Genomic DNA, 55,412 nt, shown 5'->3' on the forward strand with positions numbered 1-55,412 from the left:
GCGGGATTGTTAGTTTCACGCACCACGGGAGGGTCCTGCTAGCCACAGCTAGTCAGGATCGGACGGTACGGATTTGGGATCCTGATAGTGGTGCGCAGGTCGGGCAAACCCTCAGTAGTCACGCGGACCTGGCGTGCGGCGTTGTTGGCTTTACCTGCGACGGTCGGACATTGCTCGCCATTGCGAGTATTGATTCAGCGGTGCAGATTTGGGATATCGAGAGTGGTGCGAAGGTCAGACAACCTCTGAATGGTCGCAACGGCCCCGTGAGCGGACTCACTAGATTTAGCTACCAGGATAGGGTCTTGCTTGCCATCAGTGGGGGTAGGATGGTGCAGATTTGGGATCCCGACAGTGGTGAACAGATTGAGCGATTCCACGCTGATCGGACCAGCGAAGTGAGCGGGGTTGTCAGCTTTTCTTACGGGGGTCGGTCTTTGCTCGCTATCAGTGCGGGTCGGATAGTTCAGATTTGGGATCCTGGTACCGGTCAGAGGGTCGGACGGCCACTCACTGGCCATGCTAGCTCGATAAGTGGGGTTGTCAGCTTTTCTTACGGGGGTCGGTCTTTGCTCGCTATCAGTGCGGGTCGGACAGTCCGGATTTGGGATCCTGGTACCGGTCAGAGGGTCGGACGGCCACTCACTGCCCATGCCAGCCGGGTAAGTGGGGTTGTCAGCCTTCCATGCGACGGCAAGGTCCTTCTCGCCACGAGTGCCGGTCCGATGTTGCGGATTTGGGACCCTGCCACCGGCCAGCAGGTTGGGCAACCCCTCGGTGGCCACACCGACTCAGTAAGGGGGATTACCAGCTTCACCCACCGCGGCGGTCGCACCCTGCTGGCCACGACCGGCCGGGATGAGACCGTGCGGATTTGGGATCCGGAGGTGGGCTCCGCCATCGCGGTGCTGCGTCTTCACCACCGGGTGCGTACCCTCGTTGCCCTGGACAATGACCTGATCGTGGGGCTCGATGACGGCTGGGCGCGGATCGTCCTACCGGATGAAATCGGCTGAGTGCCACCTGTCGGCAACGCTCGGACCGAGCAGCTCCGGGGACCTGAGCCTTCGCGCTGGTAGGCCAGCGCTACCCCTGGTTCAGCTTCACGATCGATTCGGATCGATCCGCTCCAGTTTCGTGCCGCCCGCCGTCCCGCTTCTCGATGCCGGCGCCGAGGTCGGCATAGGTTGGCGGCATGGATTCCAGGAGCGAGAAGCTTGCCCACGCCCGCTCGTTCGGTGAGGTGGCCGGGGTCTATGAGGCGTCCCGTCCGAGCTATCCGGCGGCTGCCGTCTCCTGGCTGGTGAAGCCTGAAGAGGTGCGTGTCGTCGATGTCGGTGCAGGTACCGGCAAGCTCAGCCGTGCCCTGCATGCGGCCGGACACGAGGTCACCGCCGTCGATCCGTCCGAAGAGATGCTGGCCGTGCTGCGGCAGCAGGTGCCGGGGGTGCAGACCCTCGTTGGCACCGGCGAGCAGCTGCCGGTTCACGATGGTTCGGCCGATGCTGTCACGTTTGCGCAGGCGTGGCACTGGGTCGATCCGGTGGCCGCGTCCATTGAGGTGGCGCGGGTGCTCCGGCCCGGTGGAGTGCTCGGCCTGGTCTGGAACCTCCGCGACGAACGGGTCGACTGGGTGCGCGAACTCGGTGTGGCGATGCGCGCTGACAAGGGTCAATACACCATCGGGATGGACGACGACCCGAAGGTTGCCGCGCCGTTCGGCAGACCTGAGCGGGCTGAGTTCGGTTGGACCCAGCCGCTCGACGTCGACGCCGTGCTCCAACTGGTCCGCTCCCGCAGCTACTTCGCCGTCTTGGACGCCGCCGGGCAGGCCGAGGTCCTCGACACCGTACGGCGCCTGCTCGACACCCATCCTCAACTTGCCGGACGCCGAACCATCGACCTGCCGTACGTCACCGTGGCCTACCGCTACCGGCGTCCCTGACCCGCCGACGAAGTTCTCAGGAGAGCCGGACCGGCGAGCCGTAGTCGGCGACCTGCCGGTCGACCGTCAACAGCAGGACGCCCTCCACCCTGGCCTGGGCGACCAGCAGCCGATCGAACGGATCGCGATGCAGCAACGGCAGATCGGCGACGGCTGCCGCGTGGGCGGCGCTGACCGGAAGCTCCGCATAGCCGTTCTCGATCAGCGCGCGCCGAAGCACATGCGCGTCCGCAGTGAAGTCGGCACGTCCCAGAGCTGCCTTGATCAGAAATCACAGCTGGCCGTCGAGCAGGGTCGCGATCTCGCCCGCCGCCAGCCGATCGAAGTCGTCCGGGACGACGGACTGCCCAGCGAGAAAGCCCAGCCGGCGCGGGGCTGGGGGAGCGTCGACCCTGGTCGCGGTGCCCTCCTCCTCATTGGTCAGGGCTACTCGGTCGATGCCCAGGCCGGCATTCCGGAGCCGAAAGCCGACGACGGCGATGGTCGTCGATTCGCCCTGATCGGGCGGCTGCGGTAAAGTCTGGCGTTGGCGTCAGGACGCCCGCGGAACCCCAAGAGCCGCCCATCGATCATCCAGTATCGAGACCATCTGGTCCGGGCAGCGCCGCGCAACGGGAAACCGAAAGGAGAGCAGCCCCCTTCATGGATGCTGATCTGAAGAAGAAGACCATCGAAGAATTCGCCATCAATTCGGGTGACACCGGTTCGCCGGATGTGCAGATCGCGCTGCTCACCCGCCGGATCGCCCACCTGACCGAGCACCTCAAGGTGCACAAGGGCGACCATCACAGCCACCGTGGCCTGATGCTGCTGATCGGCCGGCGTCGCCGGCTGCTGAAGTACGTCGCCAAGCAGGACATCGAGCACTACCGCGCGCTGATCGCGCGACTCGGCCTGCGTCGCTGACTTCACGAGGGGAGTGGCTTCGGCTGCTCCCCTCGGCGCATCCCCGGCGGGCTTCGGCAGGGTTTCGACAAGCTCGATCAACACAGAGCTCGACAAGCTCAGCCGCCGGGACACAACTGAATATCCACACCACCGTCCACCGCGCGAACGCATGTGAATCGTCGGTCCTCGGTAGTGGCTCTCGGGTCCAGAAAGCCCCGCGGGCCTCGATCGAAGACCGGGTTCAATCGCCGAGTCGGCCGTGTCGCCGCAGCGGTGGGTGCAACCCGAAAGGAGGTCCCGTGGAGGGACCCGATCTGCAGTACACCGAGGCCATCATCGACAATGGCGCGCACGGCAAGCATGTCGTCCGCTTCGAGTCCGGCCTGCTCGCGCGCCAGGCCAACGGCTGCGCCAGCGTCTACCTGGACGGCGACACCATGCTGCTCGCCGCCACCACCGCGTCCAAGAATCCGCGCGACGGCATCGACTTCTTCCCGCTCACCGTGGACGTCGAAGAGCGCATGTACGCCGCGGGCCGCATTCCCGGCTCGTTCTTCCGTCGTGAGGGACGCCCCGGCGAGGCCGCCATCCTGGCCTGCCGGCTGACCGACCGTCCGCTGCGTCCTTGCTTCGTGAAGGGCCTGCGCAACGAGGTCCAGGTCGTCATCACGGTGATGGCGCTGAACCCCGACGTGCTCTACGACGTGCTGGCGATCAACGCCGGCTCGGCGTCCACCACGCTGGCCGGTCTGCCGTTCACCGGTCCGGTCGGCGGCGTCCGGGTCGCCCTGATCGGCGACACCTGGGTCGGCTTCCCGACCAACAGCCAGCTCGAGGACGCCACCTTCGACATGGTGGTGGCCGGCCGGGTGCTGGCCGACGGCGATGTCGCGATCATGATGGTCGAGGCCGAGTCGACCGAGCAGACCTGGGATCTGGTCCGCTCCGGCCGGACCGCCCCGACCGAAGAGATCGTGGCCGCCGGCCTGGAGGCGTCCAAGCCGTTCATCAAGGCGCTGTGCGACGCGCAGGTCGAGCTGGCCGCCAAATTCCCCAAGAGCGTCGGCGACTTCCCGGTCTTCCTCGACTACCAGAGCGACGTCTTTCAGGCCGTCTCGGCCGCGGCGTCCGAACGACTCCGCGACGTGATGAGCATCTCCGGCAAGCACGAGCGGGAGACCTCCACCGAGGCCCTGCTGGCCGATCTGCACACCGAGCTCGACGGCACCTTCGAGGGCCGCGAGAAGGAGATCACCGGTGCCTACCGGGCGCTCACCAAGAAGGTCGTCCGCACCAAGACGCTGACCGACGGCATCCGGATCGACGGCCGTGGGCCGCGTGACATCCGGACGCTGAGCGCCGAGGTCGGCGTCATTCCGCGGGTGCACGGTTCGGCGCTGTTCATGCGCGGCGAGACCCAGATCCTGGGTGTGAGCACGCTGAACATGCTCGACATGGAGCAGAAGATCGACTCGCTGGCGCCCGAGAACACCAAGCGCTACATGCACAACTACAACTTCCCGCCGTACTCGACCGGTGAGACCGGCCGGGTCGGTTCGCCGAAGCGGCGCGAGATCGGCCACGGCGCGCTCGCCGAGCGTGCGCTGGTGCCGGTGCTGCCCAAGCGCGAGGAGTTCCCGTACGCGATCCGTCAGGTGTCCGAGGCGCTCGGCTCGAACGGTTCGACCTCGATGGGTTCGGTGTGCGCGTCCACGCTGTCGCTGCTGAACGCCGGCGTGCCGCTGAAGGCGCCGGTCGCGGGCATCGCGATGGGCCTGATGAGCGACGAGATCGACGGCCAGATGCGCTACCTGGCGCTGACCGACATTCTCGGTGCCGAGGACGCGCTGGGCGATATGGACTTCAAGGTCGCCGGCACCCGTGACTTCGTCACCGCCCTGCAGCTGGACACCAAGCTCGACGGCATCCCGTCCGACGTGCTCGCCGGTGCCCTGCAGCAGGCCCGCGAGGCGCGGCACACCCTGCTCGACGTGATGGGCGAGGCGATCGACACCCCGGACGAGATGTCGCCGTTCGCGCCGCGGATCATCACCATCAAGATCCCGGTCGACAAGATCGGCGAGGTGATCGGCCCCAAGGGCAAGATGATCAACCAGATCCAGGACGACACCGGCGCCAACATCTCGATCGAGGACGACGGCACCATCTACATCGGTGCCGACAGCGGCGAGGCGGCGGACGCGGCCCGCTCGATGATCAACGCGATCGCCAACCCGACCATGCCCGAGCGCGGCGAGCGCTACCTGGGCACCGTGGTGAAGGTGATGAACTTCGGCGCCTTCGTGTCGCTGCTGCCCGGCAAGGACGGTCTGCTGCACGTCACCAAGCTGCGCGCGCTGAACAACGGTCAGCGGGTGGAGAACGTCGAGGACGTGGTGAGCGTCGGTCAGAAGATCCAGGTCGAGATCTCCGACATCGACGATCGCGGCAAGCTGTCGCTGATCCCGGTGATCGAAGAGAAGGCCGACGCCTGATCTGCTGACCCGTCCATCGGACGCCGATCGACAGCGTCGAGCGCCGCACCCACTCGGGTGCGGCGCTCTGCTGTTTGCTACGGAAAGATCTGTTGGGCGGCGTCCATCACTCGTTCGAGGTCGGGCATCACGCCGATCTGATCGCTGGGTGCGTTGGCCGTGCTGACATCGGGGAGGGCTGAGGTGCCATGTCGCGCATCGCTGAACAGGGCCCGGAGCACCAGAGGAGTGAACGGTCGGCCGCGATCGGTGAGTCGCATGCTCTGGGCCAGCGTTGCCGCTCCGGCGATGATTGCGCTGGCGGCGCTGGTGCCGCCGAAGTTGCCGTAGCCGGTGTTGCTGGAACTGTAAGAGGTCCAGGCGCGGTCGGCCCACGCATAGCAGTCCACTCGACTGCCGTAGTTGCTCCCAATAGTCACACTCTTGCCAGGGTCGTCGATCCAGCGGCGGTGTCCGGTCTGGTTCGTCTTCAGTGTGCTGACCGCGCCGCCCACCAGGATGGCTCCGGAGTCGTACCCACCTCGGCGGACGTCTGCCAGGCCTTTCGGGACGTCGGCGACGAGAGTGTCGAGGTCTTTATTGGCGTTTCCCGCGGCTTCGATCACCACGATGCCGGCTGAGGCCAGGAGCCTGAGGGTCTGCTGGACAGCATATTCCCGCTCGATAGGTCGGTGGTAAAGACTGCCGCCCCACCCGCCTTCCTGTTTTGCCACCTCAAGCAGCACGACATCTCCACAACGCATCACCCGGCGTGCGGCGATGAGGGCATCGACGACGTGCGGCTCGGTGGGTTCTTCAGTGGTGCCGGCGTAGACCTTGTCGCCCCGATGGAAATGAGAGGCGATCAACACCCGCGCCTGCGGGCAGATGCCAGAAACGCCGTTCTTGCGGACGAGCTCTCCCGCCACGATGCCGAGGACTGCGGTGCCGTGGGCGGCCTCGTATTTGTTGACGCCGATCATGGGTTTGAGGCCCTTGAGATTTCGCAATGCCTCATGCCTGAGATTCCAGCCCGCCTCGATGTCGAGGAGTTTGACCCGTCCGACCTGGCTGTCGTTCGTCCATTCTCCGGTTCCTCCGCCCTGTTGCCAGGCCCATTCGGCGTTGATCCCGTGGAGGGACGCGTTGAGGTACGACTGTGCCGACCGAGTGATGGTTATGGTTTGGCTGGGTGACAAGGTCGGGCGTCGCGGTGCTACTACCCGTGGCATGATTTGAGGGTTGTCGCCCGGTGGGCTGTCGTCGTTTGAATCCACCCCGACGACCGTGACAGGCAACTCGACGTAGGCGGCGGTGACACCCTCGGCGTCGAGGATCTCGTTGGTCAGGTTCTCCATCTCGTCCGGCGTCCGGTTCAGACGGCTGAGATCGATTCGCCAGTAACGGGTGAGGCTGGTGGACAGGCCCCAGCCGCTGTCCTCGGCCTCGGCTTCCAATGCGCGAAGTTCCGCCACGGTGCACGTCGTGACCATGCGAGGCGTCGGCAGCTGTCCGTCGACAGTCTCGGCCGCAAGGGCGGTCAGGATCGCTTTCAAGGTGGCGAGGCGATCGAACCGACTCGCAACCGTCAAGAGGTCGTTGTAGTCGTCGGTCCGCAGGTCCTCGTCGAGTTGAACGACGATATGGGTCGGTCGAGCGGCCATGGAAGTCCCCTTCGGCGTTGAGTGTGGGTGTGGGACATCCTCGTCCCGTACCCATTGAGTGGCGGAAAGACGCTCATTTGATACGCGCCGCGGCCGCTGTCGGAGTGCCCCGTTCGTCGTGGCACGACAACACGGTCGGGGTGGGTCCACGCCGCTGCGGTAGGCCCAGGCCGTCGCGGCGGCCTGGGCCGGTGGGTCACAGCCGGCATGTGAAGTCGGCGAGTCGTGTATCAAAGCTGTCGGCATGATCGCTCTCTTGAGAGGGCCGTACACTGCGGCACAACCCATAGCAAGGAGTCATCCATGAGCTACCAAGAAAAGCCTGAGCGCTGGGCGCCGCCGAAGGAAGGGACAGCCCCCTCTCGAGGGCGGTGGCTCATCGTTGACGCGCCGAGAGAACTCCAGACATGGATGGATCAAACCTACGCAGTGGCCAGCGACGCTATCGGATTCGGGAAGGCAGGGAATGAGGAGGTCGAGCCGCCGGCCGCAGCAGTCATTAGTGTGTCGGCCGTCTGGAAATGGATCGAGGACATTTACGTCTGGCCGAGGTCTGAGGACGACGAGGACGCGCATGGCGCGGACGGGGAAGGGCAGGGCGGCGACGACGATGCCCATGAAGCCGAGGAGAGCGGCGACCAGGAAGATGACGGCGAGCAGGGCGATGAATGGGAACATTGGTCGATCGCCCAGGACGGCTTGCCGGAGGTTCTCACTTCGTCGGGGAACGGCCCCGATCCTGTCTCCGATCTGCTCAGAACGCTGTGCAAACTGACCGGGTTCTGCAAATACAAGTAGTAGTGAGGGCCGGGTCGTGAATGCAGTGGCGCGGGCTCCGCAGGCGGCATGGGGGATTGCTGTCATCGGCATCATCGTCGCCGTCGGCAGCCTCGCGCTGGAGCCATTCGTCGTTTCGGGAGCACCCGACCGGTGGGGTGACGGCATCGTCTCGGTGCGCTACGTGTTCATCGCGGTACTGACGCTGGTTGTGGGTGCGCGCGTGGTGAGTCATATGCCGAGGCTCAGATATGGCTGGCTCTTGTTGGCCACGGGGTTTGCCGCGGCCCTCTCCGCAGCGCTGAGCCTGGCGGCTGCCGTGCCAAGCCCATGGCTGATCCACTGGGCGCGTCAATGGGTGTGGTTTCTCAGCTACGCGCTCTTCACATTCACGGCACTTCTCTTTCCCGACGGGCTCCCGCCGTCAGCACGATGGCGGCTGCCGCTCCGGACGCTCTATGTCGGGTTGGGCGTGGGACTCATCGGTCTAGCGGTGTGGTCGTCGGGCGATGAAGAACCGGTGGGCAACGGGGACGTATGGGGAATCGCCGCCCTGTGCGGCCTTGTCGCGTTGTTCATCAGTGCGTTGTTGGGCCCGGTCGCCATCGCCACGCGTGCTCGGCGAGCGGCGCCCGCCCTGAAGACACCGTTACGGTGGGCTGCGATTTCGGCGATCCTGGTGCTGCTGGGAATGGTTCTGGAGGTCTTGCCGGCATTCGGATTTCCGAGGGTGGGCTGGCCGACCGTGACGGCCGCGCTGGTATTCCCTGCGGCGACCGCCATCATGATCGCTCGCTACGGGCTCTACGACATCGACCGGATCGTGCACCGGTCGATGCTCTACGGCGGGCTGGTGCTCGCCGCCGGCGGCATCTATGCGGTCGTGTTGCCGGCCACTGGCTGGCTGATCAACACGATGTGGAAGCCGGACGGCCCCGATCCGCTGGCTCAATCCGGGGTAGCTTCCCAGGCGGCGGCGATTGCGGCTGCCGCTGCCGCGGTGCTCGCGGTGTTGCTGTTGCGCAGTTGGCTTTACGAGTTCCTCGAACGGCGCCTCTATGGATACGCCGCGCGTCCCTACGAGTTGCTGAGTTCGCTGGCCAGCGGGGTCGGTACGGCATTGACGCCGGGAGAGATGCTCGGCGCGGTGGTCGACGGCGTCGCCGACGGACTCCGCGTCCCGTATGCCGCCGTGTTCCTGGCGCCGAAGGAGAGTCCCGAGCAGGCCGCGGGGGAGCGGCGTCCCTGGCAGGTCACCTCGCTCGATCTGGTGCACCGGGGCGACACGATCGGGCAGCTGGTGGTGCAGCAGCGGGCCCCGGACGAGCCGTGGACCCGGCGCGAGCGGAAGCTGCTGGCCGCGTTGGCCGCCCAGGTCGCTGCACCGGCGGCCGCCGTCCGGCTGATTCGCGATCTCCAGCACGCGCGGGAGCGGCTCGTCACCGCCCGCGAGGAGGAGAAGCGCCGGCTCCGCAAGGATCTGCACGACGGTGTGGGGCCGGTGCTCAGCGGCGTCCGGATGCAGTTGCGGGCGCTGACTGGTTCGTCGGCGGCCACGTCGGCGCTTTCCGGCATTGAGGAAGACCTCGCGCTGGCGTCCGACGAGCTGCGCCGGGCGATCGACGGGCTGCGTCCGCCCGGGCTCGATCGTGGCCTGGTGCCGGCGTTGCGCGGTGTCGTCGAGCGGCATGCGCAGACCGGCGGCGCCACGATCGGGCTCGACATTCCGGAGACGTTGGAACTCCCGGCGGCCGTCGAAGTCGCCCTGTACCGGATTCTCGACGAAGCGCTGACGAACTGTGTGCGACATGCGGCGGCCAGCCGGGTGCAGGTCACCGTCCAGCCACGAACGGACGCCGTCGAACTCACTGTCACCGACGACGGCCGCGGCTTCGCCGGTCCTAGGGACGGCGGTGTGGGCACCGAGTCGATGCGGCAACGCTGCGAAGAGATCGGCGGTCGGTTCACCATCGCGGCGGCAGTTCCGACCGGAACCGTGGTGGCGGCGACCCTGCCGTTGTCATGATCGGGTTGTCCCGATTCGGGCAGGATCGCCGCCGTGGGGTTTATGCGGCCTCCAGCACCACCCGAAGCCGACCCAGGGCGCGCTGCCTGGTCGGCCCGATGCTGCCCACGGAGACCCCCATCAGCGAGGACAGCTCGTCGTAGGACAGGTCGCGGAGCAGCCCGCGGACCACCGCCCGCTGGCGTGCCGGCAGCTCGGCGATCGCCGAACGCAGTTCACGCATCCGCTGCCGGTCCAGGCAGTGGCGCTCCACCTCGCTGCCGGCGGACGCCTTGCGCTCCGGCACCTGCTCGATGACGAGCTCGCGGCCGTCCTCGCGAAGCACGGTGAGCGCCATCCGCCGTGCGGTGGTGGACAGCCATCCCGGCAGGCAGGCCGGGTTGCGGATCGACCGGGCGTGCTGCAGCAGGGCCAACCAGACCCGCTGCTCCAGATCCTGGCGTTGCCAAGGCTTCAATCCGGCCTGGGCCGCGCGGGCCAACAGGCAGGGCCGAAAGGCGCGGACGACGTCTTCCCAGAGTGCAGAGTCGCCGTTGGCGAGCCGCTCCAGCAGGTCGTCGGGCCACTCCTCGCGACGATGATTCGCGACGGGGCTGATCGTCTGTGTAGTCATACTTCAGCGTGTGTCCGACGACATACCCGCAGCGGGGAGATCTGCCCGCGACGATTGGGACGAATGCCCGAGTGTCCGGGCACCCTAATCGATTCGGATCTAAGCGGGGTTACCGCCCGTGCAGCCCGGCGTCGCGGGCCAGCAGCGCCAGCCGCACCCGGTCGGCGATGCCCAGCTTGGCCAAGATGGCGGCCATCTGGTTGCGCACCGTCTTCTCGGTGACGGCGAGGGCATCGGCGATCTGGGAGCCGGACAGCCCGGCGGCAAGCAGCCCGACATGCTGGAGTTCGCGCGGGCTGAGCAGATCGAAGGGCGACGGCACACTCTGCCGGACGCCGCTGAGGGCGGCGGTGGCCACCCGCGGCCCGAGCACCAGGCCGCCGTCGAGCACTGTGCGCAGCGCCGGCAGCAGCGCGTCCGGAGCCGATTCTTTGAGCAGGTAACCGGTGGCGCCGGCGGCCAGGCAAGCCTGCACGGTGGCGTCGTCGTGGGTCATGGTGAGCACCAGCACCAGGCAGCCGGGGACGGCGTGCCGCAGCCGGCGAATCAGGCTCACCCCGTCGCCGTCCGGCAGCCCCAGATCGACGACGGCGGCGTCCGGCTTCTCCAGGACGGCGAGCCGGAACGCCTCGGCGACCGTTCCGGCCTCGATCAGCCGGCCGACCCATGGCTCGCTGTGCAGCATCGCCGCCAGTCCTCGACGGACCACCGGGTGATCGTCGACCAGCAGCACCCGCGCGGAGTCCGCGTCCCCTCCCATGGCCGAATAGTAGGAAACCTCCGTATCGCTGTCACGGATTCGCGAACGTTCCTGTCGAACCCGCGACGCCACACGGGACGATCGTGCGCGCTTCCCTGGCGTCGAGCCCGTGGCGTCCGGATAGCAGCGGGACAACGAACAGCATGCGGCCGGGGAGAGAACCGGGGTCCGGGTCCACTAGGGTCACCTTCCGTGGCCAGCGACATCACCGTCTTTTCCGGGTCAGCCCATCGGGAGTTCGCGCAGGAGGTGTGTGATCTGCTCGGCGTCCCGCTGGCGGAGTCGCAGACCACCCGGTTCTCCAATGACTGCCTGCAGGTTCACCTCGGAGCGAATTGCCGAAAACGCGAGGTATTCATCGTGCAGCCGCTGGTCCCTCCGGTGCAGGAGAACCTGGTCGAGCTGCTGCTGATGCTGGACGCCGCACGCGGCGCGTCCGCCGGCCACCTGACCGTGGTGATGCCGCACTACGCCTATGCGCGCAGCGACAAGAAGGACGCCCCGCGGATCTCGATAGGTGCCCGGCTGGTCGCCGACCTGCTGCACAAGGCGGGCGCGAAGCGGGTGGTGACGATGGCGTTGCACTCCCCGCAGGTGCACGGCATGTTCGAAATGCCGGTCGACCATTTGAGCGCCAACCATGTGCTGGCGGCCCATTTCCGGCAGCGCGACCTGAGCAACGCCGTGGTGGTGTCGCCCGACTTCGGCAACGTCAAAGAGGCGAACCATTTCGCCCGGCTGCTGGACATTCCGGTCGCGGCCGGCTCGAAGCGCCGGATGGCCGACGACAAGGTGGTCATTGACACGATCGTCGGCGACGTCGCCGGCAAGGACGTGATCGTCCTCGACGACGAGATCGCCACCGGCGGTTCGCTGATCGAGCTGTTCGACAAGCTCCGCGAGGTGGGGGTCAACTCGATCTCCGCCGCCTGCGTGCACGGCCTGTTCACCGGTCCGGCGATGGAACGGATGAAGGCGCAGGACGATCTGGTCGAGATCGTCTGCACCAACACCGTCCCGGTGCCGGAGGAGAAGCGGCTGCCGAATATGACCGTGCTGAGCGTCGCCCCGCTGTTTGCCGAAGCCATCCGGCGAATCAACGAGGGCGAGTCGATCTCGTCGCTGTTCGACGCATAGCCGCTGCCCTGGAGGGCCGACAACGTGGTGTGAATTCTGGATGGCGCCGAGCGAGGCGACCTGGTTGCTGGGGGCGACGTCCGCGGCCAGCGTCCACAGGCAGCCGATCGGCAACAGGAGCTGTTGCGCATGCTGCGCAGCGCGGGCGTGCTCAGCGCGCGCGAGCTGACCGCGTCCCTGGGCGTCTCGCATATGACGGTGCGGCGCGACATCGCGGCGCTGCGGACTGCCGGACAGGTGATCGCGGTCGCCGGGAACGTCCGGGCCGCGGTAGCCGCACGAGTTCGGCTCGAGGTGGCCGAACGGTGCAGTAATCACCTGCTCGATCAGTAGGGTGGGCTCGTTGACGCGGGACCAATGGGGGGTTCCGTTCACCAGGAGGATTGATGAAGGTAGCCGTTTTCGGGGCTCGCGGGCGGATGGGCTCCGAGGTGGTCCGGGCCGTGCACGAGGCCGAGGATCTGGAGCTGGTCGCCGCGGTGGACGCCGGCGACGACCGGACGCCCGTCGAGGCGGCCGAGGTGGTGGTCGACTTCACCCATCCGGACGCCGTGATGGACAACATCGCCTGGTGTGCTGAGCGCGGCATTCACATCGTGGTCGGAACCACTGGTTTCACCGCCGAGCGGCTCGATCAGGCCCGTGCGCTGGCCGAGCAGGGCGGCTGCGGGGTGCTGGTGGCGTCCAACTTCTCGGTCGGCGCGGTGCTGATGATGCACGTCAGCGCGCTGGCTGCCCGGTTCTTCGAATCGGTCGAGGTGATCGAGCTGCATCATCCGAACAAGGTCGACGCCCCGTCCGGCACGTCGGCGACGACCGCGGGGAAGATCGCGGCGGCGCGCGCTGAGGCCGGCCTCGGTCCGGTTCCGGACGCCACGGCGCAGTCGCTGCCGGGCGCCCGCGGTGCCGACGTGGACGGCATTCATGTGCACAGCGTCCGGCTGCGTGGCCTGATCGCGCACCAGGAGGTGCTTTTCGGCGGACCCGGCGAGACCCTGACCATCAGACACGACTCGCTGGAGCGGGTCTCGTTCATGCCGGGCGTGATCGCGGCGGTGCGGGCGGTGCCGGGTCTGCCCGGCATGACCATCGGCATCGAATCCATCCTCGGCCTGAGCTGACACCGCGGTGAGAAAGTTCGGCCGGGCCCTGATCGTCCTGGGTGTCCTCGCCGTGCTCCTGATCGGGGCGGAGTTCGGCATTCGAGGCCTGGTGCAATCTCAGGCACAGCAAGCAGTCGTCAGCGCCGGCATCAAGGTCGACGATCCCACCCTCGATCTGGCCGGTGGCTCGGTGCTGGCCGCACTGGTCCGGGGCCGATTCGTGGACGTCTTCGGTGGGGCCGCCACCGCACAGGTGCAGTTCGAGCAGCATCAGGTGGACCTCCACGACGTCCGGTACCGGGGCTCGGAGATCAAGCTGGTCACCCTCAGCGAGGTGGTCGTCGGGAGGCTCGACGTGACCGGCAAGCTCGACTGGAATGGGCTCAGCGAGGTCGCCGGGCTGTCGATCCGCTACGGCGGCGAGGGCCGGGTGCTGGTCACCTACCGGGTCGACGTGGCCGGCCTGAGTCTGCTCGACGTGGGCATCTCTGGCGTCCCGCGATTGGACGTCGCCGCCCACCAGATGGAACTCACCGACGCCCGGATCGACGTGGCCGGCGTCGAACTGAATGCGCGGCTGTCGCAGCAGATCATGGAGCGGACGGTGAAACCGATCCCGTTGACCGTCGCCGACCGCGTCCAGGTCACCGCGGTGTCAGTCGTGCCGGATGGGCTGGTGGTCGATCTGACCGCCACCGAGGTACCGGTCCGGCGCTGACCGCGCGCGGCGTCCGAATGTAACGGACGGATCATTGCCATCGTTGCTTGCCGGGGCAGATAATCGCGGCACCCGTACAGATGGAGTCCGCACATGAAATACGACTACGACCTGCTGGTGGTCGGCAGCGGCCCCGGTGGCCACCGCGCCGCCATCGCGGCGGCGAAACTCGGCCGCTCGGTGGCGATCGTCGACCGCAAGCAGATGATGGGCGGGGTGTGCATCAACACCGGCACCATTCCGTCCAAGACGCTGCGCGAAGCCGTTCTCTATCTCACCGGCATGCATCAGCGCGATCTGTACGGGGCGTCGTATCGGGTCAAGGACGAGATCACCATCGCCGACCTGACCGCCCGCACCCAGCATGTGATCGGACGCGAAACGCAGGTCGTCCGCAACCAGCTGCTGCGCAACCACGTCACGCTGTACAGCGGGGACGCGTCGTTCATCGACCCGCACACCGTGAAGGTGGAGGGTGCCGACCATCACACCATCCATGCGCATCGGATCGTGCTGGCGCCTGGCACCGAGCCGGCCCGTCCGGCCAATGTCGAGTTCGACGACGAGAACGTGGTCGACTCCGACGGAATCCTCGATCTGCAGCGGGTGCCGGGAACCATGGTGGTGGTCGGTGCCGGCGTGATCGGCATCGAATACGCGTCGATGTTCGCCGCGCTCGGCACCCGGGTGACGGTGGTCGACGCCCGGCCGTCGATGCTGGACTTCTGCGACGCCGAGATCGTCGAATCGCTGCGTTTCCATCTGCGCGATCTGTCGGTGACATTCCGGTTCGGCGAAACCGTCGAGCGGGTGGAGCGCAGTGCGCACGGCACCATCACCACGCTGGGCAGCGGCAAGCGGATTCCCGCCGACACGGTCATGTATTCGGCCGGACGCCAGGGCGCCACCGCCGCACTGGCGTTGGAGAATGCCGGGCTGGAGGCCGACCCGCGCGGACGGATCGCCGTCGACGAGCATTTCCGGACCACCCAGCCGCATATCTACGCCGTCGGCGATGTGATCGGCTTTCCCGCGCTGGCCGCGACCTCGATGGAGCAGGGACGCCTGGCCGCAATGCACGCGATGGGGGAGAAGCCCGGCGCCATCACGCCATTGCAGCCGATCGGCATCTACACCATTCCCGAGATCTCCTACGTCGGGAAGAGCGAGGACGAACTGACAGCGGAGTCGATCCCCTACGAGACCGGACTGTCCCGCTATCGAGAGCTCGCCCGCGGCCAGATCGTCGGCGACTCCTACGGCATGCTCAAACTGCTGGTGCACAGCGTCGACCGGACGCTGCTCGGCGTCCACGTCTTCGGCACCGGCGCCACCGACCTGGTGCACATCGGCCAAGCCGTGATGGGCTGCGGCGGCACCGTCGACTACCTCGTCGACACCGTCTTCAACTATCCGACCTTGTCAGAAGCCTACAAAGTGGCAGCCCTGGACGCCACCAACAAACTCCGCGCCCTGAGCCGCTTCGAGGACGTCGCCAGCTGAGGAGTTCGTAGGTCGAGCTTGTTGCACTGCCACTGGTCGCGCTTGTTCGTCGTCCCGGCGGACGCCGGGATCTCTGCGAGGCCACCGCCATTGGTTGAGCTTGTTTGTCATCCCGGCGGACGCCGGGATCTCTCCAAGCCGCTTCATCGAGTGGACCGGCGGGACGGTTCTCCTGGTCCGCCGTTGGTCGAGCTTGTCGAGACCGGTCGAGCCGGCGCCTCGTCTTATAGCTTCGACGCGGCCTTCGTCACTTCATCAATGGTGTGGACGTCATAAGGGGACGCCGTGCCGTTCGTGAGTCCCGCGAGGGTGTTCCCTGTGCGCGCCCACGCACCTTGTGTCGGGTTGATCAGATTGAAACGGTCGCCCTGGTTGCGCAGCAAGAGGACGAATTCCTTCGCTGACGTGTTGTGGAAAAGGACCGTATCGAGTTCCTGGTAGAGCGTGCCATTCTTCTTGCCGCCGTACTGCGTCACGTCGATTGTGGTGCCGACCTTGACCGCGCCCTTCATGGTCTGCGTGACCTTGATCGTGGCGATGGTGACCGGGAGGGTCAACTCGGGGTCGTTCCGATCGGCGGTTGTTCCTGCCTGCGGATTTGCCAACGGGCTGTCGATATCGGTCGGAACGTCGGGTCGCAGGAGGTCCTCTCGCGATCCCAGAAGGGTCCCCGCGACGACGGCGTCGGCTGTGGAGAGGGCGGCTTCCAGGGATGGATAGTTCGGGTAGTCGGCATGAAACGCGATCTTCTCCGACGAGGCTGACGGAGAGGCCTGAGGGGTATTGCTCGTGCAGCCACAGGACGAGCAGACGATGGCGATGGCCACCACGGAGGCGCGCATTGCGGAGACGATTTTCATCAGCAGCATTCCTTAACGTTCGCCTTTGTCGTGCGCGATGGGTTGGGCGCTCGGCCCCAGCGATTCGCGTCCGTGCGGCGTCAGCCAGCCGGAGAGGTCGGGACCTTTGGGGACGATGCCGTGCGGGTTCAGGTCGCGATGGACGATGTAGTAGTGCTGCTTGATTTGGGTGAAGTCGACGGTCTCGCCGAAACCGGGGGTCTGGAACAGGTCGCGGGCGTAGCCCCACAGTGCCGGCATCTCGCTGAGCTTGTTCCGATTGCACTTGAAGTGCCCGTGGTAGACGGCGTCGAAACGGACCAGGGTGGTGAACAGCCGGACGTCGGCCTCGGTGATCGCCTCGCCCATCAGGAAACGCCGGGTGGTCAGCCGTTCCTCCAGCCAGTCCAAGGCCGTCCAGAGCCGGTCGTAGGCGGCGTCGTAGGCGTCCTGATTGCCGGCGAAGCCGCACCGGTACACCCCGTTGTTGACCTCGGTGTAGACCCGGCGCATCACCTGCTCCATTTCGTCGCGAAGCTCGGACGGCCACAGGTCGGGGGCGTCCGGACGCTGGAACTCGGTCCATTCCGATGCCAGGTCTCGGGTGATCTGGTCGAAATCGTTGGTCACCACCTCACCGGTGGCGATCTCAACGATGGCGGGCACCGTGATGCCGCGCGGATAGCCCGGAAAGCGCTTCTCGTAGGCGTCCTTCAGCTTGTGGATGCCGAGCACCGGATCGACACCACCGCGGTCCAGGTCGAACGTCCACGAGTCGGCGTCGTGGGTGGGTCCGGGCAGCCCGACCGACAGCACATCCTCCAGGCCGAGCAGGCGGCGGACGATCAACGTCCGGTTGGCCCACGGGCAGGCACGCGCCGCGATCAGCCGGTACCGTCCGGCCTCGACCGGCCACTCGTCCGGAGCCGTCGGATGCGCCACGATCCGGTCGTTGATGTAGCGGGTGTCGCGGACGAAATCCCTGCCCTCGGTCGAATACACGCCGCCTGTGCCCTGATCGTCCTGGTCGCTCATCCGGTGCTCCCTTCCGGGGACCACCCTAGAACGAGCCTCCTAGAGCTGGCCGGGAGCGATTCCGGGACGCAGCACGCCGTGCCCGTTGGCGTCCCGTTTGACCCGGCCGCGTTCGTCCAACACCCAGTTGTCCGGCCGGACCCAGGTGTCCGTTGCCCCGAGATTGCCACGCACCCCGACGACGATGAGGCCGGTAAGAATGGCGCGGGTCGTCGCATTATCGGCCGAGGTATCGCCGATCAACTTGGCAAACGTCGCAGTGCGACGGTAAGGAAACCGGGGATTGCGCAGCAACTCGTCGAAATGCTCGGCGATCGCCCGGCGGACCTTTCGGTCCCGCAGATCCGCCGACAGGGTGCCGTAGATCTCCTGGAGGTCCCTCAATGCCGAGGTCAGGTCGGACACGCTCAACGGAATCGGACTCATCGCCGACTCTGGGTGGTGTGACGGGCGCTGCCGCTGACGACCTTGGCGGCACTGTTCGCATGCGCATGAAGCCGCGCGCGTTCCGCCCGGTAGGTGGTGGACGGGGTGCTCATTCCGGCGGTGTGTGGGCGGGATCGACGGGTTCGGTGGTGGCGGCATCGTGGGCCTGCTTTGCCGCTGCGCTCTTGCGGCCGACCCGGCGAGTGCTCGTAGCCGGACCGGCGGTGCTGTCGGCGTCCGGCTGGTCTGCCTTGCCGTCGTGCTGGGTGCGAGGTGTGGGGCCGCCGTTGGTGGCTGGGGAGTTCTTCACCGCGCGCTCACGGAGCAGGGTGCGCATGGTGCGGCCGTCGACGTCGGCACCGGTGGCGCGATGGTCGGCCAGGACGTCGCTGACCAACTGGTCGCGGTCGGCGACGCTGAATGGCGCGTCGCCGTCGCGTCCGATCATCTTGGTCCCCACGTAGGACGCGGAGCTGATGGCCATCAGCGCGACGAAGGTGGCGTCGAGTTCGGGCAGCTGGGAGATGTCGGCGGGTGTGGTGATCAGCGGGACCCCGCGGCCGAGGAAGTCGTAGACGGCGGCCAGCACATATCCGGCACCGAGGAAGAGCGTGATCATGAAGGACTGGAATTTCCCGGCGTCGATGATCTGGTCGGCTCCGGCCCCTTCCTCTTGGAGCACGATCTGTCCGAGGAACGCGGCACCCGGACGAGGTGCCTCGATAGGGACGGACGCCGCGATGGCGCGGGGGTGAGCATGGCTTCGCTGAGCCTTCACGGTGGCAGAACTCACCGTGGTCGCCGCGGTCGTGCCGAGCAGCGCGAGCACGGGCCCAGGGATCGTGAAGTCGAGTGGCTGCGCGTTCGGCACGGTGAACCGGGCCAGGGCAACCGCTGCCGACATCGAGAGGATGATCCACAGCCACCACAGCATCTGGAATCGGTTCAGGCTGAACCTGCCCCGCTCATCGATGAGGATGCCCAGCGGCGTGCCCTTCACCTGCTGGCCGGCGATGACGCCGACCAGCAGGAGCAGTGCTGCCGAGACAACCCACGCAGTCCATAGCGTTGTCATCGGACTATTTCCCGGTGAACAGCTTCACTACCTGGCCGGCGTCAGTCGCCAAATCGCTCACCGACTTACCGGCCGCGACCCACTTGTCCAGAATGGTCTGGAAGCTGTCCGGAGCCCAGGTGTGGAAGACCTTCAGCGCCGCCACCTGCGCGGCAGCGTCGGGGCTGATGCTGTACTGGAGGGCGTCGGTGCGGTCGCTGCGTCCGATCCACTTGCCGTCCACGCCGAACCGCCACAGCGGGGTGTGGCCGTTCGCCACCGGGATGTCGTCGGCGTCGACCAAGATGGCGCAGACGCCCGCGTGAAACCCCCCGAGCGAGGTGACCGTCCAGGTGCGGTTCGTGCCGGACAGGTCGCCGGTGCTGCGGGTCAGCCGCAGCCGGGTGTGGACGTAGTGGCCCGCCCCGAGGAAGTCGTCCCCGGTGTCCACGGTCAGGTCGCGGCCGGTGGGCTTCACCACGGACGAGATGGGGTCGCCGAGCGGAATGGTGCCCATCACGGACGAAGAGATCGTCTCCACCGCACTCCAGTCGTATCCGGACGCGAACAGGGTCGGAGGGTCGGGAATCCAATGACGCTGGCCGCCTTTGACGACATACACCTCCGGCGCCGGCGGTGCCGTCACCAAGGCGCCGTCGGGCCACGGTCCGGCGACGATCACGCTGGCGATCGGATCGCCGAGTGGGACGGCGCTCACCTCCGCATCGGGCAGGGTGGTGACCTGGCTCCACTGCCAGTGCGCCGTCAACGTCGCCGGATCCGGGATCCAGTGCCGCTGTCCGCCTTGCACGACATAGACCTCCGGCCTGGTCAGCATTTTGACCAGCTGCCCATCGGAAATGCTCATTTCGACTCCTCACTAGGTCGATGGCGGCGCGACCGATCTCGCATCGGAATTGCAGAGTGTGCAATCCCCGCGCGGGTCGCTATTGCCTGATTTGGGCCGCGGACAGCCACCTTGTCGGAGAAGGTTGGCTGAGCGGTAACCCACCGCCAGGAGGCGGCGTAAAGAGTTTTATTCGCTGGCCGAGCCTCGACAATACGTCAAACCGCGTACGTCGCGCCTCGGCTGCCGTGCCCCAGACCTCGTTGCGGCGCGCCAGTGTGGGCCGTGGTCGATGGATGTATTAAGGCTGCCGGCAGGCGATCGGTCCTGGAGGCAGTTCCCGGCACACCGGGGCCCGCGTCCGGCCGGCCCGCAGGGTTGTCGCGCTGGCGGTCTTCGGCGACAGCCTGTTTCATGCCCTTGTGCAGCGGTTTGTCGCGGGCTAAAACAGTGATGGCCCACGTGCGTGGACCGACTGGAGGAATGGGCCATGTCGGAGTTGTCTGCCGTGCTCGAGGTGTCCCGGCGGCTGGGTAGTTGCGAGTCCCACGACGCATTCAGGCTCTCGGCGCGCGAGGGTCTGCGGTGGCTCATCGACTGCGATGCGGTCATCTGGACGGGCATCGACATGCAGACGGCGTCCGCTGTGGTGGAGGGCGAGCCGTACGACCAACTGACCCTTGCCGATGGATTGATTCAGTACGCGGTCGATCACCCCGCCATTACCAGCTATCTTGCCGCGCCGGGTGACCTGACGCCGCGTCGAGTGTCTGACGTGGTGGATGGCAGAAGATGGAAGAATTCCGCAATCTACTGCGATGTGTTCCGGCCCCTGAGAGCATTCTTCCAACTCAATCTGGTCATTTCGTTGCGACCGCCGGCAGTCGGTGAGGGATTGGTGCTGATCCGTGAGACGTCCGACTTCACCGCCGACGATGTGGCTACGGCTACACATCTGCTGCCGGTCCTGGTGGCGCTCAACGACCGGTTCATCCGGCAGAGCCTCGAGAGCCGGGCGCTCCGCCCGTCCGATAGGCCCGCGCCGGACCTGTCGAGCACCCTGACTCCGCGGGAGCACGAGACGCTGCGGATGCTGAGCCGAGGGCTGACCGCGCAGGCGATCGCGCACCAGGAAGGGATCAGCGTGAGGACGGTGCGCAAGCATCTCGAGCACGTCTACAGCAAGCTCGATGTGCACGACCGACTGCTTGCCGTCGACAAGGCACGTGCGCAGGGCCTGCTGAGCTTCGACCCGTTGGCCTGATCGCCTGACAGCCAACGCGGGCGCGTGCTGGGGGGATCGCTGCTCAGGCCGAGATGTCGGTGTGCAACCGAACCAGCTTGACGCGGGTGGCGTCGTCGATGCCGATCTCTTGGTGTCCGCCGTCCGCGGCCCAGCCCGATTCGACCAGGAAGCGGCGCAGCGCGTCGTCGGTGGAGCGCACCCACCAGGTGGCCCGCTCGAAACCGTCGGCGCGCAGGGTGTCCATGCAGGCGTTCAGCAGCCGCGAACCATGGCCGGAGCGCTGCGCCAGCGGGTCGATGGCGAACTCGGCGACGATGCCGTCCTCGCCCGGCTCGGCGTCCGGATCGTCGCTCGGACCGAGCGCTGCGAAGCCGACCACCCGGTCGTCCGCCACCGCCACCAGCACCCGGAACTGGGCCAACGGGGGCCGGACGATCGCCGCGTGCCACGACTGCGTCATCTCGTCCAGATCCACCCCGGCGAACACCGAGTCGGCGACGTCGGCAGGCAGCTGTTGGGACCAGGCGCGCCGCTGGATCGCCGCGATCTGGGCGGCCTCCACGGGCAGGGCCAGGCGGACGGAGTCGGCAATCACAGGCTCATGCTATGAGGTTCCGATGGCGTGGCCGCTCGCGTCCGGTCCGGCGTCCATGTCGCGCGACGGTAGGGTGAGTGATGTGCGTGAGTCCCTGAAAACACCCCCCAGGCTGGCCCAAGACACTCTCCGCGTGATCCCGCTCGGCGGGCTCGGCGACGTCGGTCGCAACAGCACCAGCTTCGAGTTCAACGGTCAGCTGCTGATGGTCGACTGCGGCGTCCTGTTCCCCTCCGACGACCATCCGGGCGTCGACCTGATCCTGCCCGGCCTGCATCTGCTCGACGAGCGATTCGACGACATCCAGGCGCTCGTCCTGACCCATGGCCACGAGGACCACATCGGCGCCGTCCCGTACCTGTTGCGCAGCCGTCCCGACTTTCCGGTGATCGGCTCCCGGCTCACCCTCGCCCTGGTCCGCGAGAAGCTGCGCGAGCACCGGCTGCGCGACGTCGACCTGCGGGTGGTCTCCGAGGGTACTCGGATCAAGGTCGGCGAGTTCGACCTCGAATTCCTGGCCGTCAACCACTCCATTCCGGACGCCCTCGCGGTCGCCATCCGGACGCCGGCCGGCCTGGTGCTGCACACCGGCGACTTCAAGATGGACCAGCTGCCGCTCGATCACCGGCTGACCGACCTGCGCGGCTTCGCCCGGCTCGGCGAAGAGGGCGTCGACCTGTTCATGGCCGACTCCACCAACGCCGAGACCCCAGGTTTCACCACCCACGAGCGGGACATCGAGCCGGCCATGGAGCGGGTCTTCTCCTCGGCCAAGCAGAAGCTGATCGTGGCCTGTTTCGCCTCGCACGTGCACCGCGTCCAGCAGGTCTTGGACGCCGCCGTCCGCCATGGCCGCAAGGTCGTCTACATCGGCCGGTCGATGGTGCGCAATATGACGGTGGCGCAGGAGCTCGGCTACCTGAAGGTGCCCGCCGACACCCTGATCGAACTCAAGCAGCTCGAGAATTACCCCGATGACAAGGTGGTGATGGTGTCCACCGGGTCGCAGGGCGAGCCGCTGTCGGCGCTGTCGCGGATCTCCAACCACGAGCATCCGGTGGTCAAGGCCGGCCCCGGCGACGTGGTGCTGCTGGCGTCCTCACTGATCCCCGGCAACGAGAACTCGGTGTACCGGGTGATCAACGGGCTGGCCCGCAACGGGGTGACCGTGGTGCACAAGGGCAACGCGCTGGTGCACGTCTCGGGGCACGCCTCGGCCGGCGAGTTGCTGTACTGCTACAACCTGATTCAGCCGCGCAACGTGATGCCGGTGCACGGCGAGGTCCGGCACCTGATCGCCAATGCCGACCTGGCGGTGGCCACCGGTGTTCCGCGCGAGCGCGCGATCGTGATCGAGGACGGGGGAGTGGTCGACCTGGCCAAGGGCAAGGCGCGGGTGGTCGGCAAGCTCGACTGCGGCTACATCTTCGTGGACGGCTCGACCGTCGGCGACATCGGGGACGCCGAACTGACCGACCGCAAGATCCTCGGCGCGGACGGCTTCATCAGCGTCGTGGTGGTGGTGAACCTGCATTCGATGAGCCTGGTCAGCGGCCCGGACATCCATGCCCGCGGCTTCGTCGAGGACGACTCGGTGTTCGACGGCATCAAGGGACAGATTGCCAAGGCCGTCGTGGACGCCATGGCCGACGGCTCCGAAGACGTTCGCGGCCTGCAGCAGGTGGTCCGCCGCACCGTCGGACGCTGGGTCAACAACACCTACCGGCGGCGTCCGATGATCCTGCCCGTGGTGGTCGCGGCCTGACCCGATTAGGTGGCCCGGCGACCTCTCAGGTATCGTTGACGAGGCCCTCGTCGCGGGGCCGTTCCCAAGCAATCAAGGAGTTACCAGTGGCTGCCGTGTGTGACATCTGCGCCAAGGGCCCAGGCTTTGGCCACAACGTGCCCTGGTCGAAGAAGAAGACCAACCGTCGGTGGAACCCGAACATCCAGCGCGTGCGCGCGGTGGTGGCGGGCGCCCCGAAGCGGCTGAACGTCTGCACTTCGTGCCTGAAGTCCGGCAAGGTCACCCGCTGACCTGACCGGAACGCTCGAGGACCCGCCACGGCGGGTCCTTTTGCTTTTGCCCACCGGCGAAATCGGACGCCTCGCTACCCGAACGGATCGAAGATCGGGGCCGAGGTGTCGGCGAAGTCCCGGACGTTGCGGGTGGCGATCGTCAGGTCGTGGGCCAGTGCGGTGGCGGCGAGCAGGCTGTCGATCACCGGCAGAGTGCGGGTCGTCGGCAGGGCGGCCCACTGGCCGATCACCCGGTGGTCGACCGGCAGGATTCGTCCGTCGTAGTCCGAGCGCAGTTGTTCGATCCAGGTGTCGACGCGACCCGCGGCCACCGGGTCCCGAGGCCGCAGCAGATGCGCCCCGCGCAGGAGTTCGCCGAGGCTGAGCACGCTCAGCCAGGTGGTCGGCTCACTGGTCAGCCAGGCGACCACGCGCGGATCGGGACGGCGCTTCGTCAGCTCGGACACGACATTGGTGTCGAGCAGGTATTCGGTCATGCCGTCGGCTCGAAGAGGTCGGCTGACCGCTCGGGATCGACCTGGCGGGGCGGGAGTTCGAGGTCGTCGTCCAGACCTACCGCGGCGCTCGCCGTCAACAGGAACGATGCCAGCGACGGCTTGGCGTCGTGAGTTCGCCGGTACTCGTCGATGTTCACGATCACGGCGACCGCCGTCCCATGCTTGGTGATGAACTGCGGCTCCCCGGCCTCCGCGGCGCGCAACACCTCGCTGAACCGCTGTTTCGCCGTCTGCACCTGCCAGGTGGTCATGCCCTCACGATAGCCTGTCCAGCTAGTCAGTCTAGATCGTTCGTTTGGCCGAATCGCAGCGTCTAGCCTTTCTTCAGCAGGCTGGTGAGGCTTGCGAGCAGGATGCCCGTCCACAGCCAACCGAACGCGCTGAGTGCGATGAGGGCGACCGTCAACGGAACCGGGCCTGCGAGATCCCAGGACGACGGTTTGAACATGGCCGCCGACGGGATCACTACCATCGCGCCGTATAGCCACCCGTTGTACTCCGCGGGTGGGTGGCCTGCTGCGTTGGCGACCGGCTGGCCGAAGGCCTCGGTAAGAAAGCCGCCGACAAGTGCCGCGCCCGCGAGCCACAGCGCGGAAAATAGCGGGTAGTAGCCATAGCCGGCAAAGACCGCGTACATGAATCGAATCCACTTGGAGCGTCGCGGGGTACGGTTAGTTACTTTGTGAGCGGCTCGAAAGCGAACAAGGTTGGCATCGGAGATACGTCCTTGACGTTCGAACACGGAAGCAACCTCATGCCAGGACTGCACAGAAAAGTGTTCGCTAGGAATGGATTCTAACCATCGAATGGTTGCCGTGGGCGTGTCCAGGGCGCCCTGGAATTCGCCGATCTTCCATCCCATGGCGCTGAGGATCCTGGGAAGATTGTGATTCCCGCATAGGATGCCAATCCGGGCGAAATCGAGTCTCAGCAAGGCAGAATCGGAGGAGGCCTCCGGTCCCGACGAATGCCGTGTGTTTCGCTCCGGGCCGCCATTGGAAGCGCCGATATACACAGTATCCTGATTTCGCTCGCATATCACAACCGATTCCGTTGGCTCTGCCACTAATGCTGAAGCGCCGGTCGGCGCGTCGCGAGGTGTGTCAGTGCCTTCCTGACTACTGCCACCGCCTCCCAAGGCTAACATCCGACCTATTGTGGCGCCAGCCAGGCGTACCTCTCCTGTCACACGGAGGCGTTCGAAGAAGATGTTGGCGGCGGTGTGGGTGCCGCCGAAGTTGAGCGCGATACCTCCTGGCCTATGAATGACAGCCCCTGTCAGGTTGATCTCGCCGCCAATATGTGCTGCGATGGCCGATATCGTTCCGATGGCTTCGAAGCCTTTGTCCATGAGTGCGCTGCCTGAGATCTTTGCGCCGTCTAGGTGCAGCGCGACATCATCGCTCTCAAGCCTCGCTCGCCTCATCACGAGGTTGCCCTCGATTCGAATGCACCCGGCACTGACCAATCCGCGGGCGTTGAAGCTCTTGGCCGAGTTCTCGGGATCAGTGCCCAGCATAAGATCCCCTGAAATTCGAGCGTTGTGCAACCGGAGGGCTGGATCCTTACCATCACGGCCGAGTCGAGCGCCACTGAGGTCTACATGGCCATCAACGTCGCAGTGCATCGCAGTCACCTCTTTGGCGGTGAACTGGTCCCCCAGCGTAAGAGCGCCGGAGATACGGGCGCGGTCGAGTCGGAGGGTTGGTAGGTGACCCCCACGAAGCGACAGGCTGATTAGTCTACTGTCGTTCAGAAGTACATCCTGCTCGAACACGCAATCTTGCAACTGGAGCTGGCAAGACACGACCGCATGCCTGAGGTCGAGTTGCCCCGTGATGATGGCACCCCTGATGGCCAGGCCGCGTGGGTCCGGCCTAAGTTGGGGATGAAGGAGGGCCTTCCGGATCGCGGTGCCCGGTATCGACCGTCTCGGAGCCGGCTGGCTGGCGATGGGGTCGGAGTTGTCGCCGGCTAAGAGATCGATCGCCTCGCCCTTGCGGATGGCGCGTCGTAGGCGACTCGCCCAGCCTTGCTTGTTCCCCATGCGTGCTGAGCCTCTCTGTAGGGCCACATCTGACCGTCTCAAAGTATGAACACCCAATATATTGGGCTATCATACTCGGGTCACGATCGCCTCGACCAACGTGGCGTGAGAAGGGGGAGCAGTGGTCCAGCGAGGAGCGGCCATGAAGGGTCAGTCGTGGCCCTCGTTGACCAGTCGAGACTCGGTTTCGGATGATCGGGCGATCACTGCCACTCGAATCGGGGCTATTGCCAATGACGATCGGTTCGCGCGTCGGCGCCATGAACTAGGTGAACTCGCCCGAGCTCTCGAGGAGGGCGGCCGTCGTGAAGCTGTCTGGCGCGGGGTCGATCTTCTGAGAGTGTTTTCGCCGGAGTCGACCATCCGAGTGGCTACGGAGCATCGGAGTTCGCGGGCGCTCGGCGTTGTGGCCGCGATAGTGGTATTTTGTCCTGTTGCGTGGACTTGGTGGTCTTTTGGGGAAGCGGTTAGGGAGTACGAAGCTATTCTCGCACGCCCTCAGTCGACCTCAGCCAGCTTTCTTCAGTTGTGGGCGACGGGCTTCGGTGGCGGCCTCTCGTGGTGGCACCAGTTGTCGAATGTTGCCATAGGGTCATTGGTATTCATTATTGGTGGAATCCTGGTGGTTGCATTGAACCACTGGGCTGTGCGATCCGCGGAGCGATCTGCCGAGATTGATTACCAGCGGTGCGCGGCCGAGTTGGCCAGCGCATTAGGATTGGCACAAGTAACCATCAATAGCAGGAATACTGAGGATGTGATTCAGGGCCGAGAGGTCCTGGTGGAGGCACTCGATATGCTGTTGTTAGCCCATGAAGAGACTCGCACGTCGACGGAGGCCCTGAGAAGTACCGCCGAGATGCTGCAATCAACAACGACTGCCATGCTCGCAGCGTTTCAGGCGGGCGTAGAGACGTCAGTCACGTCATTGCGGGCATCTATGGATGGAACGGTGAAGTCGTTGGAGGCGTCGGTCGACGGAGTGACTACTGCTCTCAGGCAGTCGATCAAGAAGACTCAAGGAGCGCTTGACGCGTCGATAACGCATACCTCCGATACGCTGACGGTCTGCGCCGATCAGGTTGCGCAGATCTCGGCCGAAATGCAGAAGGCGGCGATCGATTCGACCGCGGCTCAGCGACAACTTACGACAGCTACCGTTCGTCTCACTAGCGATCTCGGTAAAGAGGTCAAAGATGCAGCGAGCGTCATCGGCCAAGAGGTGGCTGCGCTGAGCCAGCAGACCAGCAGCCTAGCCGATGATTCAGGCGAGATCGGACGAAACCTGGCTCGGCATACGGAGGCGATGCAGCATCAAATTGGCGAGCTTACGGGAATCAGGAGCCACCTCCAGCGTCTCATCGACCCGCCAGATTCGTCAGTGAAGATGGCCCCACCGCCACGTAAGTAGTGCACCATGCGAGAATCCCGAAACCGTCGGGCATCCGGGGTTGCCCCGACGATGTTGGCAGGGTGGCTGTTCGCCGACCTGTTTCTCGTCCTGTTCATCGTCGGACTGGGGTCTGTGATGGCCGTCACCGCACCAACGGGGACTCCCACCATCTCGTCGATAACAACGCCGACACCCGCTCCATCATCCATAAATTCCGCGCTTCCGCAACCGTCGAAGGAAATCGTCGTTGTCGGCCTTTCGCAGAAGCCTTTCAATATCGTATTGACGGTACCTTCGCCTGGCTTGCTGAGTTCGGATGGCCCTAGTCGAAAAGTAGAGAATGATTTATATCGACAGGTGCGGGACGGATTGAAAGCCAAGGGGCTTACGCGTGAGGAAGCCGGGCTGGTGTTGGTGTGGGGGTATGGGGGACAAGATCATGGATTGGCTATGTCAGGAATTGTAGGAAAGCTGCTCCCGAAGGCAGGCAGTGCCTTCTTTAAGGAGAGCGAGAGTGCTCGGGTTAGGGCGTTCTGGGGTGGGAACAGGATGTCGAGCGACAAAGTGAGACTTGAGATCTATACTCTCAAGAAGGTTGCGAAGTAGCAGAAAGGAAGGAATTTAGTATGGCTAATATTCTACCGTTCTATCTCGTCTGTGATGAGTCTTACTCGATGGAGGGTGAGCCGATCGATAGCATGAACAAGGCGCTTCCCGAATTGCATATGGAGATCGGCATCAACCCGGTGGTGTGCGACAAGGTTCGGTTTAGCATCATCACGTTTAGTGAGCAGCCGCAAGTGCTCCAGCCACTGGTGGATCTCTCTCAGGTAACGCAGTTGCCTGAACTGCATCCTCGGGGGGGAACAAGCTATGCTCCGGCATTCAGGTTGCTCCGTACGGAAATCGACCATGACGTCGATGAGCTCAAGACTCAAGGTCATCGAGTATATCGGCCGTCCGTGTTCTTTCTGTCCGACGGCCAGCCCACTGATGAAGACGCTGACTGGCAGCAAGCGCTTGCCGACCTCGTCGACCCGAATTGGGGGCGTCATCCGAACGTGCTGGCGTTCGGGTTTGGCGCAGCGAACGAAAAGGTGATCGCGCGAGTCGGGGTGACCAGAGCGTTCATGGCCGATGGCAGCATATCTCCGGCGAAGGCCCTGGCCGAGTTTGCGAAGTCGCTGACGCGGTCAATCGTTCAGTCTGCCTCTGGTGCTGGCGATGGGGTGGCGCCTGTTATCCCCAATCAGGTCAAGGGATTTGCCCCCTTGCCTGCTGATCCGATCATCTAGGTCGACTGTGTGCACTGGAGGTGGGCGCGAGGCGCAGACCGACTCACCGGCTACCGGGCCCGTCGATGCTGGCGAGTCCCCCTTGGCGAGTCATGAGGAGGGTGTAGCGCCGGCGGGAGTGAGAAGCCAGGATCTCGGGGTGGGGTTCAGTACACAATCCGGTGGATCAACGGCTCTTGATCAGCCAGCGGGTGGGGCGGACTGTGCTGCAGGCGGTAGGGCACCTGCGCTAGATTCAGGGTTGGACGTCGATGGTGGGGGCGCTTCCCGCGAGGAGCCTAGATCAGCTCTGAAAGGGCCGGACATCGGCCAGATGCCCCAGTCGGCCACAGTGGATGCCGGTCGCTCCGACATCGGCATGCGGGGATCGAGTAGATCCGACGTGCAGGCGGAGGCGCACCCGTGGAGGTTGTTCGGAGAGCAAGGGAGGCTCACTCCAGTTCCACAGCGGGTAACACAACAATCCGAAGGGGTATACGTGCCCGATACCGCCATCGAGTGGGTTGATATACCGGGCATCTCGATACGTGGCGTGTCGGCCCGCGGGCATATGCATCGATGGGACGGGTCCGTTCGGCAGGATCAGATGGCGGTGGGTGATCTTGGTAGTGTCCTAGTGTGTGCCGTCGCCGACGGTGTGGGAGGCGAGGATGAATCACACTTGGGATCGGCCTACCTAGCGCGGTTCGTTACAGCGTGGAAGAACTTGGTCGGTCTTCTCCGTGGCACACATGAAGAGCTTTCCTGCGCCCACCTGGCCAGTGGGCTCGAGCGTGAGGCCGCCGGGCGGGGGCTCGCCGCTCATCGCCTGAGTTCGACATTGAGTTTTGCCGTTGTCGATAAGCAGGGCACCAGTGCGGAAGATGGGGCGTTGAGATGGTCGCTAGCGCTGGCTCAGATCGGAGATTCCCACATCTATCGGCTGCGAGGAGGAAGATGGTCCAACTTAACCGCTGTAGAGCGCGACGGGGTAGGTTCCGAACTCGCGAGTACGCAGGTGGCTCCGCTGCCCAAACATAATAGCGCGCGGGTTTGGCGGCTCTCTGCGCATCCGGGCGACGTTATTGCACTCACGACGGATGGAGTGGGACTCCCGCTAGACGATGTACCAGAGTATGCTTCTGCGCTGTCGGCCCTATGGGAGACGGGGAGGGCGCCGTCTCCGGCGGAGTTGCTCGACGTTGTCGATGGAAATATCAAGTCCTATGACGATGATCGTACGATCGTAGCCATAAGGTTCGGTCTGATATGAGTGTGTTGCTGTCGCAGGTAGATATTGGGGATTCCCTCGGCGAAGGGGGTCAAGCGCAGGTATTTAGGGTTAACGGACATCCGGAGCTGGCCCTGAAGATCTATCATGCGGCGGTGTTGCCGGGGCTGCGGACTCAGGTATTGAGGAACCTTGTAGCTGAGCTTGGCAATCTCTCCTTAGAGGGTCGGCCGATCACCTACTGGGCGACGTGGCCTGTAGATACGGTGGTCAACCATAGCGGACATGTGGTTGGCTTCCTGATGCCGGTTATAGGTGCCGATTTCTTCATGTCAGAGGGAAATCTAGCGGGTCGACCAGCAGACTTTAGGTATCTGGCTGCCGAGCCGGCTCCCAAGTGGGGCGATGTATCGCTGCCAGACGTGGGAACGCGCCTTCGCTTGTTGGCCCAGCTGGCAGGTATATTGCAGCAATTGCATCATCGGCGGATGGTGGTAGGCGACCTTTCTTCTTTCAATGCTGTCTGGTCGACTCGACCGGAACCTCGGGTCATGTTGGTCGATTGCGACGGTATTCGACCACCAATCGGGCCGCCGGTCGCTGATGGCTTCGAGACGCCGGATTGGATGGATCCGGAAGCTGTTCCAAATGCGAGTGCCGATGTTGATCGGGACTGTTACAAGTTCGCCCTGATGGTGCTTCGTGTCCTAACGCGGAAGGTGAGTGTCAGGCCGCGCGCCAGTGGTGATCACTCTCTCGTCGGGCTGAACGATAGGATGGCCGAATCGATCGATGAACTGCTCAGACGAGCTGCAGGCGCGCCAGGCACTCGTCCGTCGGCGACAGAATGGCGCTTTGCGCTTCAGGGTCGTCCAGTTAGACGTGTTAAAACGCGACCAGCAACGACACCCTTCATCTGGCCGCACGGTGGAGGTGAACCGGTGCTCACTGAGCCTGGCGTCCGGCGCTGGCAACAAGTGGCCCCGCCTCCACGTCCGTCGATTGACCACGTAGATAGTCCGTTGGAGGCACCGGCGGCCTTCCAGGATACCAGGCGTGTTTGGAAGCCGATCGAGCCGCCGACGCGTTATCCATGAGGAGCGCAAAGTCCTGGCTGGTGGTGGGCCTCGCTAGCGTTGTCGGGGCTGTGACTCTAGGGTTCATCTTGGCGAGTTCGCCCGAGGTGCTTCTTCCGTTTCCATGGGCGGTGGCTGTTGCCTTGGGGCTTCCATGGGCAGTCGTTGTGGCGTTAGGTCTGTGCGCAATGGTGGCTCTGCCCGTGTGGTGGGTGGATAGAGGGCACTCGCGCCCGGACGTTTGGTCTTCAGTTGGAACGGCGTCCGACTCGGGCATGGATGGAATTGTTTGGCATGGCGATCAGCCACCGGATCAAACAATTTGGGGAAGAAGCTCAAGGGTCGCCAGGCGACTGGATCAGACCAAGCCCAGTGGTGAACTCCGGCGGACGGGTTCGCGTACCTCTGTGCCGTCAAGGCGAGTTGCTATGCATAGCGAGGATGGCGCTGCCTCGGTCGGTGGCCAAAGGCTTGAAACAGAACTGCAGCGTCTGCGCCGGCATCTGTACGACGGAGACCTGCGTCTTGGGAGGCCGATCAAAGCTAACGACACAGAGGTGGCTGCCGAGAAGCATCGAGATGCCGGCGGTGTTGTCTATGATGTACGAGACTTTCCTAAGTTCGTCTACAAGGAACTGAATAGGCCGTTGGTGGGCTCGGCTGGTTCGTTCGAAGAGATCGCAACGCTCGGTCGTCAGCTTTCGTCACGCCTAGAGAGTAGGGGTGTGGAAGTGTTCTGGCCCCTCGATATCTGCGGTGATCGAGACGTTGCCCGAGGGTATATTATGGAAAGGATTCCGGACGAGTATCACCTGCATGTGAGGACGCCATATATGAAGTCTCGTCGACTTGCCGAAATGGCGCGCGCCTTGCCAACGGGGAAGGCCTTTCAATTGGTGGAACCGATTACGGCCGCGGATCGGCTGGAATTGGTGAAACTTGTCGGTGTGTTTCTCAATGAGCTTCATGCTCAGGACTTTGTCTACGGTGATGTATCGTGGGCGAACTTCCTTTTTGTGCGCAAGCCGACAAAGATTGGAGTCATCGATCTAGATAGCACCCGTCGACTGGCTGGCCCTTTTATCAAAGACAAGGATGCCGTCGACACGCTAGGATGGCGTGATTCGTTAGCGCCGGCTGACCCGGAGCCGCTTGGGTTTGACCTCGATCGCTACCGCTATGCGTTGCTAGTATATCGCATGTTGGTGACGCTGGATCGTGAGTCAGTGTTTCCGGAAGACGTGGTTAGCATTGCTGTGCCACGAACTGACGGTTTGGCTGAATCCGCACGAGCGACACTGGAGTTTGTCCTCCGGAGAGCGGCGGCCGCGCCGTATGGGTGTCGGCCGCCGATATGTGAATGGCTAGGAGCCTACGAGAAGTGACGGAGCGACCGCTGGTGCATGTGCTCTTCGCGCTGCCATAGTGGACTCGCATCGGTTATCGTACCGGGCGCTGTGAGGTGCATGACCCAACGTGCTGTCCGCGTCGAGATCGATCGGAGATGCCGATGATGCGCTTCAATCCACCACCGGGTTGGCGATCGCCCCGCCCGGTTGGCGGCCGAGCGCCGATTGGCGTCCGGACCCGTTCTGGCCGCCGGCCCCGTCCCGCTGGTCGTTCTGGGTCGACGATCCGGACGCGTTGGAGCCGCAGACCCTCCTGCGCAAGGTCGCGAACCTGCTGGTCGAGGACGCCCGGCCCAATCTGCGTCCGGTCATGGACGCCGCGATGGCGGTTGTTCGGGCACCTGCGGTCACCACCGCGGTCGTGCTCGACGCCTTTCGACGCTGCAACGGCGGGCTGTGGGTCGGCGGGACGCTGCTGGTCACCGACCGGCAGCGCCGACTTCCGGGCGAACGGGCTCAATCGAGCGGTGCAGTCGGGCACCCTGGATCTCTCCGCGCCGCTGGGGGGACATCGTCGCGGTCGAAGTCCAGGCGGGCGTGCTCACCAGGATCGTGGCAATGTCGGTCGGCCACGAGCTGGTGAAAGCCCGCATGTTCGGCGCCGATCAGGTGGCCGGGACGATCCGGCAGGCGATCGCACGGGCCGACACCGAACAGTTCTGAGGGTTGCCGTCGGCATCGAGAGTGGCCGGCGCAGGGACCTGTCCGATCGTGTCAGTGGGTCCCATTAGTCTTCCGATCATGGTGATGTGGCGGACGCAGGCGTACCGGGAGTTGTATGCGCCGGTGGCCGACGTGCTGGGCGCGCGCACCGCCAAGGAGTTCGAGAAGCTCCGCGTGCACACCGTCGGCGATCTGCTGCGGCACCTGCCGCGCCGCTACCTGTCCGGCACCGAACTCACCGATCTGGCCACCTTGGAAGAGGGCGAGCATGTGGCGGTGATGGCCAGGGTCAGCCGCACCCAGGTGATCCGCGGGTCGGGCGGTCACGCGTCCGGTCCGCAACGTCGCGGCGGGCGTCCGAGCCGGCTCGAAGTGACCCTGACCGACGGGCACGGCTACCTCGCGGTCACCTTCTTCGGCCGCGACCGCCTGGTCGAGTACTGGGACCGCGAGCTGGGCAAGGGCGTCCGCGGAATCTTTGTCGGCAAGGTGGGGCGGTTCCGCGACCAGCTGCAGCTCACCCACCCCGAGTTCGTCATGCTGGACGCCTCCGGCGCCATCGTGGGCGCCTCCGAAGAGAAGCAGCGGATGGCCACGATGAGCCGCTCCGGCCTGGTCGGCATGTATCCGGCGACCGCCAAGCTGCCCACCTGGAAGGTGGCGGAATGCTGCCGGCTCGCCCTGGCCACGCTCAGCGGTGCCGACGATCCGTGGCCGGAATGGGTGCTGGACGCCGCCGACGTGATGCGCCAGGCGGACGCCTTCGCCGCCGTCCACCAGCCCCGCAGCCTCGCCGAGGCCGAGGCGGGCGCGCAGCGGCTGCTCTTCGACGAGGCCTTCGCCACCCAGCTCACCATGGCCTACCGGCGCGCCGACGTGGCCACCCACACCGCGATCCGGCGCCAGGCCGTCCCCGGCGGGCTGCTCGACGCGCTGGACGCCCGGCTGCCGTTCGCCCTCACCGACGGCCAGCGCGAGGTCTGCGACACCTTGTTCGCCGAACTCGACCGGGCCCGGCCCATGCAACGCCTGCTGCAGGGCGAGGTGGGTTCGGGCAAGACCGTGGTGGCGCTGCGGGCCATGCTCGCCGTGGTGGACGCCGGCGGCCAGTGCGCGCTGCTGGCACCCACCGAGGTGCTGGCGCAGCAGCACTATGCGACGATCCGGACGCTGATGGGCGACCTGGCCGGTGGCCGGCTGCTGGGCTCCCCGGACGCCGCGACCGATGTCGTCCTGCTCACCGGATCGATGCCGGCGGCGGCCAAGCGGACGGCGCTGCTGCGGGCGGCGTCGGGTGAGGCGGGCATCGTGGTCGGCACCCACGCACTGCTCAACGACAAGGTGCAATTCGCCGATCTGGGGTTCATCGTGATCGACGAACAGCATCGCTTCGGCGTCGAGCAGCGCGGGGCGCTGACCGACAAGGCGTCCGCACGGCCGCATGTGCTGGTGCTTACCGCGACACCGATTCCGCGGTCGGTGGCGATGACGATCTTCGGCGATCTGGACATCTCGACGCTGGCCGAACTGCCCGCCGGACGCCAGGTCATCGGCACCGTGGTGGTGGACGCCGCACTGCGTCCGGCCTGGGTGGAACGGGCCTGGCAACGGGTCGCCGAAGAGGTCGCCCAGCACCGGCAGGTGTTCATCGTGGTGCCCCGGATCAACAGCAGCGACGAGGGCGTCGGGGTCACCGAACTGGCCGAACGGCTCAGCACCGGGCCGCTGGCCGGCGTCCGGGTCGGGGTGATGCACGGACAACTCAACTCGGACGCCAAAGAGTCCACCATGGCCGCCTTCGTCGCCGGCGAACTGGACGTGCTGGTGGCTACCACGGTGATCGAGGTCGGCGTCGACGTCCCGAACGCGACGATGATGGTGATCTGGGACGCCGAACGCTTCGGCATCTCGCAGCTGCACCAGCTGCGCGGCCGGATCGGACGCGGCGAGCATCCGGGGGTGTGTCTGCTGATCTCCTCGGCGCTGGCGGAAGAGACCATCCGGGAACGGCTGCAGGCGGTGGCCGCCACCAACGACGGCTTCGAACTCGCCGAACTCGATCTGCTGCAACGCCGCGAGGGCGACGTGCTGGGTGCCGAACAGTCCGGCTCCCGCTCCAGCCTGCGGCTGCTCAGCGTCCTGGAACACGCCGACCTGATCGTTCAGGCGAAACAGATCGCGTCGGACGCCGTCCAGCGTGACCCCGACCGATCCACCCCCGGCTTCGTCGACGCGGTGACCGCGACGGAGCAGCTGATGGCCGGCGACTTCCTCGAACTCAGCTGACCCTCGCCCGCTCTGGCACGATGACCCGGTGACTCTGATCGCTGCAGCGGACGGCTCCGCCCTCGGCAATCCCGGACCGGCCGGCTGGGCCTGGTACATCGATCCCGACCGCTGGGCGAGCGGCGGCTGGCCGCACGGCACCAACAACATGGGCGAGCTGACCGCGGTGCTCGACCTGCTCCGGCAGACCGCGGGTGTCGACGACGAGCTGCTGGTCTACTGCGACTCGATGTACGTGATCAACTCGCTGACCAAGTGGATGCCGGGTTGGAAGCGGAAGGGCTGGCGCAAGGGCGACGGCAAGCCGGTGCTCAACGTCGAGATCATGAAAGAACTCGACGCCGCCCTGGCCGGCCGCCGGGTGCGGTTCGAATGGGTGAAGGGCCATGCCGGGCATCCGCTGAACGAAGAGGCGGACCGGCTCGCCAACGCCGCCGCCGTCGCCTTCAGCCAGGGACGCCAACCGGACGCCGGTCCTGGCCTGGGCGGGGCGGCCGCGTCCGTCACCGAAACGGTCGGCGACAAGGCGACCAGGCCTGCGGATCCGGTGGGGCAGCCGTCGACTACCGGCACCGGGTCGCGCCGGCGAGCCGCTCGCCCGGCGTCCGAGGAGCCGGACGATCTGTTCTCGGCGATGGCCGATCAGCTCGCACCTGAGCCGTCCGACATCGACCGGGTGATCGTGTTGGAACGGGCTCTGGCAAGCGATGATGTTCGCGCCGACCCGGCCTCGGTGGCCGCGCTGCTGCACCCGGACTGGTGCGAGATCGGGCGCTCGGGCCGGCTGTGGACCCGTGCTGACTGCCTGGCCACGATCGGGCCGCTGCTCGAACCTGTCCGGCTCGAGGTGGTTTCCGTCGACCAGGTGGACGCCCGGACCATTCTGCTGATCTGGCGCTCGATCGGCGCGCAGGATTCGGCCCTGCGCAGCTCGCTGTGGGTCAAGGACGACGACTGGCGGCAACGCTTCCACCAGGGCACTGCCGAACCCTGACCGACCCCGTCCGACTGCCGGCAGGGTGGTGGTCACCGGTCTCGGGTGGTCACCGGTCTCGGGCGGTCACCGATCGCGCGATCGGTGAGTGGTCCGGACGCCGCAATCTCCCGGTCACCGGAGGTTGCCGCGACGGGCGGCGTCGTCGCGCCAGGATGCGGCGTCCGCATGAGCTAGCGTCAACTCCATGTCGCGGATCATCGCCGGTAGCCGCAAGGGTCATCGACTGCTCACGCCGCCCGGCGACGGCACCCGGCCCACCTCTGACCGGGTCCGCGAGGCCGCGTTCGGCGTCCTGGCCTCGGAGTTGGGACGATCCGGGGACGCCGCCGCGATGCTCACTGACCGCTCCTTCCTCGACCTGTACGCCGGGTCGGGCGCAGTCGCGCTGGAGGCGGCGAGTCGCGGCGCGGCGTCCGCGGTGGCGGTGGAGAACGACCGGCGGGCGGCCGACGTGATCCGCCGCAATGTGCGGGAGACCGGGCTGGACGTCCGGCTGGTGGCGACGAGCGTCGAGAAGTACCTTGCCGGCCCGCCGACGCCGTTCGACATCTGCTGGCTCGACCCGCCCTACCGACTGTCGAACACCACGGTCGAAGGGGTGCTCGGACGCCTTGTCGACGGCTGGCTAGCGCCGGAGGCGATCGTGGTGGTGGAGCGTGCCCGGCGCGATCAGCCGTTCACCTGGCCCGACCGGTTGGGGGATCGCTGGGAACGTCGATACGGTGAGACGACGCTGTTTCTCGCGACGGAAGGTGGCGAATGAGAGCCGTCTGCCCCGGATCGTTCGACCCGATCACGCACGGCCACCTGGACGTCATCCGGCGGGCCGCGGACCTCTTCGACGAGGTGATCGTGGCCGTCGGCCGGAACTCGGCCAAGAACTACCTGTTCGACAGCGGCGAGCGCGTCGAGTTGGTGCAGGAATCGATCGAGGGACTGGACGGTGTCCGGGTCGAGGTGCTGTCCGGGCTGCTGGTCGACTTCTGCCGGGCGCAAGGGGCTGAGGTGGTCGTCAAGGGGCTCCGGTTCGCGTCCGACTTCGACTTCGAGCTGCAGATGGCGCACATCAACCATTCGCTCACCGGCCTGGAGACGGTGCTGCTGCCCGCCTCGGCGCAGTGGGGGACGCTGTCGTCCACCATGGTCCGCGAGGTCGCCTCGCTGGGTGGCGATGTGAGCGCGTTCGTGCCGCCCCTGGTCTCGGAACGCATCCAACAGAAGAGGAACCCCCGCCATGGCTGATTCGACCGCCGACCGATTGGACGCCCTGCAGCAGATGATCGAGCAGGGCAAAGCGGTGCCGATGTCGGCGTCCTGCATCATCAACCGCACCGACGCGTTGGCGTTGGTCGCCGCCGCCCGATCGGTGCTCGCCGACGAACTGGACGCCGTCCGCGAGGCCGCCGAAGCCAACCCGTCCGTGCTGGAGCGAGCGAAGCAGGAGGCCGCCGAGGTCGTCCGGAACGCCCAGGAAGAGGCCGCACGGCTGGTGGAGGCCACCGAGGTGGTGCAAGCCGCCCAGCTCCGTGCCGAAGAGGTCGAGCGGCACGCCGCCGCCGAGGCGGACGCCCTGCGCAAAGAGGCCGACGTCTACGTGGACGGCCGGATCGCCGCGATGGAGGCCGGCCTGCAGAAGACCCTCAGCCAGATCCAGACCATGCGCGCCCGGCTCGCCTCCCGCTCTGACCTGGACGCCGGCGAGTAAGCCCCCCGTCGTCCAGCCCCTCCCGTCCGCCCTCCCGAACCAATCGCTCGGGGAGCGCGGGGGTGGGGAAAGGCTCGATTGGCGCCGCGCAAGCCCGCCAGGTAAGGTTGCTCCTCGGTCATGACCATGTCACATCGCCATCTGAATCCCCGCTCCGGGCTCGTCATCGATACCCACGAGCTGGGCCGACGAGTCGGCGCCATGAAGGAGATCCAACGGGTCGCCGAGGCTCCGGACGGCGTGGGCACGGACGTGATCGGGGTACCACCCGGATCCCCCGTCGATCTCGAGATTCGTCTCGAATCGGTGGTGGAGGGGGTGCTGGTCACCGGAGCCGCCGAGGTTACGTTGACGGGGCAGTGCGGACGCTGCCTGGAACCGATCTCCTTCGATGAAGAGATCGACCTCCAGGAGTTGTACCTCTACCCCGACAAGGAGCCTGACGACGACGAGGCCAGCCGTCTCGAGGACGATCTGCTCGACCTCGAGCCTCTGCTGCGAGACATGGTGGTGCTCGACCTGCCGTACACGCCACTGTGCCGGCCGGACTGCGCAGGCTTGTGTCCCGACTGTGGGGCCAACCTGAACGCCGATCCCGACCACGCACACGACGACCGGATCGACCCGCGCTGGGCCGGCCTGTCGGGCTGGGCGGCGAAACCTGACGACGAAGATGAGGCCTCTATGGCCGGAAGCAAGGAGTGAGCCGTGGCCGTTCCCAAGCGGAAGATGTCCCGGAGCAACACGAGGCACCGCCGTTCCCAGTGGAAGGCGTCCGTGCCCACCCTGGTCACCTGCGCCAACGCGGCCTGCCGGGCCAAGCACCTGCCGCACACCGCGTGCCCGGAGTGCGGTCAGTACGGCCCTCGTGCCGCCCGCCGTCAGATCCTCGAACCCTGACACCGGCGGCGATGAGCCGCATCCACGACCTTCTCGACGAGCTGGGGATCACGATCGATCCCCAGCTTTTCGGGCTTGCCCTGGTGCATCGGAGCTTCTCCTACGAGAACGGCGCGATCCCGCACAACGAGCGGCTGGAGTTCCTGGGCGACGCCGTCCTCGGCGTGGTGATCACCGAGCACCTGTATCTGCGCTTCCCTGACCTTCCCGAGGGACGCCTGGCGAAGCTGCGCGCAGCCGTCGTCAACGCGCATGCCCTGGCCGACGTCGCCCGCGGCCTCGAGCTGGGATCGCTGATCCGGCTCGGCAAGGGTGAACTCGCCACCGGCGGTGCTGACAAGTCGTCCATCCTCGCCGACGCCTTCGAGGCGGTGCTGGGCGCCCTGTTCCTCTCCGCCGGACGGGACGCCGCCGACGCCTTCGTGCACACCCTGTTCGACCCGCTGGTCGAATCGGCCAACAGCCTCGGCGCCGGCCTGGACTGGAAGACCAGCCTCCAGGAGCTCTGCTCGCTGCGCGACCTGGGCGCCCCGGCCTATCTCATCACCGAGTCCGGACCCGACCACGACAAGCGGTTTCAGGCCGTCGCCGTGATCGGTGACAGCAGCTACCCGTCCGCGCCGGGCCGCTCCAAGAAGCAGGCCGAACAGGGCGCGGCCAAGGCGGCCTTCGAGTCCCTGCACGATGCCTGAGCTGCCCGAGGTCGAGACCGTCCGGGCCGGGTTGGCGTCCATCGTCGCCGGACGCCGCATCGATACGGTGACCGTGCTGCACCCGCGTCCGGTACGCCGGCATCCGGGTGGCCCGGACGACTTCGCCGCCACCCTCGCCGGCCGAACCTTCGCCGAGCCCCGGCGTCGCGGCAAGTACCTGTGGCTGCCGTTCGCCGACGGCGACGCGCTGCTGGCGCACCTCGGGATGAGCGGACAGTTCCGGCTGGACGTCCCCGGCGCGCCGCTGCTGCCCAACACGCGAGTGCTGTTCGACCTGGTGGACGACGCAGCCCCCTCCTCGTCATCCCGGCGAACGCCGGGATCTCCCAGCCAGCTCCGCTTCATCGACCAGCGGATGTTCGGCGGCCTGTCGCTCAGTTCGGGCGGCGCCGAACTGCCCGCCGAACTCGCCCACATCGGACGCGACCCGTTCGATCCCGCCTTCGACCTGGCCGCCGCGGTGCGGAAGATCCGCGGCAAGCGCAGCGCCGTCAAGCGGGTGCTGCTCGACCAGACGGTGGTCTCCGGCATCGGCAACATCTACGCAGACGAGGCGCTGTGGCGGGCCCGGCTGCACTACGACCGTCCGGCCGATACCCTCACCGCCGCGAAGGCACGGGAACTGCTCGGCCACGCCCGCGACGTGATGGCCGAGGCACTCGAGCAGGGCGGCACCTCGTTCGACGCCCTCTACGTGAACGTCAACGGCAGCTCCGGGTACTTCGAGCGGGCACTGGCTGCCTACGGACGCGAGGGCCTGCCCTGCCAGCGCTGTGGACGTCCGATCAAACGCGAGCCGTTCATGAACCGATCCTCGTTCCGCTGCCCGTCCTGCCAGCGAAAACGATGATCTGTCGGACCGGGGCCTCTGCACCGAGCCGGTGCGTATAGACCGCGCAAGGTCTAACCTCGTTGTATGTGGAGCGTGGACGTCGGGCTGATCGAGGACTGGCTCAACTCGCTCGACAGGGCGTCGTGGAAGCAGGTGATGGCGGCCATTGAGGTGCTTCGTGAGTTCGGTCCGCAGTTGGGCCGTCCGCTCGTGGACTCGTTGACCGCGTCCAGGCACCGGAACATGAAGGAGCTCAGGCCGGGATCGTCGGGCCGCAGCGAACTCAGGGTCCTGTTCGCCTTCGACCCGAGCGCCGGGCGATCATGCTGGTGGCCGGCGACAAGGCCGGGAACTGGACGCGGTGGTACAAGAAGAACCTCCCGGTGGCCGACGACCTGTTCGACGACCACCTACACAGACTGAGGACCGGCAGAGACTGAGAGGAGAGTGATCGAGATGGCACTGAGCTACGAGGAGTACCTGGCCAAGCACCCCGTCGACGCCGCGGACCGGGCGGAGATCGACGCACACAAGGAGCGGATGCTCGCCGAGGTGCGGGCCTACCGCCTTCGCGAGCTGCGCGAGCAGGCCGGCCTCACCCAGGCGCAGTTGGCCGAGCGCATCGGCGTCGGGCAGCGGCAAGTCTCGAAGATCGAGCGTGGAGATCTCGACAGCGCCAAGGTTGGCACGATCCGCAGGTATCTTGAGGCCGTCGGCGGTGGCCTTGCCGTCGAGTACGTGATGGGCGACGAGCGCATCCAGGTCGGCTGATCGTGACCCGGGCGGCCACCAACTTCAATGTGCGAACCGCCTTGATACTGGGCCTACTGTAGGCATACCCATCGGCGATCGGGGGTGCTCCGTGGGTACGACCATCACCAGCCGCGACTTCAACCGTGACGTCTCCGCGGCCAAGCGTGCCGCCGAGCAGGGGCCGGTCACGATCACCGATCACGGCCGCCCCTCGCGCGTTCTGCTGACCGCGGCGGAGTTCGACCGGCTCTCCGGCAACCAGGAGTTGATGGGGAACCCTCTCTGGAGGAGCCAGGATCCGAGCATCGACCTGCTCTGCCGGAGCGCCGTGTCGAGCCTGAGCGCGAGATGGACCTGTGAGGTACCTGCTCGACACGAACGTTCTCAGCGATGCGCGCAGGCAGGCTCGACCGGAGCTCAACGTCTGGCTGCCGGTCAGCCGGGAGCAGACCTCGCGATCAGTGTCATCACGCTCCTGGAGATCGAACGGGCGTCCTGCTGACGCACGAACTCACCGTCGTCACCCGCAATGTGAAGGACTTCCAGCGCACTGGCGTGGATGTGATCGACTCCTGGGAGTTGTGAGCGTCGCGGGGCCCCATCCTTCGAGCACCAGGGGCCCGGCCGGTTGCACATCTTGGTCCTTCACCCCGGGTCCGCCGCCACGCCTGCCGCACCACAAGTCTGGAGCACACCCGTTGCGGCGCGGTACCCCAGCGGTGTCAGAGCTGATCGGTAGCGTAGGCCGCGTCCTGAGTGAACAGCTGACGACGCGCCTCGGCGCAGGAGACGAACCACATGGCACCGACCACCAAAGAGGCCCAGCGCGCCGAGCTGCACAAGACGATCTGGCGGATCGCGAACGACCTGCGCGGCAGCGTCGACGGGTGGGACTTCAAGACCTACGTGCTCGGCACCCTGTTCTACCGGTTCATCTCGGAGAACCTCACCTCCTACGTCAACCGGGGCGAGCACGAGGCGGGCAACCTCGAGTTCGACTATCCGCTCTTGTCCAACCGAGAGGCCGAGGTGGCTCGCACGGAACTGGTGGCGGAGAAGGGCTTCTTCATCTACCCGTCCGAGTTGTTCCAGAACGTGCGTGAGCGAGCGCCGCGGGACGCGAATCTCAACGAGACGCTGGAGCGGGTCTTCAACAACATCGAGGCATCGGCGGTCGGCACGGACAGCGAGGACGATCTGAAGGGCCTGTTCGACGACCTCGACGTCAACAGTTCCAAGCTCGGCAACACGGTCGCCAGGCGCAACGAGAAGCTCGTGAAGCTGCTGGATGCGATCGGCGATCTGCCGCTGGGAGACTTCGAAGACAACGCGATCGACCTGTTCGGTGACGCCTACGAATACCTGATGCAGATGTACGCCTCACAGGCAGGTAAGTCCGGCGGCGAGTACTACACACCTCAGGAAGTCTCCGAGGTGCTCGCGAAGATCACCGTTGTCGGCAAGACCCGGGTGAATAAGGTCTATGACCCAGCCGCCGGATCGGGGTCGCTGCTGCTGAAGTTTGCGAAGGTGCTCGGACGCGACAACGTGGGCGGCTTCTTTGGGCAGGAGATCAACCTGACCACCTACAACCTCGCCCGCATCAACATGTTCCTGCACGACGTGAACTACGAGAAGTTCAACATCGCGCACGGCGACACGCTCACCGATCCGCAGCACTGGGACGACGAGCCGTTCGAGGCGATCGTCTCCAACCCGCCTTACTCGATCAAATGGGAGGGTGACGCGAACCCGCTGCTGATCAACGACGAGCGTTACGCACCGGCTGGTGTGCTGGCGCCGAAGTCGAAGGCCGACCTGGCCTTCACGATGCACATCCTCTCGTGGCTGGCCGTGAACGGTACGGCCGCGATCGTCGAGTTCCCCGGCGTGCTGTACCGGGGCGGCGCGGAGCGGAAGATCCGCCAGTACCTGATCGACAACAACTACGTGGACGCCGTGATCCAGCTGCCCCCGGATCTGTTCTTCGGCACGACGATCGCGACCTGCATCATCGTGCTGAAGAAGTCGAAGACCGACAACGCGGTGCTGTTCATCGACGCCTCGGCCGAGTTCACCCGGGTCGGCAACAAGAACAAGCTGCTGCCCCGGCACCAGCAGCACATCCTCGACACGTTCACCACGCGGGAGGACGTCGACCACGTCGCCACGCTCGTGCCGAACGAGGACATCGCCGCGAACGACTACAACATCGCCGTGTCCTCTTATGTCGTACGGGAGGACACCCGCGAGGTGATCGACATCCGAGCGCTGAACGCCGAGATCGCGCGCATCGTCGCCCGCCAAGCCGAGTTGCGCACCTCGATCGACGCGATCGTGGCCGACCTTGAGGGCACCGCGTAGTGTCGGCGGGCGTGAGTAGGGTGCGGCTATGAGTGAGGGCGAACAGTCGGACGAGCGCCGGGCGCTCGTTCGATCGTCGGCGGCGGAGTACCTGACCTTCGTTGCCGCCACGGGCGACGGCGGTGGTGCGGTCGAGCTGCGCTACGAGGACGAGAACATCTGGCTGACTCAGAAGCTGATGGCTGAGCTGTATGGAGTCTCGGTCCAGATGGTAAGTAAGCACCTCCAGACGCTGTTCGAGAGTGGCGAGCTGCAGCCGGAGTCAGTTATCAAGCGATACTTGATAACTGCCGCCGACGGGAAGAACTACAACACGCAGCACTGCAGCCAGTTCTTGAACCGCCTCGTCTCGATGTACCTCGACTTCGCAGAGTTCCAGGCGATGCGCAAGGTCCCCATGTCGATTCAGGACTTGGCCGCCCGGCTCGACGGCTTCCTCGAGTTCAATGGCACCGAGATCCTGGTCGGCCCCGGCAGAGTCTCAGCGGAGCAGGCAAAGCTGCACGCCGAAACAGAATTCGAGCGGCACCGGACCGTCCAAGATCGGCTGTTCAGTAGTGACTTCGACCGCTTCCTCGAAGCTTCGGACGTGAGTGACAAGGAGACGGCGCAATGAGTCGCATCGACGAACTGACCGCCGAGTTGTGCCCGAATGGTGTCGATTTCAGAACATTGGCCTCCGTTGGACGGTGGTACGGAGGGGGGACGCCATCTAAAGGCAAGGTCGAGTATTGGGAGAATGGAACAATTCCGTGGGTGTCTCCGAAGGACATGGGGAGGCGGGTTGTTGATTCAGCTATCGATTCCATCACTGAAGCTGCAGTGCATGGATCGGCGACGAAGCTAGTGCCGCCAGGGTCAGTTGCGATGGTCGTTAGGTCGAGTATTCTTGACCACACTTTCCCCACTGCGCTCGTGCCCGTTGCTGTCGCTTTAAATCAGGACATGAAGGCTATTGTGCCATTTGGCGGAGTCCTCCCTGGTTATCTAGCGCATCTGCTGAACTCGCGTGGACAGGATATTCTGCGAGTCGCTAGAAAGACCGGCGGATCCGTTGCTTCTATCGAGACCTCCAAGCTCTTCAATTTCCGAATCCCCGTGCCGCCGCTCGAGGTGCAGCGAGAAATCGTGAGAGTGCTGGATCAGTTCACTCAGTTGGAGACGGAGCTGGCGGCGGAGTTGAAGGCGGAGCTGGAGGCGCGACGCCAGCAGTATTTCTACTACCGAGACCAACTGTTGTCCTTCCGCGAGACAGGAGGGGTCCGGTGGATTCCGATTGGTGAGGTCGGAACGATCTTCCGGGGCAAGAGATTCACGAAGGATGATTACGTCGTCGAGGGTGGCATCGGCGTCATCCACTATGGGGAGATTTATACAGAATATGGCGTATCGGCGTCTCGCGTGAAATCGAGGGTGCGCAGTGAGATGGGCCCTTCGCTGCGGTACGCAACGAAAGGCGACGTTGTGCTGACCGACGTTGGCGAGACGGTGGTTGACGTCGGTAAGGCTGTTGCGTGGCTTGGTGAGGAGGACGTAGCCATCCACGACCACTGCTATGTGATCCGGTCTGATGTTGACGCTACTTACCTTGCGTATGTAATGCAGACAAGTGCATTCACCAGAGAGAAAGGAAAGCACATCGCGCGAACGAAGGTGAAGACGTTGTTGCTCAACGGGCTGAAGCGGATCGTCGTCCCCGTCCCGCCGCTGGAAGAACAGCGTCGGATCGTCGCGATCCTCGACAAGTTCGACGCCCTCGTCAACGACCTGAGTGTGGGTCTTCCTGCCGAACTCAACGCGCGCCGAAAGCAGTACGAGTACTACCGCGACAAGCTGCTGACTTTCCGCGAGGCGGCATGATCCCTGCCTTCTTCATCCCGAACCCGCAGTGGCGCGAGCAGATCGACGCGATCGTCGAACTGGTCGGGCGCATCGGCGTCTTGGAGCAGCTCTCTGCGGGTGTGTTGGAACTGCGGCGGCGCAACCGGGTGCTGGCGGTGAGCAGTTCGACGGCGATCGAAGGCAACACGCTGTCGCTCGCGCAGGTGGAGGCGATCGCGAAAGGTGAACCTGTCTTCGCGGCGCCGCGTGAGGTGCTGGAGAACCAGAACGCGCTCGCGGCGTACGCCGCCCTCGACGACCTGGATCCGTGGAGCGTGCCCGACCTGCTGCGCGCGCACGCCATCCTCACCGGTGGGCTCGTAACCGAGTCCGGAGCCTTCCGCACAGTTGGTGTGGACATTGTGAACCCGAAGGGTGAGGTGCTGCACAGCGGCTCGCGCCCAGCGAAGGTGCCCCGCCTGGTGGCGGAGCTGTTGGATTGGGGCCGGACGTCGAACCATCACCCGCTCGTGGTGTCCAGCGCCGTCCACTACCTGATCGAGCACATCCATCCCTTCCGTGACGGCAACGGACGCATCGGTCGACTCTGGCAGACGCTGATCCTCAGCAGATGGCGACCGCTGTTCGCGTCGGTGCCGGTCGAATCGCTGATCCGCGACAACCAAGCCGGGTACTACCTGGCCCTCCAGGCGTCCCACGAGCCCGAGATCGACGCTGCGCCGTTCATCGACTACATGCTCGCCATCATCACGCAGACGCTCACCGAGTACGAGCGCCAGGTCCAACGAAGCACGTCGCCTGACGAGGTAAATGACGAGGCAAGTGACGACCTAAACCAGCGTCTGCTCGCGGTGCTGCGCCAGCACCCGCAGTGGAGCGCGGAGCGGATCGGCCGGCACCTGGGTGTGAGCACGCGCACGGTGCAGCGTCACCGCAACCAGCTTCGCGACGCAGGCCGCGTCCGGCACGTCGGCCCGGCGAAGACGGGCCACTGGGAGGTGATCGATGCAGATCGAGCAGGAGAGCAATGACTGTCGAGCAGGAGATGCAAGCGACTGCCGCTCACGGGCTGAGTCTGTGACCGGCTGGCTGATGTGCGAGGGTGCCTCTCGACGCTGCCGTAGCATCAGGTAGATCTCTCATCTACTCTTGGGCCATGAACGCCATTTCGGTCGCCGAACTGCGACAGAACCCCACTGAAGCGCTGGCGCGCGCCGAGGCCGGCGAGACTGTCATCATCACCCGTCACCGTCACCCCATCGCCAAGATCGTCCCGCTGGACGCGCCGGGCGTCGCCCTCATCCCCGCGCGTAAGCGGGGGCGGGCCAACCTCGATGAGCTGCTTGGTCCCCCACGGCGAACCCACGACGAAGTCGAAGCGTTGCTGGCCGAGATGAAAGAGGATCGGTGAATCGCTACTACCTCGACAGTTCGGTGGCGGCGCACGCGATCCTCGCCGGTGGTCACGCACGGGAGTGGCTAGCCGGTGTCACGGGTGACGACGGTGCGGAACTGATGTCCTCGCGACTACTGCAGACCGAACTCACTCGCACGCTCCGCCGGGAGGGGATCCCCGTCGCCGAGCGGGGCGCGGTTCTCGACTACGTCGCCCTGATCCCGATCACCGAGTCGATCCTGGCCGCCGCCGAGGCGATCACCGAACACACCAAGACACTCGACGCCATCCATCTCGCCAGCGCGCTGGCCATGGGAGGAGACCTCGAACTCGCCACCCACGACATGAACATGCGTCGCCTCGCAGAACTGCTGGGGCTGCGAGTCATCGACCCGGTTGCTGGAACGTCGTGACCGACGTACCTGCCCGTCGCTACGACCCGATCGCGGTGTCCGCGGAAAGCACCGTCGTGGCCGAGTACGTCCCCGAGGCGGTGGCAGAGGCCGCCTACCAGTCGGAGGCCGGGCTGGAGCGGGAGTTCATCCGACTACTGCAGTCGCAGGCGTACGAGTACCTGCCGATCACGTCCGAGGAGCAGCTGGTCGCGAACCTCCGCAACCAGCTGGAAGCGCTGAACCAGATCACCTTCTCCGACTCGGAGTGGCGGGACTTCTTCGAGAACACGATTGCCGGCAAGAACGACGGCATCGCCGAGAAGACCGTACGCATCCAAGAGGATCACGTTCAGCTTCTCAAGCGCGACGACGGTTCGACGAAGAACATCACACTGCTGGACAAGCAGAACATCCACAACAACCGGCTGCAGGTGATCAACCAGTACACCAACGAAGGCCGAGTGCAGTCGGACGGAGTCCGAACTGCTGAGGCCGAGGCAGGTGTCGACGAGCGTAGCGAGGAACATGAGGTCGACCGAGCCGACCCGGCCGACGAGGGCAGTGCGAGCGGGCGCTACGGGAACCGCTACGACGTGACGGTGCTGGTGAACGGTCTGCCGATGGTGCACATCGAACTCAAGCGGCGCGGTGTGGACATCCGTGAGGCGTTCAACCAGATCGACCGCTACCAGCGCGACAGCTTCTGGGCGGGCTCCGGTCTGTTCGAGTACGTGCAGCTGTTCGTCATCAGCAACGGCACGCTGACGAAGTACTACTCGAACACGACCCGCAGCCAGCACCTCAAGGAAGGTCAGGTGTCGGCACGCTCAGCCAGTGGTCGCAACCGCAAGACGTCGAACAGCTTCGAGTTCACGTCGTGGTGGGCGGACGCGCAGAACAGGCCGATCCAAGACCTGACCTCGTTCGCGAGGACGTTCTTCGCCAAGCATGCGCTGCTGAACATCCTGACCCGCTATTGCGTGCTCACCGCCGACCGGATGCTGCTGGTGATGCGGCCGTACCAGATCGTGGCGACGGAGCGGATTCTGCAGCGCATCGAGATCGCCACCAACTACAAGCGTCTCGGTACGATCGCCGCCGGCGGCTACGTGTGGCATACCACCGGTTCGGGCAAGACCCTCACCAGCTTCAAGACCGCACAGCTTGCGTCGGCGTTGCCGAGTGTGGACAAGGTGCTGTTCGTCGTGGACCGCAAGGATCTCGACTACCAGACGATGCGCGAGTACGACCGCTTCCAGAAGGGCGCGGCCAACTCCAACACCTCCACGGCTGTGCTGAAGCGTCAGCTGGAAGACCCCGCCGCGCGGATCATCATCACCACGATCCAGAAGCTATCGATGTTCATCAAGGCGAACAAAGGGCATATGGTCTACGACCATCATGTGGTGATCATCTTCGACGAGTGTCACCGCTCGCAGTTCGGTGACATGCACACCGACATCACCCGCTCGTTCAAGCGGTACAACCTGTTCGGCTTCACCGGGACGCCGATCTTCGCCGCCAACAGCGGCAGCGGTGGCAACCCGCAGTTCAAGACCACCGAGCAGGCGTTCGGAGAGAAGCTGCACACCTACACGATCGTGGACGCGATCACCGACAAGAACGTGCTGCCCTTCCGCATCGACTACGTGAACACCGTCAAAGTCGGCACCGTCACCGACAAGCAGGTCTCCGCGATCGACGCGGAGAAAGCTCTCCTGGACCCGAAGCGGATCGGCGAGATCGTCAAGTACACGCTGGAGCACTTCGACCAGAAGACCAAGCGGGCCTCCAGCTACGAGCACTCCGTCGTCACCAACGTCGCCGAGGCTGCGCGCACGCGACGCCAGGAGGCCGTGCGCCAGCGCAAGCGGGTGCGCGGGTTCAACGCGATCTTCGCGACCGCCTCGATCGATGCCGCGCGCCGGTACTACAACCACTTCCACGTCCAGCAGCGCGAACTGCCACCGGACAAGCGGCTGAAGATCGGTCTCATCTACTCCTACGGCGCGAACGACGCCACCGATGACGGCATCCTCGACGACGAGGCCTTCGACACCGACGCCCTGTCGATAGATGCTCGCGGCTTCCTGGAGGATGCGATCCAGGACTACAACGACCTGTTCGGCACGAGCTACGACACCAGCGCGGAACGGTTCCAGAACTACTACAAAGATCTCTCGCAGCGACTGAAGAACCGCGAACTCGACCTGGTGATCGTGGTCAACATGTTTCTCACCGGCTTCGACGCCACCACGCTGAACACCCTGTTCGTTGACAAGAACCTGCGCGCCCACGGCCTGATTCAGGCCTACTCGCGGACGAACCGCATCCTCAACTCCGTGAAGACCTACGGCAACATCGTCGCGTTCCGCGACCTCGAGGACGAGACCAACGCCGCGCTGGAACTCTTCGGCAACAAGGACGCCCGCGGCGTCGTCCTACTGAAACCCTACGGCGACTACTACGGCGAGTACGCCGAGAAGGTACAGGAGTTGCTGAGCAGGTTCCCGCTCGGGCAGCCGATCATCGGGGAGCGCGCGCAGAAGGAGTTCATCCAGCTGTTCGGCGCGATCCTGCGGCTGGAGAACATCCTCACCTCCTTCGACGACTTCGCCGGCAACGAGATCCTCACCGAACGCCAGGGGCAGGACTACCGCAGCGTCTACCTCGACCTGTACGCGGAGTTCCGCAAGGACAGAACCGCCGAGAAGGAGTTCATCAACGACGACGTGGTCTTCGAGATCGAACTCATCAAGCAGGTCGAGATCAACGTCGACTACATCCTGATGCTCGTCGCCAAGTACCGGGAGCAGTTCGGCGACGGCCAGGACAAGGAGATCCGCTCCGAGATCAGCCGCGCCGTCGACGCGAGCCCGACCCTGCGCAACAAGAAGGACCTCATCGAAGCGTTCGTGGATTCTGTTTCGGTCGACGGTGCGATCGACGAGGAATGGCAGGCGTTCATCGCAGCCAAACGAGAAGCGGAGCTGACGGCGATCATCGAGGAGGAGAACCTTCGCGCCGAGGAGACCCGCGCGTTCGTCGAGACCGCGTTCCGAGACGGCGCACTCCGTGCCACCGGAACTGCGATCACGAAAGTACTCCCGCCCACCTCCCGCTTCGCGGCCGGCGGAAGCCACGGCGAGAAGAAGCAGCGCGTGATCCAGAAGCTCGGCGCGTTTTTCGACCGGTTCTTCGGACTCGGTGCGGCAGGAGCTGGCTAGAGCACCGTCGTTGCCGAGTATGTCCCCGATACGACGGCGGAGGCCGCATGTCGGTCGGAGCAGCTGACTGATGCTGGGCTCTCGTCTTCCGTCTCTCGCACCACCCCGACAGGAATGTCGGTGGTCGCAGCCACGTCGTTGTGGGGCTCGCGGCGGCCCGTCGGTACTCTGGGCGCATGTCGAGCAACGCCGTGACGCCTGAGACGCTCGCTCTGCGCGGGCTTATTGACGCGCACCACGACGAGTTCCACGCGCTCCTGGCCAAGTACTCGGCGACGAAGCCGAAGCTGTTCGGCTCGGTCGCCCGTGGTGCCGCGCATGAGGGCAGTGACATCGACATCCTCGTCGAGATGGATCCCGCGGACGGGAATCTGCTGATGCGGGCATCGGGACTCATGGAAGAGACCAGAGAGTTGTTCGGCCGCGACGACATCGACGTGTTTCCGGTGCAGCTGCTCAAACAGCCTATCTCGCAGTCGGCGATCGAGGACGCGGTCGCACTGTGATCCGCAGCACCGACAGGAGGATCGCCGACATCCTGCAGGCGATCGAGCGATGCCAGAGGTATGTTGGCGCGCTCAGCGACGATGGCGAAGCAAATCTCGTCGATATGGCTGAGGACGCTATTGAGCGGAATCTCCAGGTCATCGGCGAGGCAGCGAACTATTTGCCGGCGGAGCTCACCGAAGCGTGTCCGGAGATCCCGTGGCCGCAGATCCGAGGCTTCCGAAACATCCTGGTCCACCAGTACTTCGGAGTCGATTCCAACATCGTCCGTGACGTCGTCGAAACGCATCTACCGCCACTCGCGGAGGCGCTGCGCCAACGTGCTGGGGGAGATTCGGGGCGGCACCCCCTAACTAATGTGGGCGAGTCGTCATCGGTCGTACACATCGGGGCGATGACCAAGGGTGACGACCACGACGAGCAACCTGCCGTCTTCGACGGTGTAGATGATCCGGTAGTCGTCGACGCGGATCCGCAGGGCGTCACGCCTGCGCAGGGCTTTCGCTCCCGGTGGCCGAGGGCCGACTGTGAGCAAGGCGATCGCTCCCCGGATCCGGGCATGGTCCTGGCGGTCGATCCTCTTCAACGCCCGCAGGGCGGCGGAGCGCACCTCGATCTCGTAGACCATGCTCCTGGGTTCACCAACCCAGGTCAGCTTTGACCTGCGCCCAGGGGATGTTCGGGCCCTCCTCGGCCATCGCGGCGTCGAACGCGGCGACGTCCTCGACCTCATCGGCGGCCTCTCGGAGCCGTCCGTACTCCGCGGGGGAGAGGATCACGGCCTGGGGCTCGCCGCGGCGCTCGACGATCACGGCCTCGCGCTGGGCGGTCTCGATGACGGCGGCAAAGCTCTTACGTACCTCGGAAACGGTGATGGTCGACATCGCTCGATTGTACAAGAATGAGACTAAAAGGTACGTTTCGGCACTGCCCGGCGGCCCATGCCGTCGCCAGCCGGCCGTCACGCCGCAGGTCCGTCCTGGGTCGCGGCCGGCTTGGGCTAACGAACTGTCCGTCGAAATCAGGGTTCACTAGGTGCTTCGCGAACTCGACTCGGCGGACGCGGGAGACCTCTTCGTGTTCCGCAGCGACGACGATGCGCAGCGCTACAACGATGCGCCGTTGCGGGAGCCCGCCGAGGCTATGGCGTTGATCGAGCGGGTGCGGGCGGAATTCGCTGCCGGCGAGGGCGTCTACTGGGCTTTGGCGGTGCCCGACGACCCCCGCGCGATCGGCCTGTTCGGGCTTGGCGGTTGGGATCGGTACCACCGCCGAGCCGAGATCGGCTACAACGTGCACCGCGATCACTGGGGCCAAGGGCTCGCCACCGAGGCGGTCCGCGGCATCCTGGAGTTCGCATTCACCACGATGAACCTCAATCGCATCGAGGCGCTGATCATCGCCGACAACCATCCGTCGGTCCGGCTTGTCGAGCGCGTCGGATTCGTCCGCGAAGGCACGAGGCGAGCGTGCTCGTGGGAAGAAGACGGCGTCTTCCATGACAGTGCGATCTACGGTCTGCTCCAGCGTGAATACCAGGCGACCGGCGTCCGACCCAGCCCACGTCGAGCGTGACTTGAGAAGGTCGCCTGAATCGCCCGCATGTATGCATTGTCTACAATGCATACATGAGCTCCACGGCACCGCTTGGACGACCCATCTCGGTCCGCCTTCCGGAGGATCTTCGCAGGCGCATCGAAGCACTGGCACGCGCCACCCGGCGTAGCCAGGGCGACGTCGTCCGCGAGGTGCTTGAGCGCGACTTGGCGAGGCTGGAGTGGGAGCAGCGAATCGCCGCTCGTGCGGCAGATCTGCGTGCGGGCCGGGTGCAGGCCGTACCCCTCGACGAAGTCGAGCGTGAACTGGGCCTGGACGGAGTCGTTATCGACCCGCGCATCGTGGATGACATCGAGTGAGTTGGCAGGTGGCTCTGTCGCCCGAGGCGGCGAAGTGGCTTCGCAAGGCCGATCCGCAGGTCGCACGACGCATTCGCGACGCGCTCCGCGTGGTGGCGGCGCTGGACGACCCGCGCAGCAGGGGCAAAGGCCTCACCGCGGGATTGGCCGGCCTATGGAGGTATCGGGTCGGCGACTATCGCGTGATCTGCGACATCCGGGATCGCGAACTGGTGATCCTTGCCCTCGACGTGGGCAAGCGCGACGAGATCTACGGATAGTCGACCGACGCCCCGCACTCCGGTCGCCAAGAGCCTTGGGTGTCGCAGGACAGGCACGGTACGCGGGTAGCGCCGTCTGCGCGATCCCGGCGCGACTCGTCCGCTGCCCGCCGCGCCAGCGCCGTCGTCGAGGGCAAGCCGTATAAGGTGCCCTGGTGACATCTGCCGGCTCGTTCCTCCGCCGCTACGCCCACGTCGGCCGGCAGTTTCTGAAGTTCGGCGCCGTGGGCGGCGCCGGGGTCGTGGTCAACATGCTGGTGGCCATCGTCATGAACAAGGCCAACGGCGGCACCGTCAACGCCCAGAACATCCTGTTCAGCATTCCCGGCACGCCGTTCAACTTCCGCTTCACGATCTTGGTCTGGATCGTCGGCTTCCTGGTGGCGAACCTGTTCAACTTCCAGTTGAACCGGCACTGGACGTTCCGGCACGGGCAGAAGGCCCCCTGGATGAAGGAGTTCCTGCCGTTCCTGGCGGTCGGCAGCGCGGCCGCACTGGTCGGCATCTTCATCAAGATCGGCTTCACCAACCCGACCTCGCCGCTCTATCTGCCCGAGCCGTGGTTCCACGAGAACGCCGGACTGCAATCCCGCGAGTACTGGGCGCAACTGCTCACCATCGTGATCACCACGCCGATCAACTTCCTGGTCAACAAGCTGTGGACGTTCCGGCACGTCCGCCGGCGGCACGCCGAGACCGAGACCCCCACCGCCGTCCGGTAGGCCCATGCATCTGAAGTCACTGACCCTGCGCGGCTTCAAGTCGTTCGCGTCCACCACCACCCTCGCCTTCGAACCCGGTATCACCTGCGTGGTCGGGCCGAACGGCTCGGGCAAGTCGAACGTCGTGGACGCCCTCAGCTGGGTGATGGGCGAGCAGGGCGCGAAGTCGCTGCGCGGCGGCAAGATGGAGGACGTCATCTTCGCCGGCACCTCCGGACGCGCGCCGTTGGGCCGGGCCGAGGTCACCCTCACCATCGACAACACCGACGGTGCGCTGCCGATCGAGTACACCGAGGTGACGATCAGCCGGACGATGTTCCGCTCCGGTGGCTCCGAATACCGGATCAACGGCAGTACCGCGCGCCTGCTCGACGTCCAGGAGCTGCTCTCCGATTCCGGCATCGGACGCGAGATGCACGTCATCGTCGGGCAGGGCCAGCTGGATTCGATCCTGCAGGCCACCCCCGAGATCCGCCGCGGCTTCATCGAAGAGGCGGCCGGCGTCCTGAAGCACCGCAAGCGCAAAGAGAAGGCGCTGCGCAAGCTGGAGGCGACCGGTACCAACCTGAACCGGCTGACCGATCTGCTGGCCGAGATCCGTCGCCAGCTGAAACCGCTCGGACGCCAGGCCGAGGTGGCCCGCAAGGCCGCGGTGATCCAGGCCGAACTGCGCGACGCCAAGGCCCGGCTGATCGCCGACGACTACATCATGGCCACCCTGGCGCTGCAATCGGACCTGGCCGTCGAGGCCGATCTGAAGGCCCGTCGCGCTTCGGTCGAGGCCGCCCTGGACGCCGCTCGCGCCGCCGAGACCGACGCCGAAGCCGCTGCCCGTGAGGCGTTGCCCCGGCTCAACGCTGCCCAGGAGACCTGGTACGGACTGGCCGGGCTGCGGGAACGGCTGGCGTCCACGATGACGATCGCCGGCGAACGCGTCCGGAACGCCGAGAACGCCGGCGACGGCGACCGGCCGGGACGCGATCCGGAGCTGATCGAGCGCGAGGCCGCCGAGATGCGCAAGGCCGAGGAGGCGCTCAACGTCGAGGTGGCGCAGGCCGCGCAGGCGTTGACCGACGCGACCGCGGCCCTGAAGCAGACCGAGGCCGCCCATGAGCAGGCGGAGCGCAGCTACGCCGCGCACTTGCGGGCGATCGCCGACCGCCGCGAGGGTCTCGCCCGGCTGACCGGCGAGGTCAACACGTTGCGCAGCCGCACCGAGGCCGCCGGTGCCGAGATCGAACGGCTCAGCTCCGCCCGCGATGACGCGCTGGCCCGCGCCAGCGCCGCGACCCGCTCGTTCGCCGCGTTGGAGACCCG

At 65.5% G+C, this 55,412-nt stretch carries 61 protein-coding genes and 2 pseudogenes (1 of these 63 running past the window's edge); 47 read left to right on the forward strand and 16 right to left on the reverse strand.

Annotated elements, in window-relative coordinates:
• Positions 1–5: 5 nt before the first annotated feature.
• From QM619_RS11080 to QM619_RS11090, 3 genes and pseudogenes are all read left to right on the forward strand, one after another.
• Positions 6–869, forward strand: a pseudogene (locus tag QM619_RS11080) (WD40 repeat domain-containing protein); the annotation flags it as partial.
• Positions 870–887: 18 nt separating this feature from the next.
• Positions 888–1,016 (forward strand): hypothetical protein, encoded by a 129-nt coding sequence (locus QM619_RS11085; RefSeq protein ID WP_415108576.1) that lies wholly within the window; start codon positions 888–890, stop codon positions 1,014–1,016.
• Positions 1,017–1,195: 179 nt separating this feature from the next.
• Entirely contained in the window at positions 1,196–1,945 is a 750-nt protein-coding gene (locus tag QM619_RS11090; protein ID WP_415108259.1) for a class I SAM-dependent methyltransferase, read from the forward strand.
• A gap of 16 nt (positions 1,946–1,961) precedes the next feature.
• Here the strand turns inward: QM619_RS11090 and QM619_RS11095 are convergent, their stop codons facing one another.
• Entirely contained in the window at positions 1,962–2,165 is a 204-nt protein-coding gene (locus tag QM619_RS11095) for a type II toxin-antitoxin system VapC family toxin (protein WP_415108262.1), read from the reverse strand.
• Here QM619_RS11095 and QM619_RS11100 point away from each other — a divergent pair, their 5' ends adjacent.
• From QM619_RS11100 to QM619_RS11110, 3 genes are all read left to right on the forward strand, one after another.
• Positions 2,166–2,462 carry a hypothetical protein gene (locus QM619_RS11100; protein ID WP_415108265.1) on the forward strand — a complete coding sequence of 99 codons (297 nt, stop codon included), beginning with the start codon at positions 2,166–2,168 and terminating at the stop codon, positions 2,460–2,462.
• A gap of 125 nt (positions 2,463–2,587) precedes the next feature.
• Entirely contained in the window at positions 2,588–2,851 is a 264-nt protein-coding gene (gene rpsO, locus QM619_RS11105; protein ID WP_415108268.1) for a 30S ribosomal protein S15, read from the forward strand.
• Positions 2,852–3,132: 281 nt separating this feature from the next.
• On the forward strand, positions 3,133–5,328 hold the full coding sequence (locus QM619_RS11110) for a polyribonucleotide nucleotidyltransferase (protein ID WP_415108271.1): 2,196 nt from the start codon (positions 3,133–3,135) through the stop codon (positions 5,326–5,328).
• A gap of 77 nt (positions 5,329–5,405) precedes the next feature.
• On the opposite strand, the gene QM619_RS11115 is transcribed toward QM619_RS11110, so the two are convergent.
• On the reverse strand, positions 5,406–6,971 hold the full coding sequence (locus QM619_RS11115) for a S8 family serine peptidase (RefSeq protein WP_415108273.1): 1,566 nt from the start codon (positions 6,969–6,971) through the stop codon (positions 5,406–5,408).
• Between the two features lie 303 nt (positions 6,972–7,274).
• Here QM619_RS11115 and QM619_RS11120 point away from each other — a divergent pair, with 303 nt between their 5' ends.
• Both QM619_RS11120 and QM619_RS11125 read left to right on the forward strand, forming a co-directional pair.
• Entirely contained in the window at positions 7,275–7,769 is a 495-nt protein-coding gene (locus QM619_RS11120) for a hypothetical protein (protein ID WP_415108276.1), read from the forward strand.
• Between the two features lie 16 nt (positions 7,770–7,785).
• Positions 7,786–9,774, forward strand: coding sequence for a sensor histidine kinase (locus QM619_RS11125; protein WP_415108279.1), 1,989 nt, complete (start codon positions 7,786–7,788; stop codon positions 9,772–9,774).
• A gap of 40 nt (positions 9,775–9,814) precedes the next feature.
• Here QM619_RS11125 and QM619_RS11130 read toward each other — a convergent pair whose 3' ends face one another.
• Together QM619_RS11130 and QM619_RS11135 are read right to left on the reverse strand one after the other, a co-directional pair.
• A complete protein-coding gene (locus QM619_RS11130) occupies positions 9,815–10,387 on the reverse strand; it encodes an RNA polymerase sigma factor (RefSeq protein ID WP_415108282.1) in 573 nt (190 codons plus the stop codon).
• A 109-nt stretch (positions 10,388–10,496) separates the two neighbouring features.
• Positions 10,497–11,147: a response regulator gene (locus QM619_RS11135; protein ID WP_415108285.1), complete on the reverse strand. Its 651-nt coding sequence runs from the start codon at positions 11,145–11,147 to the stop codon at positions 10,497–10,499.
• Between the two features lie 192 nt (positions 11,148–11,339).
• On the opposite strand from QM619_RS11135, the gene QM619_RS11140 reads away from it, so the two are divergent.
• The 5 genes from QM619_RS11140 (at position 11,340) to sthA (ending at position 15,608) form a co-directional block, all read left to right on the forward strand.
• Positions 11,340–12,284 carry a ribose-phosphate diphosphokinase gene (locus tag QM619_RS11140; protein WP_415108288.1) on the forward strand — a complete coding sequence of 315 codons (945 nt, stop codon included), beginning with the start codon at positions 11,340–11,342 and terminating at the stop codon, positions 12,282–12,284.
• Positions 12,285–12,404: 120 nt separating this feature from the next.
• Positions 12,405–12,617 (forward strand): DeoR family transcriptional regulator, encoded by a 213-nt coding sequence (locus tag QM619_RS11145; protein ID WP_415108550.1) that lies wholly within the window; start codon positions 12,405–12,407, stop codon positions 12,615–12,617.
• Between the two features lie 50 nt (positions 12,618–12,667).
• Complete coding sequence (dapB, locus tag QM619_RS11150) at positions 12,668–13,405, forward strand: 4-hydroxy-tetrahydrodipicolinate reductase (protein ID WP_415108290.1); 738 nt, start codon at positions 12,668–12,670, stop codon at positions 13,403–13,405.
• 7 nt (positions 13,406–13,412) lie between these two features.
• Complete coding sequence (locus QM619_RS11155; protein ID WP_415108292.1) at positions 13,413–14,105, forward strand: LmeA family phospholipid-binding protein; 693 nt, start codon at positions 13,413–13,415, stop codon at positions 14,103–14,105.
• Between the two features lie 93 nt (positions 14,106–14,198).
• A complete protein-coding gene (sthA, locus tag QM619_RS11160; protein WP_415108295.1) occupies positions 14,199–15,608 on the forward strand; it encodes a Si-specific NAD(P)(+) transhydrogenase in 1,410 nt (469 codons plus the stop codon).
• A 224-nt stretch (positions 15,609–15,832) separates the two neighbouring features.
• Here sthA and QM619_RS11165 read toward each other — a convergent pair whose 3' ends face one another.
• From QM619_RS11165 to QM619_RS11185, 5 genes are all read right to left on the reverse strand, one after another.
• Positions 15,833–16,477: a hypothetical protein gene (locus tag QM619_RS11165; protein ID WP_415108298.1), complete on the reverse strand. Its 645-nt coding sequence runs from the start codon at positions 16,475–16,477 to the stop codon at positions 15,833–15,835.
• A 3-nt stretch (positions 16,478–16,480) separates the two neighbouring features.
• Positions 16,481–17,482 carry a glutathione S-transferase family protein gene (locus QM619_RS11170; RefSeq protein ID WP_415108301.1) on the reverse strand — a complete coding sequence of 334 codons (1,002 nt, stop codon included), beginning with the start codon at positions 17,480–17,482 and terminating at the stop codon, positions 16,481–16,483.
• A gap of 39 nt (positions 17,483–17,521) precedes the next feature.
• Positions 17,522–17,887 carry a hypothetical protein gene (locus QM619_RS11175; protein WP_415108304.1) on the reverse strand — a complete coding sequence of 122 codons (366 nt, stop codon included), beginning with the start codon at positions 17,885–17,887 and terminating at the stop codon, positions 17,522–17,524.
• A 130-nt stretch (positions 17,888–18,017) separates the two neighbouring features.
• Positions 18,018–18,983: a hypothetical protein gene (locus QM619_RS11180; protein WP_415108307.1), complete on the reverse strand. Its 966-nt coding sequence runs from the start codon at positions 18,981–18,983 to the stop codon at positions 18,018–18,020.
• Positions 18,984–18,987: 4 nt separating this feature from the next.
• On the reverse strand, positions 18,988–19,830 hold the full coding sequence (locus QM619_RS11185) for a hypothetical protein (RefSeq protein WP_415108310.1): 843 nt from the start codon (positions 19,828–19,830) through the stop codon (positions 18,988–18,990).
• Positions 19,831–20,275: 445 nt separating this feature from the next.
• On the opposite strand from QM619_RS11185, the gene QM619_RS11190 reads away from it, so the two are divergent.
• A complete protein-coding gene (locus QM619_RS11190) occupies positions 20,276–21,073 on the forward strand; it encodes a response regulator transcription factor (RefSeq protein WP_415108313.1) in 798 nt (265 codons plus the stop codon).
• Positions 21,074–21,116: 43 nt separating this feature from the next.
• Here QM619_RS11190 and QM619_RS11195 read toward each other — a convergent pair whose 3' ends face one another.
• Positions 21,117–21,650: a GNAT family N-acetyltransferase gene (locus QM619_RS11195; RefSeq protein WP_415108316.1), complete on the reverse strand. Its 534-nt coding sequence runs from the start codon at positions 21,648–21,650 to the stop codon at positions 21,117–21,119.
• Positions 21,651–21,705: 55 nt separating this feature from the next.
• On the opposite strand from QM619_RS11195, the gene QM619_RS11200 reads away from it, so the two are divergent.
• Both QM619_RS11200 and rpmB read left to right on the forward strand, forming a co-directional pair.
• Positions 21,706–23,415: a ribonuclease J gene (locus QM619_RS11200; RefSeq protein ID WP_415108553.1), complete on the forward strand. Its 1,710-nt coding sequence runs from the start codon at positions 21,706–21,708 to the stop codon at positions 23,413–23,415.
• Positions 23,416–23,501: 86 nt separating this feature from the next.
• Positions 23,502–23,687 carry a 50S ribosomal protein L28 gene (gene rpmB / locus QM619_RS11205; RefSeq protein ID WP_415098899.1) on the forward strand — a complete coding sequence of 62 codons (186 nt, stop codon included), beginning with the start codon at positions 23,502–23,504 and terminating at the stop codon, positions 23,685–23,687.
• A 74-nt stretch (positions 23,688–23,761) separates the two neighbouring features.
• On the opposite strand, the gene QM619_RS11210 is transcribed toward rpmB, so the two are convergent.
• The 3 genes from QM619_RS11210 to QM619_RS11220 all read right to left on the reverse strand — a co-directional run bounded on the left by QM619_RS11210 (position 23,762) and on the right by QM619_RS11220 (position 26,234).
• The gene (locus QM619_RS11210; RefSeq protein WP_415108319.1) at positions 23,762–24,166 is read right to left on the reverse strand and encodes a type II toxin-antitoxin system VapC family toxin; all 405 of its coding nucleotides are present in this window, start codon (positions 24,164–24,166) and stop codon (positions 23,762–23,764) included.
• Entirely contained in the window at positions 24,163–24,438 is a 276-nt protein-coding gene (locus QM619_RS11215; RefSeq protein ID WP_415108322.1) for a type II toxin-antitoxin system Phd/YefM family antitoxin, read from the reverse strand. Before QM619_RS11215 ends, QM619_RS11210 begins: the two co-directional genes overlap by 4 nt.
• Before the next feature lie 62 nt (positions 24,439–24,500).
• Complete coding sequence (locus tag QM619_RS11220; protein WP_415108325.1) at positions 24,501–26,234, reverse strand: hypothetical protein; 1,734 nt, start codon at positions 26,232–26,234, stop codon at positions 24,501–24,503.
• A 142-nt stretch (positions 26,235–26,376) separates the two neighbouring features.
• On the opposite strand from QM619_RS11220, the gene QM619_RS11225 reads away from it, so the two are divergent.
• The 5 genes from QM619_RS11225 to QM619_RS11245 all read left to right on the forward strand — a co-directional run bounded on the left by QM619_RS11225 (position 26,377) and on the right by QM619_RS11245 (position 32,593).
• A complete protein-coding gene (locus QM619_RS11225) occupies positions 26,377–27,645 on the forward strand; it encodes a hypothetical protein (protein WP_415108328.1) in 1,269 nt (422 codons plus the stop codon).
• A 608-nt stretch (positions 27,646–28,253) separates the two neighbouring features.
• Entirely contained in the window at positions 28,254–28,922 is a 669-nt protein-coding gene (locus QM619_RS11230; protein ID WP_415108331.1) for a vWA domain-containing protein, read from the forward strand.
• A gap of 550 nt (positions 28,923–29,472) precedes the next feature.
• The gene (locus QM619_RS11235) at positions 29,473–30,174 is read left to right on the forward strand and encodes a protein phosphatase 2C domain-containing protein (RefSeq protein ID WP_415108556.1); all 702 of its coding nucleotides are present in this window, start codon (positions 29,473–29,475) and stop codon (positions 30,172–30,174) included.
• Positions 30,171–31,229: a hypothetical protein gene (locus QM619_RS11240; RefSeq protein WP_415108334.1), complete on the forward strand. Its 1,059-nt coding sequence runs from the start codon at positions 30,171–30,173 to the stop codon at positions 31,227–31,229. Before QM619_RS11235 ends, QM619_RS11240 begins: the two co-directional genes overlap by 4 nt.
• A gap of 407 nt (positions 31,230–31,636) precedes the next feature.
• Positions 31,637–32,593 (forward strand): hypothetical protein, encoded by a 957-nt coding sequence (locus tag QM619_RS11245; protein WP_415108337.1) that lies wholly within the window; start codon positions 31,637–31,639, stop codon positions 32,591–32,593.
• Between the two features lie 135 nt (positions 32,594–32,728).
• Here QM619_RS11245 and QM619_RS11250 read toward each other — a convergent pair whose 3' ends face one another.
• Positions 32,729–33,040, reverse strand: a complete 312-nt coding sequence (locus QM619_RS11250) for a hypothetical protein (RefSeq protein WP_415108340.1) — start codon at positions 33,038–33,040, stop codon at positions 32,729–32,731.
• Positions 33,041–33,358: 318 nt separating this feature from the next.
• Between QM619_RS11250 and QM619_RS11255 the strand changes: the two genes are divergently transcribed.
• From QM619_RS11255 to QM619_RS11355, 21 genes and pseudogenes are all read left to right on the forward strand, one after another.
• Entirely contained in the window at positions 33,359–35,566 is a 2,208-nt protein-coding gene (locus tag QM619_RS11255) for an ATP-dependent DNA helicase RecG (protein ID WP_415108343.1), read from the forward strand.
• 28 nt (positions 35,567–35,594) lie between these two features.
• Complete coding sequence (locus QM619_RS11260; RefSeq protein WP_415108346.1) at positions 35,595–36,560, forward strand: RNase H family protein; 966 nt, start codon at positions 35,595–35,597, stop codon at positions 36,558–36,560.
• Positions 36,561–36,747: 187 nt separating this feature from the next.
• On the forward strand, positions 36,748–37,326 hold the full coding sequence (rsmD, locus tag QM619_RS11265) for a 16S rRNA (guanine(966)-N(2))-methyltransferase RsmD (RefSeq protein WP_415108349.1): 579 nt from the start codon (positions 36,748–36,750) through the stop codon (positions 37,324–37,326).
• Entirely contained in the window at positions 37,323–37,805 is a 483-nt protein-coding gene (gene coaD, locus QM619_RS11270; protein ID WP_415108352.1) for a pantetheine-phosphate adenylyltransferase, read from the forward strand. The genes rsmD and coaD overlap by 4 nt, the downstream gene beginning before the upstream one ends.
• Entirely contained in the window at positions 37,798–38,268 is a 471-nt protein-coding gene (locus QM619_RS11275) for a hypothetical protein (RefSeq protein WP_415108355.1), read from the forward strand. The genes coaD and QM619_RS11275 overlap by 8 nt, the downstream gene beginning before the upstream one ends.
• Before the next feature lie 120 nt (positions 38,269–38,388).
• Complete coding sequence (locus tag QM619_RS11280) at positions 38,389–38,973, forward strand: YceD family protein (RefSeq protein ID WP_415108358.1); 585 nt, start codon at positions 38,389–38,391, stop codon at positions 38,971–38,973.
• A gap of 3 nt (positions 38,974–38,976) precedes the next feature.
• Complete coding sequence (gene rpmF, locus QM619_RS11285; protein ID WP_298130948.1) at positions 38,977–39,168, forward strand: 50S ribosomal protein L32; 192 nt, start codon at positions 38,977–38,979, stop codon at positions 39,166–39,168.
• 11 nt (positions 39,169–39,179) lie between these two features.
• Positions 39,180–39,860, forward strand: a complete 681-nt coding sequence (gene rnc, locus QM619_RS11290; protein ID WP_415108361.1) for a ribonuclease III — start codon at positions 39,180–39,182, stop codon at positions 39,858–39,860.
• A complete protein-coding gene (gene mutM / locus QM619_RS11295; protein ID WP_415108364.1) occupies positions 39,853–40,731 on the forward strand; it encodes a bifunctional DNA-formamidopyrimidine glycosylase/DNA-(apurinic or apyrimidinic site) lyase in 879 nt (292 codons plus the stop codon). Before rnc ends, mutM begins: the two co-directional genes overlap by 8 nt.
• A 138-nt stretch (positions 40,732–40,869) precedes the next feature.
• Complete coding sequence (locus QM619_RS11300) at positions 40,870–41,136, forward strand: type II toxin-antitoxin system RelE/ParE family toxin (RefSeq protein ID WP_415108559.1); 267 nt, start codon at positions 40,870–40,872, stop codon at positions 41,134–41,136.
• A 33-nt stretch (positions 41,137–41,169) separates the two neighbouring features.
• Positions 41,170–41,484, forward strand: a complete 315-nt coding sequence (locus tag QM619_RS11305; protein ID WP_415108367.1) for a helix-turn-helix domain-containing protein — start codon at positions 41,170–41,172, stop codon at positions 41,482–41,484.
• A 91-nt stretch (positions 41,485–41,575) separates the two neighbouring features.
• A complete protein-coding gene (locus tag QM619_RS11310) occupies positions 41,576–41,968 on the forward strand; it encodes a type II toxin-antitoxin system prevent-host-death family antitoxin (protein ID WP_415108369.1) in 393 nt (130 codons plus the stop codon).
• 296 nt (positions 41,969–42,264) lie between these two features.
• A complete protein-coding gene (locus tag QM619_RS11315) occupies positions 42,265–43,830 on the forward strand; it encodes a type I restriction-modification system subunit M (protein ID WP_415108372.1) in 1,566 nt (521 codons plus the stop codon).
• A 28-nt stretch (positions 43,831–43,858) separates the two neighbouring features.
• Positions 43,859–44,446, forward strand: coding sequence for a RhuM family protein (gene rhuM / locus QM619_RS11320; protein WP_415108375.1), 588 nt, complete (start codon positions 43,859–43,861; stop codon positions 44,444–44,446).
• Positions 44,443–45,690, forward strand: coding sequence for a restriction endonuclease subunit S (locus tag QM619_RS11325; RefSeq protein WP_415108378.1), 1,248 nt, complete (start codon positions 44,443–44,445; stop codon positions 45,688–45,690). Before rhuM ends, QM619_RS11325 begins: the two co-directional genes overlap by 4 nt.
• Positions 45,687–46,703 carry a Fic family protein gene (locus tag QM619_RS11330; RefSeq protein WP_415108380.1) on the forward strand — a complete coding sequence of 339 codons (1,017 nt, stop codon included), beginning with the start codon at positions 45,687–45,689 and terminating at the stop codon, positions 46,701–46,703. The genes QM619_RS11325 and QM619_RS11330 overlap by 4 nt, the downstream gene beginning before the upstream one ends.
• 125 nt (positions 46,704–46,828) lie before the next feature.
• On the forward strand, positions 46,829–47,083 hold the full coding sequence (locus QM619_RS11335; RefSeq protein ID WP_415108383.1) for a type II toxin-antitoxin system Phd/YefM family antitoxin: 255 nt from the start codon (positions 46,829–46,831) through the stop codon (positions 47,081–47,083).
• Positions 47,080–47,481, forward strand: a complete 402-nt coding sequence (locus QM619_RS11340) for a type II toxin-antitoxin system VapC family toxin (protein ID WP_415108386.1) — start codon at positions 47,080–47,082, stop codon at positions 47,479–47,481. The genes QM619_RS11335 and QM619_RS11340 overlap by 4 nt, the downstream gene beginning before the upstream one ends.
• Positions 47,478–50,690 carry a type I restriction endonuclease subunit R gene (locus QM619_RS11345; protein ID WP_415108389.1) on the forward strand — a complete coding sequence of 1,071 codons (3,213 nt, stop codon included), beginning with the start codon at positions 47,478–47,480 and terminating at the stop codon, positions 50,688–50,690. Before QM619_RS11340 ends, QM619_RS11345 begins: the two co-directional genes overlap by 4 nt.
• Before the next feature lie 176 nt (positions 50,691–50,866).
• Positions 50,867–51,196: a nucleotidyltransferase family protein gene (locus tag QM619_RS11350; RefSeq protein WP_415108392.1), complete on the forward strand. Its 330-nt coding sequence runs from the start codon at positions 50,867–50,869 to the stop codon at positions 51,194–51,196.
• Positions 51,193–51,501 (forward strand): annotated as a pseudogene (locus tag QM619_RS11355) (DUF86 domain-containing protein); the annotation flags it as partial. The gene QM619_RS11350 and the pseudogene QM619_RS11355, both read left to right, overlap by 4 nt.
• A 66-nt stretch (positions 51,502–51,567) precedes the next feature.
• Here QM619_RS11355 and QM619_RS11360 read toward each other — a convergent pair.
• On the reverse strand, positions 51,568–51,930 hold the full coding sequence (locus tag QM619_RS11360) for a type II toxin-antitoxin system RelE family toxin (RefSeq protein ID WP_415108562.1): 363 nt from the start codon (positions 51,928–51,930) through the stop codon (positions 51,568–51,570).
• Positions 51,836–52,081: a type II toxin-antitoxin system Phd/YefM family antitoxin gene (locus QM619_RS11365; protein WP_415108394.1), complete on the reverse strand. Its 246-nt coding sequence runs from the start codon at positions 52,079–52,081 to the stop codon at positions 51,836–51,838. Before QM619_RS11365 ends, QM619_RS11360 begins: the two co-directional genes overlap by 95 nt.
• Before the next feature lie 151 nt (positions 52,082–52,232).
• Here QM619_RS11365 and QM619_RS11370 point away from each other — a divergent pair, with 151 nt between their 5' ends.
• From QM619_RS11370 to smc, 5 genes are all read left to right on the forward strand, one after another.
• Positions 52,233–52,772 (forward strand): GNAT family N-acetyltransferase, encoded by a 540-nt coding sequence (locus QM619_RS11370; RefSeq protein WP_415108397.1) that lies wholly within the window; start codon positions 52,233–52,235, stop codon positions 52,770–52,772.
• 53 nt (positions 52,773–52,825) lie between these two features.
• Positions 52,826–53,113: a ribbon-helix-helix protein, CopG family gene (locus tag QM619_RS11375; RefSeq protein ID WP_415108400.1), complete on the forward strand. Its 288-nt coding sequence runs from the start codon at positions 52,826–52,828 to the stop codon at positions 53,111–53,113.
• On the forward strand, positions 53,110–53,373 hold the full coding sequence (locus tag QM619_RS11380; RefSeq protein WP_415108403.1) for a type II toxin-antitoxin system RelE family toxin: 264 nt from the start codon (positions 53,110–53,112) through the stop codon (positions 53,371–53,373). Before QM619_RS11375 ends, QM619_RS11380 begins: the two co-directional genes overlap by 4 nt.
• 251 nt (positions 53,374–53,624) lie before the next feature.
• On the forward strand, positions 53,625–54,095 hold the full coding sequence (locus QM619_RS11385) for a GtrA family protein (RefSeq protein ID WP_415108565.1): 471 nt from the start codon (positions 53,625–53,627) through the stop codon (positions 54,093–54,095).
• Positions 54,096–54,099: 4 nt separating this feature from the next.
• A protein-coding gene (gene smc, locus QM619_RS11390; protein WP_415108406.1) for a chromosome segregation protein SMC crosses the window boundary here: on the forward strand, positions 54,100–55,412 show its beginning. The gene runs 2,242 nt beyond the window's last position; the window shows 1,313 of its 3,555 coding nt (coding positions 1–1,313); it begins with the start codon at positions 54,100–54,102; its stop codon lies off the right edge, out of view.

The organism is Micropruina sp., assembly GCF_047606665.1.
GTDB lineage: Bacteria > Actinomycetota > Actinomycetes > Propionibacteriales > Propionibacteriaceae > Micropruina.

What these genes read in the sequence shown, in the direction of transcription:
- QM619_RS11225 (WP_415108328.1), top strand. Translation starts at nt 26,377, where the DNA reads ATGAAGGGTCAGTCGTGGCCCTCGTTGACCAGTCGAGACTCGGTTTCG.
- QM619_RS11185 (WP_415108310.1), bottom strand. Translation starts at nt 19,830, where the DNA reads ATGAGCATTTCCGATGGGCAGCTGGTCAAAATGCTGACCAGGCCGGAG.
- QM619_RS11235 (WP_415108556.1), top strand. Translation starts at nt 29,473, where the DNA reads ATGCATCGATGGGACGGGTCCGTTCGGCAGGATCAGATGGCGGTGGGT.
- QM619_RS11365 (WP_415108394.1), bottom strand. Translation starts at nt 52,081, where the DNA reads ATGTCGACCATCACCGTTTCCGAGGTACGTAAGAGCTTTGCCGCCGTC.
- QM619_RS11120 (WP_415108276.1), top strand. Translation starts at nt 7,275, where the DNA reads ATGAGCTACCAAGAAAAGCCTGAGCGCTGGGCGCCGCCGAAGGAAGGG.
- QM619_RS11330 (WP_415108380.1), top strand. Translation starts at nt 45,687, where the DNA reads ATGATCCCTGCCTTCTTCATCCCGAACCCGCAGTGGCGCGAGCAGATC.
- QM619_RS11280 (WP_415108358.1), top strand. Translation starts at nt 38,389, where the DNA reads ATGACCATGTCACATCGCCATCTGAATCCCCGCTCCGGGCTCGTCATC.
- QM619_RS11325 (WP_415108378.1), top strand. Translation starts at nt 44,443, where the DNA reads ATGAGTCGCATCGACGAACTGACCGCCGAGTTGTGCCCGAATGGTGTC.
- QM619_RS11215 (WP_415108322.1), bottom strand. Translation starts at nt 24,438, where the DNA reads ATGACCACCTGGCAGGTGCAGACGGCGAAACAGCGGTTCAGCGAGGTG.
- QM619_RS11360 (WP_415108562.1), bottom strand. Translation starts at nt 51,930, where the DNA reads ATGAGGTCGAGGACGTCGCCGCGTTCGACGCCGCGATGGCCGAGGAGG.
- rhuM (WP_415108375.1), top strand. Translation starts at nt 43,859, where the DNA reads ATGAGTGAGGGCGAACAGTCGGACGAGCGCCGGGCGCTCGTTCGATCG.
- QM619_RS11170 (WP_415108301.1), bottom strand. Translation starts at nt 17,482, where the DNA reads ATGAGCGACCAGGACGATCAGGGCACAGGCGGCGTGTATTCGACCGAG.
- QM619_RS11130 (WP_415108282.1), bottom strand. Translation starts at nt 10,387, where the DNA reads ATGACTACACAGACGATCAGCCCCGTCGCGAATCATCGTCGCGAGGAG.
- QM619_RS11335 (WP_415108383.1), top strand. Translation starts at nt 46,829, where the DNA reads ATGAACGCCATTTCGGTCGCCGAACTGCGACAGAACCCCACTGAAGCG.
- QM619_RS11315 (WP_415108372.1), top strand. Translation starts at nt 42,265, where the DNA reads ATGGCACCGACCACCAAAGAGGCCCAGCGCGCCGAGCTGCACAAGACG.
- QM619_RS11255 (WP_415108343.1), top strand. Translation starts at nt 33,359, where the DNA reads ATGGTGATGTGGCGGACGCAGGCGTACCGGGAGTTGTATGCGCCGGTG.
- coaD (WP_415108352.1), top strand. Translation starts at nt 37,323, where the DNA reads ATGAGAGCCGTCTGCCCCGGATCGTTCGACCCGATCACGCACGGCCAC.
- QM619_RS11305 (WP_415108367.1), top strand. Translation starts at nt 41,170, where the DNA reads ATGGCACTGAGCTACGAGGAGTACCTGGCCAAGCACCCCGTCGACGCC.
- QM619_RS11165 (WP_415108298.1), bottom strand. Translation starts at nt 16,477, where the DNA reads ATGCTGCTGATGAAAATCGTCTCCGCAATGCGCGCCTCCGTGGTGGCC.
- rpsO (WP_415108268.1), top strand. Translation starts at nt 2,588, where the DNA reads ATGGATGCTGATCTGAAGAAGAAGACCATCGAAGAATTCGCCATCAAT.
- rnc (WP_415108361.1), top strand. Translation starts at nt 39,180, where the DNA reads ATGAGCCGCATCCACGACCTTCTCGACGAGCTGGGGATCACGATCGAT.
- QM619_RS11220 (WP_415108325.1), bottom strand. Translation starts at nt 26,234, where the DNA reads ATGGGGAACAAGCAAGGCTGGGCGAGTCGCCTACGACGCGCCATCCGC.
- QM619_RS11275 (WP_415108355.1), top strand. Translation starts at nt 37,798, where the DNA reads ATGGCTGATTCGACCGCCGACCGATTGGACGCCCTGCAGCAGATGATC.
- QM619_RS11240 (WP_415108334.1), top strand. Translation starts at nt 30,171, where the DNA reads ATGAGTGTGTTGCTGTCGCAGGTAGATATTGGGGATTCCCTCGGCGAA.
- rsmD (WP_415108349.1), top strand. Translation starts at nt 36,748, where the DNA reads ATGTCGCGGATCATCGCCGGTAGCCGCAAGGGTCATCGACTGCTCACG.
- QM619_RS11300 (WP_415108559.1), top strand. Translation starts at nt 40,870, where the DNA reads ATGGCGGCCATTGAGGTGCTTCGTGAGTTCGGTCCGCAGTTGGGCCGT.
- QM619_RS11180 (WP_415108307.1), bottom strand. Translation starts at nt 18,983, where the DNA reads ATGACAACGCTATGGACTGCGTGGGTTGTCTCGGCAGCACTGCTCCTG.
- QM619_RS11115 (WP_415108273.1), bottom strand. Translation starts at nt 6,971, where the DNA reads ATGGCCGCTCGACCGACCCATATCGTCGTTCAACTCGACGAGGACCTG.
- QM619_RS11385 (WP_415108565.1), top strand. Translation starts at nt 53,625, where the DNA reads ATGCTGGTGGCCATCGTCATGAACAAGGCCAACGGCGGCACCGTCAAC.
- QM619_RS11210 (WP_415108319.1), bottom strand. Translation starts at nt 24,166, where the DNA reads ATGACCGAATACCTGCTCGACACCAATGTCGTGTCCGAGCTGACGAAG.
- QM619_RS11200 (WP_415108553.1), top strand. Translation starts at nt 21,706, where the DNA reads ATGTCGCGCGACGGTAGGGTGAGTGATGTGCGTGAGTCCCTGAAAACA.
- sthA (WP_415108295.1), top strand. Translation starts at nt 14,199, where the DNA reads ATGAAATACGACTACGACCTGCTGGTGGTCGGCAGCGGCCCCGGTGGC.
- QM619_RS11090 (WP_415108259.1), top strand. Translation starts at nt 1,196, where the DNA reads ATGGATTCCAGGAGCGAGAAGCTTGCCCACGCCCGCTCGTTCGGTGAG.
- mutM (WP_415108364.1), top strand. Translation starts at nt 39,853, where the DNA reads ATGCCTGAGCTGCCCGAGGTCGAGACCGTCCGGGCCGGGTTGGCGTCC.
- QM619_RS11230 (WP_415108331.1), top strand. Translation starts at nt 28,254, where the DNA reads ATGGCTAATATTCTACCGTTCTATCTCGTCTGTGATGAGTCTTACTCG.
- QM619_RS11135 (WP_415108285.1), bottom strand. Translation starts at nt 11,147, where the DNA reads ATGGGAGGGGACGCGGACTCCGCGCGGGTGCTGCTGGTCGACGATCAC.
- QM619_RS11375 (WP_415108400.1), top strand. Translation starts at nt 52,826, where the DNA reads ATGAGCTCCACGGCACCGCTTGGACGACCCATCTCGGTCCGCCTTCCG.
- QM619_RS11100 (WP_415108265.1), top strand. Translation starts at nt 2,166, where the DNA reads ATGCGCGTCCGCAGTGAAGTCGGCACGTCCCAGAGCTGCCTTGATCAG.
- QM619_RS11245 (WP_415108337.1), top strand. Translation starts at nt 31,637, where the DNA reads ATGCATAGCGAGGATGGCGCTGCCTCGGTCGGTGGCCAAAGGCTTGAA.
- QM619_RS11350 (WP_415108392.1), top strand. Translation starts at nt 50,867, where the DNA reads ATGTCGAGCAACGCCGTGACGCCTGAGACGCTCGCTCTGCGCGGGCTT.